The organism is Pseudomonas jinjuensis (assembly GCF_900103845.1).
In the GTDB taxonomy this organism is placed as follows: domain Bacteria; phylum Pseudomonadota; class Gammaproteobacteria; order Pseudomonadales; family Pseudomonadaceae; genus Pseudomonas; species Pseudomonas jinjuensis.
Genome location: NZ_FNIJ01000005.1, coordinates 229,384 through 287,054 on the forward strand (window position 1 = coordinate 229,384; position 57,671 = coordinate 287,054).

Annotated in this window: 53 protein-coding genes and 1 pseudogene (2 of these 54 only partly in view); 51 read left to right on the forward strand and 3 right to left on the reverse strand. The window is 64.5% G+C overall.

Annotated features, from left to right (window positions below; all coding sequences use genetic code 11):
• From BLR75_RS09150 to BLR75_RS09170, 5 genes are all read left to right on the forward strand, one after another.
• Positions 1-746, forward strand: the 3' portion of a protein-coding gene (locus tag BLR75_RS09150; protein ID WP_084310567.1) for a PDR/VanB family oxidoreductase. The gene continues 202 nt to the left of window position 1, outside the view; 746 of the gene's 948 nt are visible here — the last part of the coding sequence; the start codon falls outside the window, past its left edge; the stop codon is at positions 744-746.
• 48 nt (positions 747-794) lie between these two features.
• The gene (locus BLR75_RS09155; RefSeq protein WP_084310566.1) at positions 795-2,255 is read left to right on the forward strand and encodes a sulfatase family protein; all 1,461 of its coding nucleotides are present in this window, start codon (positions 795-797) and stop codon (positions 2,253-2,255) included.
• 109 nt (positions 2,256-2,364) lie between these two features.
• Positions 2,365-4,032 (forward strand): GMC family oxidoreductase, encoded by a 1,668-nt coding sequence (locus BLR75_RS09160; protein WP_084310565.1) that lies wholly within the window; start codon positions 2,365-2,367, stop codon positions 4,030-4,032.
• Positions 4,033-4,103: 71 nt separating this feature from the next.
• Positions 4,104-4,508: a YidH family protein gene (locus BLR75_RS09165; RefSeq protein WP_084310564.1), complete on the forward strand. Its 405-nt coding sequence runs from the start codon at positions 4,104-4,106 to the stop codon at positions 4,506-4,508.
• Between the two features lie 4 nt (positions 4,509-4,512).
• Complete coding sequence (locus BLR75_RS09170) at positions 4,513-4,857, forward strand: DUF202 domain-containing protein (RefSeq protein ID WP_084310563.1); 345 nt, start codon at positions 4,513-4,515, stop codon at positions 4,855-4,857.
• A gap of 81 nt (positions 4,858-4,938) precedes the next feature.
• Here BLR75_RS09170 and BLR75_RS09175 read toward each other — a convergent pair whose 3' ends face one another.
• Both BLR75_RS09175 and BLR75_RS09180 read right to left on the reverse strand, forming a co-directional pair.
• On the reverse strand, positions 4,939-6,183 hold the full coding sequence (locus BLR75_RS09175) for an OprD family porin (protein WP_084310562.1): 1,245 nt from the start codon (positions 6,181-6,183) through the stop codon (positions 4,939-4,941).
• 32 nt (positions 6,184-6,215) lie between these two features.
• A complete protein-coding gene (locus tag BLR75_RS09180) occupies positions 6,216-7,058 on the reverse strand; it encodes a TSUP family transporter (protein WP_084310561.1) in 843 nt (280 codons plus the stop codon).
• Positions 7,059-7,245: 187 nt separating this feature from the next.
• Between BLR75_RS09180 and BLR75_RS09185 the strand changes: the two genes are divergently transcribed.
• The 3 genes from BLR75_RS09185 to BLR75_RS09195 all read left to right on the forward strand — a co-directional run bounded on the left by BLR75_RS09185 (position 7,246) and on the right by BLR75_RS09195 (position 12,960).
• Complete coding sequence (locus BLR75_RS09185; protein ID WP_169720222.1) at positions 7,246-8,019, forward strand: GntR family transcriptional regulator; 774 nt, start codon at positions 7,246-7,248, stop codon at positions 8,017-8,019.
• 509 nt (positions 8,020-8,528) lie between these two features.
• Entirely contained in the window at positions 8,529-9,830 is a 1,302-nt protein-coding gene (locus BLR75_RS09190) for an MFS transporter (protein WP_084310559.1), read from the forward strand.
• Positions 9,831-10,110: 280 nt separating this feature from the next.
• A complete protein-coding gene (locus tag BLR75_RS09195) occupies positions 10,111-12,960 on the forward strand; it encodes an FAD-binding and (Fe-S)-binding domain-containing protein (RefSeq protein ID WP_084310558.1) in 2,850 nt (949 codons plus the stop codon).
• A gap of 109 nt (positions 12,961-13,069) precedes the next feature.
• Here BLR75_RS09195 and BLR75_RS09200 read toward each other — a convergent pair.
• Positions 13,070-13,225: pseudogene (locus tag BLR75_RS09200) on the reverse strand (FAS1-like dehydratase domain-containing protein); the annotation flags it as partial.
• A 637-nt stretch (positions 13,226-13,862) separates the two neighbouring features.
• Between BLR75_RS09200 and BLR75_RS09205 the strand changes: the two are divergent.
• The 43 genes from BLR75_RS09205 to BLR75_RS09415 all read left to right on the forward strand — a co-directional run.
• On the forward strand, positions 13,863-15,473 hold the full coding sequence (locus BLR75_RS09205; protein ID WP_217633598.1) for a DUF1302 domain-containing protein: 1,611 nt from the start codon (positions 13,863-13,865) through the stop codon (positions 15,471-15,473).
• 21 nt (positions 15,474-15,494) lie between these two features.
• The gene (locus tag BLR75_RS09210) at positions 15,495-16,865 is read left to right on the forward strand and encodes a DUF1329 domain-containing protein (protein ID WP_084310556.1); all 1,371 of its coding nucleotides are present in this window, start codon (positions 15,495-15,497) and stop codon (positions 16,863-16,865) included.
• A 94-nt stretch (positions 16,866-16,959) separates the two neighbouring features.
• Complete coding sequence (locus tag BLR75_RS09215; protein ID WP_084310555.1) at positions 16,960-18,123, forward strand: WD40/YVTN/BNR-like repeat-containing protein; 1,164 nt, start codon at positions 16,960-16,962, stop codon at positions 18,121-18,123.
• Positions 18,107-20,545: an efflux RND transporter permease subunit gene (locus BLR75_RS09220; RefSeq protein WP_084310678.1), complete on the forward strand. Its 2,439-nt coding sequence runs from the start codon at positions 18,107-18,109 to the stop codon at positions 20,543-20,545. Before BLR75_RS09215 ends, BLR75_RS09220 begins: the two co-directional genes overlap by 17 nt.
• The gene (locus BLR75_RS09225; protein WP_084310554.1) at positions 20,545-21,345 is read left to right on the forward strand and encodes an SDR family NAD(P)-dependent oxidoreductase; all 801 of its coding nucleotides are present in this window, start codon (positions 20,545-20,547) and stop codon (positions 21,343-21,345) included. The genes BLR75_RS09220 and BLR75_RS09225 overlap by 1 nt, the downstream gene beginning before the upstream one ends.
• Positions 21,346-21,354: 9 nt before the next feature.
• A complete protein-coding gene (locus BLR75_RS09230; RefSeq protein ID WP_084310553.1) occupies positions 21,355-22,119 on the forward strand; it encodes a ThuA domain-containing protein in 765 nt (254 codons plus the stop codon).
• Between the two features lie 74 nt (positions 22,120-22,193).
• Positions 22,194-22,952, forward strand: coding sequence for an SDR family NAD(P)-dependent oxidoreductase (locus BLR75_RS09235; RefSeq protein ID WP_084310552.1), 759 nt, complete (start codon positions 22,194-22,196; stop codon positions 22,950-22,952).
• Positions 22,953-22,968: 16 nt separating this feature from the next.
• The gene (locus BLR75_RS09240) at positions 22,969-23,583 is read left to right on the forward strand and encodes a glutathione S-transferase family protein (protein ID WP_084310551.1); all 615 of its coding nucleotides are present in this window, start codon (positions 22,969-22,971) and stop codon (positions 23,581-23,583) included.
• Between the two features lie 14 nt (positions 23,584-23,597).
• Positions 23,598-24,350: an SDR family NAD(P)-dependent oxidoreductase gene (locus tag BLR75_RS09245; protein ID WP_084310550.1), complete on the forward strand. Its 753-nt coding sequence runs from the start codon at positions 23,598-23,600 to the stop codon at positions 24,348-24,350.
• Positions 24,351-24,375: 25 nt separating this feature from the next.
• A complete protein-coding gene (locus BLR75_RS09250) occupies positions 24,376-25,458 on the forward strand; it encodes an NADP-dependent oxidoreductase (protein WP_169720221.1) in 1,083 nt (360 codons plus the stop codon).
• Complete coding sequence (locus BLR75_RS09255) at positions 25,455-26,219, forward strand: SDR family NAD(P)-dependent oxidoreductase (RefSeq protein WP_084310548.1); 765 nt, start codon at positions 25,455-25,457, stop codon at positions 26,217-26,219. Before BLR75_RS09250 ends, BLR75_RS09255 begins: the two co-directional genes overlap by 4 nt.
• A gap of 114 nt (positions 26,220-26,333) precedes the next feature.
• Positions 26,334-27,923, forward strand: coding sequence for an SRPBCC family protein (locus tag BLR75_RS09260; RefSeq protein ID WP_084310547.1), 1,590 nt, complete (start codon positions 26,334-26,336; stop codon positions 27,921-27,923).
• Between the two features lie 23 nt (positions 27,924-27,946).
• Entirely contained in the window at positions 27,947-29,386 is a 1,440-nt protein-coding gene (locus BLR75_RS09265) for an FAD-dependent oxidoreductase (protein ID WP_084310546.1), read from the forward strand.
• A 254-nt stretch (positions 29,387-29,640) separates the two neighbouring features.
• Positions 29,641-30,168, forward strand: a complete 528-nt coding sequence (locus BLR75_RS09270) for a nuclear transport factor 2 family protein (protein ID WP_084310545.1) — start codon at positions 29,641-29,643, stop codon at positions 30,166-30,168.
• Positions 30,169-30,170: 2 nt separating this feature from the next.
• Positions 30,171-30,698 carry a nuclear transport factor 2 family protein gene (locus BLR75_RS09275; protein WP_169720220.1) on the forward strand — a complete coding sequence of 176 codons (528 nt, stop codon included), beginning with the start codon at positions 30,171-30,173 and terminating at the stop codon, positions 30,696-30,698.
• A gap of 66 nt (positions 30,699-30,764) precedes the next feature.
• A complete protein-coding gene (locus tag BLR75_RS09280) occupies positions 30,765-32,078 on the forward strand; it encodes an aromatic ring-hydroxylating oxygenase subunit alpha (RefSeq protein WP_084310543.1) in 1,314 nt (437 codons plus the stop codon).
• Positions 32,079-32,146: 68 nt separating this feature from the next.
• A complete protein-coding gene (locus tag BLR75_RS09285; RefSeq protein WP_084310542.1) occupies positions 32,147-32,479 on the forward strand; it encodes a putative quinol monooxygenase in 333 nt (110 codons plus the stop codon).
• Between the two features lie 54 nt (positions 32,480-32,533).
• Positions 32,534-33,280 (forward strand): SDR family oxidoreductase, encoded by a 747-nt coding sequence (locus BLR75_RS09290; protein ID WP_084310541.1) that lies wholly within the window; start codon positions 32,534-32,536, stop codon positions 33,278-33,280.
• A gap of 28 nt (positions 33,281-33,308) precedes the next feature.
• Entirely contained in the window at positions 33,309-33,755 is a 447-nt protein-coding gene (locus BLR75_RS09295; RefSeq protein ID WP_084310540.1) for a VOC family protein, read from the forward strand.
• Between the two features lie 93 nt (positions 33,756-33,848).
• Entirely contained in the window at positions 33,849-35,597 is a 1,749-nt protein-coding gene (locus BLR75_RS09300) for an FAD-dependent oxidoreductase (RefSeq protein ID WP_084310539.1), read from the forward strand.
• Positions 35,597-35,983, forward strand: a complete 387-nt coding sequence (locus tag BLR75_RS09305) for a hypothetical protein (RefSeq protein ID WP_084310538.1) — start codon at positions 35,597-35,599, stop codon at positions 35,981-35,983. Before BLR75_RS09300 ends, BLR75_RS09305 begins: the two co-directional genes overlap by 1 nt.
• Positions 35,984-36,042: 59 nt before the next feature.
• Positions 36,043-37,428: a DUF1329 domain-containing protein gene (locus tag BLR75_RS09310; RefSeq protein WP_084310537.1), complete on the forward strand. Its 1,386-nt coding sequence runs from the start codon at positions 36,043-36,045 to the stop codon at positions 37,426-37,428.
• A 175-nt stretch (positions 37,429-37,603) separates the two neighbouring features.
• Positions 37,604-39,022: an aromatic ring-hydroxylating oxygenase subunit alpha gene (locus BLR75_RS09315; protein WP_084310536.1), complete on the forward strand. Its 1,419-nt coding sequence runs from the start codon at positions 37,604-37,606 to the stop codon at positions 39,020-39,022.
• Entirely contained in the window at positions 39,010-39,795 is a 786-nt protein-coding gene (locus BLR75_RS09320; RefSeq protein ID WP_084310535.1) for an SDR family oxidoreductase, read from the forward strand. Before BLR75_RS09315 ends, BLR75_RS09320 begins: the two co-directional genes overlap by 13 nt.
• A complete protein-coding gene (locus BLR75_RS09325; RefSeq protein ID WP_084310534.1) occupies positions 39,796-40,314 on the forward strand; it encodes a nuclear transport factor 2 family protein in 519 nt (172 codons plus the stop codon).
• 9 nt (positions 40,315-40,323) lie between these two features.
• Positions 40,324-41,772, forward strand: a complete 1,449-nt coding sequence (locus BLR75_RS09330) for an aromatic ring-hydroxylating oxygenase subunit alpha (RefSeq protein WP_084310533.1) — start codon at positions 40,324-40,326, stop codon at positions 41,770-41,772.
• Positions 41,760-42,470 carry an EthD domain-containing protein gene (locus tag BLR75_RS09335; RefSeq protein WP_084310532.1) on the forward strand — a complete coding sequence of 237 codons (711 nt, stop codon included), beginning with the start codon at positions 41,760-41,762 and terminating at the stop codon, positions 42,468-42,470. Before BLR75_RS09330 ends, BLR75_RS09335 begins: the two co-directional genes overlap by 13 nt.
• A gap of 1 nt (position 42,471) precedes the next feature.
• Positions 42,472-44,130: a GMC family oxidoreductase gene (locus tag BLR75_RS09340; RefSeq protein WP_084310531.1), complete on the forward strand. Its 1,659-nt coding sequence runs from the start codon at positions 42,472-42,474 to the stop codon at positions 44,128-44,130.
• 39 nt (positions 44,131-44,169) lie between these two features.
• Positions 44,170-45,189, forward strand: a complete 1,020-nt coding sequence (locus BLR75_RS09345) for an NADP-dependent oxidoreductase (protein WP_084310530.1) — start codon at positions 44,170-44,172, stop codon at positions 45,187-45,189.
• A gap of 60 nt (positions 45,190-45,249) precedes the next feature.
• Positions 45,250-46,626 carry a DUF1329 domain-containing protein gene (locus BLR75_RS09350; protein ID WP_084310529.1) on the forward strand — a complete coding sequence of 459 codons (1,377 nt, stop codon included), beginning with the start codon at positions 45,250-45,252 and terminating at the stop codon, positions 46,624-46,626.
• A gap of 33 nt (positions 46,627-46,659) precedes the next feature.
• Positions 46,660-47,466 (forward strand): SDR family oxidoreductase, encoded by an 807-nt coding sequence (locus tag BLR75_RS09355; RefSeq protein WP_084310528.1) that lies wholly within the window; start codon positions 46,660-46,662, stop codon positions 47,464-47,466.
• A 3-nt stretch (positions 47,467-47,469) separates the two neighbouring features.
• Positions 47,470-47,913: an SRPBCC family protein gene (locus BLR75_RS09360; protein ID WP_084310527.1), complete on the forward strand. Its 444-nt coding sequence runs from the start codon at positions 47,470-47,472 to the stop codon at positions 47,911-47,913.
• 644 nt (positions 47,914-48,557) lie between these two features.
• The gene (locus BLR75_RS09365) at positions 48,558-49,544 is read left to right on the forward strand and encodes a thiamine pyrophosphate-dependent dehydrogenase E1 component subunit alpha (protein ID WP_084310526.1); all 987 of its coding nucleotides are present in this window, start codon (positions 48,558-48,560) and stop codon (positions 49,542-49,544) included.
• Positions 49,541-50,536 carry an alpha-ketoacid dehydrogenase subunit beta gene (locus BLR75_RS09370; protein WP_084310525.1) on the forward strand — a complete coding sequence of 332 codons (996 nt, stop codon included), beginning with the start codon at positions 49,541-49,543 and terminating at the stop codon, positions 50,534-50,536. The genes BLR75_RS09365 and BLR75_RS09370 overlap by 4 nt, the downstream gene beginning before the upstream one ends.
• A gap of 19 nt (positions 50,537-50,555) precedes the next feature.
• A complete protein-coding gene (locus BLR75_RS09375) occupies positions 50,556-50,786 on the forward strand; it encodes a biotin/lipoyl-containing protein (RefSeq protein ID WP_084310524.1) in 231 nt (76 codons plus the stop codon).
• The gene (locus tag BLR75_RS09380) at positions 50,786-51,565 is read left to right on the forward strand and encodes a 2-oxo acid dehydrogenase subunit E2 (protein WP_084310523.1); all 780 of its coding nucleotides are present in this window, start codon (positions 50,786-50,788) and stop codon (positions 51,563-51,565) included. The genes BLR75_RS09375 and BLR75_RS09380 overlap by 1 nt, the downstream gene beginning before the upstream one ends.
• Positions 51,562-52,356 (forward strand): SDR family NAD(P)-dependent oxidoreductase, encoded by a 795-nt coding sequence (locus tag BLR75_RS09385; protein ID WP_084310522.1) that lies wholly within the window; start codon positions 51,562-51,564, stop codon positions 52,354-52,356. The genes BLR75_RS09380 and BLR75_RS09385 overlap by 4 nt, the downstream gene beginning before the upstream one ends.
• A gap of 94 nt (positions 52,357-52,450) precedes the next feature.
• Positions 52,451-53,176 carry a TetR/AcrR family transcriptional regulator gene (locus tag BLR75_RS09390; RefSeq protein ID WP_084310677.1) on the forward strand — a complete coding sequence of 242 codons (726 nt, stop codon included), beginning with the start codon at positions 52,451-52,453 and terminating at the stop codon, positions 53,174-53,176.
• 87 nt (positions 53,177-53,263) lie between these two features.
• Positions 53,264-53,710, forward strand: a complete 447-nt coding sequence (locus tag BLR75_RS09395; protein ID WP_084310521.1) for a Zn-ribbon domain-containing OB-fold protein — start codon at positions 53,264-53,266, stop codon at positions 53,708-53,710.
• A 2-nt stretch (positions 53,711-53,712) separates the two neighbouring features.
• Positions 53,713-54,861, forward strand: a complete 1,149-nt coding sequence (locus BLR75_RS09400) for a thiolase family protein (protein ID WP_084310520.1) — start codon at positions 53,713-53,715, stop codon at positions 54,859-54,861.
• Positions 54,862-54,898: 37 nt separating this feature from the next.
• A complete protein-coding gene (locus tag BLR75_RS09405; RefSeq protein ID WP_084310519.1) occupies positions 54,899-56,293 on the forward strand; it encodes an aromatic ring-hydroxylating oxygenase subunit alpha in 1,395 nt (464 codons plus the stop codon).
• A 21-nt stretch (positions 56,294-56,314) separates the two neighbouring features.
• Entirely contained in the window at positions 56,315-57,508 is a 1,194-nt protein-coding gene (locus BLR75_RS09410; RefSeq protein WP_084310518.1) for an acyl-CoA dehydrogenase family protein, read from the forward strand.
• Positions 57,505-57,671, forward strand: the 5' end (the start) of a protein-coding gene (locus BLR75_RS09415) for an acyl-CoA dehydrogenase family protein (protein WP_084310517.1). The gene runs 946 nt beyond the window's last position; 167 of the gene's 1,113 nt are visible here — the first part of the coding sequence; its start codon is at positions 57,505-57,507; its stop codon lies off the right edge, out of view. The genes BLR75_RS09410 and BLR75_RS09415 overlap by 4 nt, the downstream gene beginning before the upstream one ends.

Genomic DNA, 57,671 nt, shown 5'->3' on the forward strand with positions numbered 1-57,671 from the left:
ATGTTCCGGACAGTCGCGGTGGTTCGCGAAGCTTGCACACAAACGTACGTGCCGGCGATCTGCTGCAGATTTCCGAGCCGCGCAACAACTTCCCGCTGGCCGAGCGAGCCGAACGGCATCTGCTGATCGGCGGCGGCATCGGCGTTACGCCCATGATGGCGATGCTCGAACACTTCGAGACCAGCGGCGCTGATTACATCCTTTATTACTGTGGCGAGACGCCCGAGCGCACCGCGTTCAAGGAACGTCTCGCACCTCTTGTCGGCAGGCGTGTCGTGATCCATTACGACGGGGGTGATGCTGCCCGACGCCTGGATATCCGTGAGCTGCTTCAGCATCACGAGCCTGGTACCCATGTGTACTGCTGTGGCCCGTCCGGCTTGATGGCCGGAGTAAAGGCAGCCACTGAGCACTGGCCGAAAGGCACAGTGCACTTCGAGCATTTCGCCGCACCAGTGCAACCGAAGTCGGTACCGACGAACGATGGCGAGTTCGAGGTGACCTTGTCTCGCAGCGGGCAGCGCTTTGCCGTCCCCGTGGACAAGAGCATTGCCCAGGTGCTGCGCGATGCCGGCGTGGCCTGCGAAACCTCTTGCGAGGCAGGCATCTGTGGGACTTGCCGGACCCGCTATATCGACGGGCAGGTCGACCACCGCGACTTCATCCTCAGTGAGGACGAAAAGAAGGACCACTTGTTGATCTGCTGCTCCCGGGCCAAGAGCGCAAATCTGGTCCTCGACCTTTGAAAAGAATCCCGCGTGTGGCTGTCAGCTAATGAATTCTGGAGTACCAAAATGACAAAGCCAAAGAATCTGGTCGTCATCATGTCCGATGAACACAACCCCAAGGCACTGGGTTGTTACGGCAACGACTTCGTCAAGACACCGAACCTGGATGCGCTGGCCGCCTCCGGTACGCGCTTCACTGCATCCTATTGCAACTCACCGGTATGCATCCCGGCGCGAGCGACGTTCGCCACCGGGCGCTACATCCATCAGATGGGCTTTTGGGACAACGCCGACCCGTATGACGGCTCGGTACCCAGTTGGCACCACCGCGTGCGCAGCAGCGGGCAGCGCTGCGTTTCGATCGGCAAGCTGCATTTCCGCTCGGTGGATGATGACAACGGCTTTAGCCAGGAAATTGTGCCGATGCACGTCATCGAAGGCAAAGGCGACCTGATGGGGCTGGTGCGCGAGGACCTGCCGCGTCGTGGCGGTGCCTGGAAAATGGCTGGCCAGGCCGGGCCGGGCGAGTCGTCCTATACCCTCTACGACCGCAACATCGCGGCGCTGGCCCAGACCTGGCTGCGCGAAGAGGCGCCCAAATATCAAGATCAACCCTGGGTGCTATTCGTCTCGTTCGTTGCACCGCATTTCCCGTTGACCGCGCCCCCGGAGCATTTCTACAAGTACTACCTGGACGACAATCTGCCGTGGCCCAAGCTCTACGACAAGGCGGAACGCCCGGATCATCCGTATATCAGGGATTACGCGTCGAGCTTCGCCTACGATGATTTCTTCGACAGCGAAGACAAGGTGCGTCGCGCCCTGGCCGGCTACTACGGTCTGGTCAGCTTCCTCGACGAAAACATCGGCAAGGTCATCACCACCCTCAACGACTGCGGTTTGGGCGATGATACGCGGATCATCTATACCAGCGATCATGGCGACAATCTGGGTACCCGCGGTCTGTGGGGCAAGTCGACCATGTTCGAAGAAGCGGTGGGTGTGCCGTTGATCATTTCCGGCGAAGGCATTCCGGCCGGCGTTGAGAAGAAGACGCCGGTCACCCACATCGATGTCTATCCGACCATCCTCGAGGCGGTTGGCGTTGAGCCGACAGCTGAGGACCGTTCGCTGTCCGGACAGTCGCTTTTCGAGCTGGCCAACCAGGAAAACCACGACCGCCTGGCCTTTGCCGAATACCACGGTATGGGGTCGGCAACCGGTGCCTTCATGGTTCGCGACCATCGCTACAAATACGTCTACTACGTCGATTACCAACCGCACCTATTCGATCTCCTCGAGGATCCAGAGGAGCTGATAAACCTCGCTGAACTGCCAGGCAACGAGGCTCTGGTGGCCGACTACCACGCCAAGCTGCTGAGCATCTGCGATCCGCACGAAGTCGATGCCCGCGCGCGCAAGCGCCAGGCCCAGCTGCTGGCGCTTAACGGCGGACGCGAGGCGGTTGTCGCCCGAGGCGACCTGGGCTACTCGCCGCCACCGGGCGTAGCGGTTGACTTCAATTAAGGCTCAGCACTCCTGACAACAATAGCGACGGCCGCAACCGTGCGTCTTGGAGCCGCGATACCCTCGCCGGCTCCCTTGCCGGCATCCGCGGCCTAGTGGGAGATCGACGGTGAACCAACCTGAATATGACTACATCGTGGTAGGTGCCGGCTCTGCCGGTTGTGCGCTGGCGGCCCGCCTGAGCGAGACCGAGAAGTTCAGTGTGTTGCTGCTGGAGGCCGGACCCAGCGACCGGCACTTTTGGATCCATTTGCCGATTGGCTACGGCAAGACCATGTTCAACCCGACATACAACTGGTCGTTTCACACCGAACCGGTGCCGGAGCTGGACAACCGACCGATCTACTGGCCGCGTGGAAAAACCCTTGGAGGTTGCAGTTCGATCAACGGGCTCGTCTACATCCGCGGGCAGGCAGAGGATTACGATGCCTGGGAAAAACAGGGCAACCAGGGCTGGGGTTGGCGCCATGTGCTGCCTTACTTCAAGAAGATGGAATGCAATGAGCGTGGGGAAAGCGAATATCACGGCGGCAACGGCCCGTTGAGCGTTTCCGATCTTCGCGAACCTAACGAACTAGTCGATGCCTTCATCCGTGGCGCCGAGCAGATCGGCATCTCACGTAACGATGATTTCAACGGTGCCAAACAGGAGGGGGTTGGCTACTTTCAACTGACCACTCGCAATGGATGGCGCTGTTCGGCGGCCAAGGCCTACCTGAAGCCAAATCGCGGTCGGAAGAACCTGGTGGTGGAAACCGACGCTCATGTCTGCAAGGTCATCATGCAGGGCAAGCGTGCCGTGGGCGTGGCCTACGAGCGGGCAGGCGTCGCGGTTACCGCTCGGGCGCGCAAGGAGGTGCTGCTATGTGCAGGCGCTCTGCAGACGCCGCAGTTGCTGCAACTCTCCGGCATCGGTCCGCGCGAGGTGCTGGAGCAGCACGGAATCGACGTAGTCCATGAGCTTCCTGGCGTCGGTCGCAACCTGCAGGATCATCTCCAGATTCGCATCATGTTCAAGTGCACCAAGCCCATTACCACCAATGACCAGTTGCGTTCGCTCTGGGGGCAGGCGCTGATCGGTATGAAGTGGGCATTCTTCCGGAAAGGACCGCTGGCGGTGGGCATCCAGCAAGGCTGCATGTTCGCCAGGACGAGGCCTGAAGAAGCAACACCGGATGTGCAGTTCCACTTTGGCACGCTCAGCGCCGACATGACGGCCGGGAAGCCACACAAATGGCCGGGTTTCACCATGTCGGTGTGCCAGCTGCGCCCAACCAGCCGTGGTGAATTGCGCATTCGCTCGAAGAATCCCAAGGATGCACCGCTGATTGAGCCTAACTATCTCGCCACTGAAGAGGATCGCCAGACCATGGTCCGTGGCTTCAAGTTGGCGCGCAAGCTGGCGGCGACCCCGGCCATGGCCGGTTATATCGCCGACGAGTACAACCCGGGCTCCTCGGTGCAGAGCGAGGAGGACATGCTCGCATTCGTTCGTCGCAACGGCTCCTCGATCTTCCACCCGGTGGGCACATGCAAGATGGGGCATGGTCCTGATGCAGTAGTCGATGATCGCTTGCGCGTGCATGGGATCGAAGGACTGCGGGTAGTGGACGCTTCGATCATGCCGACCCTGGTCTCCGGCAACACCAATGCCCCGGCGATGATGATTGCTGAAAAGGCTGCGGACATGATCAAGGAAGATGCCCTCTGGCCGCAGGGTCGCCAAACGCAACAAATTCCTCAGTCTGCGGCCCAGAAACATCACGCCTCGGTCTGAGCCGAATCGCCAGAGCCCCGGCGGCATATGCCGTCGGGGCTTCCGGCCTCATCGATTAATGGCAGGTATTCATGACTGCGCAGCAGAAAGATCTCCCGCAACCCGCAACCCGCGGGCGCTTCTCGTCGCTGCTGCTATCCGGTGGCTGCGAGCCGGACCCACGTTTCACTCTGGCTAACGAGCGCACCTTCCTGGCATGGATCCGTACCTCGCTTGCGCTGCTCGCTGGGGGCATTGCCGTAGAGGCGTTGAACCTGGAGTTGTTCGCCCCGGAAATGCGCAAAATGCTGTCAATTTCGCTATTGGCGCTGGCCATGCTTATCAGCATGTCGGCCAGCATTCGCTGGCTGAATGTCGAACGCGCACTGCGCCACAAGGCTCCTTTGCCCTTGCCAGCTCTGGTGCCGCTGCTATCGCTGGGCGGTACGCTGGTCACGCTTGTGCTGATCGGCTTCCTCATCTTCCGCCAGGCCTGACGGCATGTCGGGCCGCAACAGTGGGCGCGCCGCACCTCTGCATTCAGACGACGGTCTCCAACCGGAGCGTACCTCTCTGGCATGGGGGAGAACGCTGTTGGCATTGGTGGTCACGGCGTGCTTCTTCCTGCGCTGGATGCACTCCCAGGGCTGGTTGGGTGCCGGATTGGCGATGGCCTGCTTACTGCTCGGAGTATTCGTCTGGGTGGCGCTGCGGTTGCGTTATCGCGCCGGGGCTGCCGGTATCCGGAATAACCGACTGGCTCCAGCGCTATCGTCCGTATTGCTGGTGGGGCTGGGCGTCACCACGATGGCGGCACTGTCCATCTGGGCCGCTGTTCGTATCTGAATGAACAATGGCCGGACAGCATGTTCGGTCCGTTTACCGAAAGTCGAGGGGGCGGTTGCCAAAGCACCGCCCCCTTTCCTTTTACCAGAATGCCAGCTTGTAGCCGATGATCACGCGGTTTTCGTCTACGTCACGGGTCAGCCCGTCACTGGAGCGAAACGTGATGTTACGCATCTGTATATACGCATTTTTCAGCGGGCCGCTCTGCACGGTGTAAAACAGTTCGCTGTCGCGCTCCCACTCCTTACCCTGTTCTCGTCCATTGACCAGGGCGTCCTGGCCATTGACGTAGCGTGTGGTGAAGGTCAGTCCGGGAATACCGAGAGCGGCAAAGTCATAGTCATAGCGCAATTGCCAGGACTTCATATCTTCCTTGGTGAATGTTCCATAGAACGACAGGTTGACCACGAAGGGATCCTGGCCAACGAAAGGAAATTCACCATCACCGGAAATCTTCTGGTATGCGCCGCTGAACCGATGACCGCCCACGCTCAGGCTGACCATGCCGTTGAGGTTGTCGTTGTCGAAACGGCCCATCTTGGCGCTGCCATCGTCGCGGCTCTTGAAATAGCGCAGGTCGGTACGCAGACGCATTTGCTTGCTCAGCGGCCAGGTATGAACGAGGCCGACGAAGTGCTGGCTATAGATGTCTGCCAGTCCGCCATAGTAGTAACTGGCGGTAAGGTTTTCGTCGAGGTTGTAACTGCCGCCGGCAACATCCAGATGATCGCTTTCCACGCCGCCACGGTAATAGGTTATGCGATCGTTGCTGCTGGAGTTGCGTTGATCCGAATGGGTAAAACGCCCGACGTTGAGCGTCAGCCCGTCGATCTCCTGGGAGGTGAGCAACCCGCCGCTGTAGCTGGAAGGCAATAGGCGCCCATAGTTGTAAGTCAGTACGGGCAGGGTGGGGAACATGCTGCCTATACGCAGCACGCTATTCGACAGCTTGAACTTTGCGGTACCGCGCAGCTCGCTGAAATCATCGGCCGGAGTACCGTCTGTGCTTTGCGGAAGCGTGCCGTTATCGCCGCTGCGTCCACGGGCGGAGTCCAGCTTGATCCCCAGGGCGCCGTAAGCGTCCAGGCCCACTCCAATGGGTGTGGCGGTGTAGCCGGACTCGAAACGTAGCAAAAAACCTTGGCTCCATTCGTTCTGCGGCTCACCGCCTCCGGTCTGGCGGTAATCACGGTTCATGTAGAAGTTTCGCAGTTCCAGACTGGCTGTGCTGTTTTCGATAAAGGCGGCTGAGACGTTACCGCTCAGGGCGAGACTCGACAGGCCGATCAGGGAGAAAGGCAGTGGACGTAACCGTAGATCAATCATTGTTTTTATCTCTAGGGCAGACGTGGGCAAGCTCAAGGCAAAGGCTTGGGTTTTGGTGGTACGGCGGAAAGGGTTTTGCTCGGGTAGATGGCAGAAACAGGCGTGGGCGAGCCGTTGCCAGGCTCGGGTGCAATTGCCGTGGCCGAAATGAAGCCGCCCATCACAACGAAGAGCGCAAAGGCGCCGCGGCGCATGGCGAGGTCTGAGAGTCGCGGTGGAAACCGAACGTAAAGCCAGCTGGCCAGCATGGCGGCAGGGATCGACAGGAGACCGAGCGACATCACTTCGGTATCCAGTTCGCCGTGCAGGGTCTGCATGATCAGGCGGACCAGGGACATGGCCAGGGACAACGCGAGCAGGCTTGTGCGGATTGCCTGGATGGAAATGGGCTGGCGATAGTAGTGGTAGATCAAGGGAGGGCCGGGAATGCTGAACATGCCCCCCATCAGTCCGCCCAAAACGCCCATCATGACGAAGCTGGCGGAGTTCGAACGCGTGTGGCTGGGACGCGGCTTGATGAAAAGGGCGATTCCGCCCACCACGATCAGTCCCCCCAGCAACAGTTGCAGCAAGGCGGTATTTTTTTCTTCCAGTTCGCCCAGCAGCCACAATCCCAGGAGCGTGCCAGGAAGCAGACCCAGGAGGCTCTTGAAGAACGAAACTCGATCGACATGCTGCCAGTGGCGTGCCAGCGCGATACCAATTCCAGGTACGGCGACGATGGTAATGGTGGTCGCCGCTATCGCCATGGAGGTGGCCTGGGTGAGGACCGCGATGGCTAATACGACGATACCCAGAGCGAAACCGGTGAATGCCTGCAGATAGCTACCGATGGCCACGGCGAGAAGAATTATGATGATTGCGCTGAGTTCCATGGAGCATCCTGATTAGGGTGAGGGCCAAGCATGTTCGACACGTCTGACTGTGCGGTCTGATCTATCCGGAACAGGGGGACCCTCGGTGTCTGCGAGGCGGGTGCACTCCGCTGGGCGCCAGGAGGTAGTCATGATACGATATAAAGCTATATAGCTTTAGTCAATGCGTTGTTTGGGAGGACGAGGAATGTCGGAACGAGAGGCGATCGATTTTTACGACCGCTACCGGCCACATGGCGTAATGGGGTTGCCCAAATACGTGCAATTGCGGGAGGCCTTGCTGGCAGCAATCAACGATGGCTACTGGGGGCCCGGCATGCAGTTGCCCAATGAGTCCACCCTGGCCTCCATCACGCCTTTCAGTTTGGGAACGGTGCAGAAAGCACTGCGGGATCTGGTTGCTTCCAAAACGATCGTGCGCCGCCACGGGCATGGCACGTTCGTAGCTGAACGGGCGGTGCCAATGTTGTCGCCGATGCACCTGCGCTTCGAGGACGACGAAGGAAACATCTTCCCCATCTATGCTGCGGTGGTGGGGCAGGAGAGCGGGTTGGATGGCCAGCTATGGGCGGACAAGCTGGGTGCGGGTGTGCGTAGCGTCGTCAAGGTCGATAGGGTTTTTACGGTGGGCGAAGGGTTCCGCTGTTTCAGCCACTTCTTCATCGACGGTGATCGTTTCCCTGCGTTTGCCGAGCCCGAAATGCTTGATTTTGCTGGGGCAAACTTCAAAGCGCTGCTTTATGACCGCTATAACGTCCGCATCCATGAGCTGATTCAGAAGTTGCGCGTAGAGCAGTTTCCTGACGAGGTGTGCCGTCAGTTGGAGCTTGATGAAGGGACGGTTGGAGTCGTGCTCGAATTCCATGCCATGAGCCACAGTGCACAGCCGATCTATTTCCAAGAGGCGTTTATCCCCCCCAATAGCTATCGGTTGCGCCTGGAGGCCAACCTGGAGTCGTGAGCATCGCTGAGTCTTTCCTCAGCCAGTGGCCTGCTTTCATAAAGCAGGCCTTCAGTCCGCCTGCGCTGTCCCTCAGCGCGCACCCGCCTGCGAGCACCAAGCAGGTCGCCAGTAGCTCAATCCTCTCCGCGTAGCGCCGGGCAAGACAGCCTGACGGCGCGCGTCTTCGTACCGCCATCGACATCTTCATCTGACGCGGCCCCTTTCGCAGCCTTTGGAGCCTTGATCCGGCTGGGGTCAAGTCATGTCCGCAAAACAGGTTTTACAGCATAGCTATGGTGCTATATAGTTCTTGTGCGGTTGCATAAAACAACAACAATCAGCTGGAGCCCATGCGCCAGCGAGGAGAACACCATGCCTACGAATGCGTTCCATCCCGCGTGCCGTGCCTCATCGTCCTGTCCCAGGCCACCTGTTTGGCTTCCTTCCCCAGAGTCATCGGATTTCAGCCGATAGCACCCGACTTCCACATTCGCGATCGACGGTTTAAATATCCTCTGGGGTGAAATATGGCTCGACTTAAAAACACCAAAACGCAGGCATGGGTCATCACGCTCCTGCTTGCGGCATTCATGGTCATTAACTTCATGGACAAGGCGATTCTTGGCATCGTCGCCGTTCCACTGATGGCCGACCTGGGGCTTTCGCCTTCTGAGTTCGGCCTGATTGCCAGTAGCTTCTTCCTGCTGTTCTCGATATCAGCCATCGGCTTTGGCCTCGTCGCCGACCGGGTATCATCGAAAAAGTTATTGCTGGTGTGTGCCGGAATCTGGGGGATTGCACAATTCCCCCTGGCCTTCATGGCCTCGGTACCGCTGCTTTACTTTTCGCGGATCTTGCTTGGAGCCGGGGAGGGGCCGGCTTATCCGTTGGCCCTGCATGCTTGCTACAAGTGGTTCCCCAACGACAAGCGCAACCTGCCATCGGCAGTGATCTTCCAAGGTGTCACCGCTGGCTTGCTGATTTCCGGACCGCTGCTGACCTTTGTGGTCGTGAAGTGGAGCTGGCACGCGGCGTTCTTCGTACTCGGCGTGGCCAGTCTGGTCTGGATGGCGCTATGGGCCTATTTCGGCGCCGAAGGGAAAGTCGTTGATAACGGCGCGGAGCGTGAAAAGGACGAAGTGCCGCGTTTGCCATATAGGCTGCTGATCACCGACCGAACCTTCCTGGCCAACATGTTGATGTACTGGACCACCTACTGGATCTTCTCGGTGATGTTCACCTGGGTGCCGTCCTACATGCGCAAGGTGATGAACTACGACGCGACAGACGCCGGCTGGATGTTCATGGTGTTTACCGCCTTCAACGTCCCTATCGTGCTCGGTGGGTCGTGGATCTCTCAGAAGCTGATGAAAAAAGGATTCTCCTCTAAGTACGCAAGAGGCGGTCTGACCTCCTGTCTGGTTCTTCTCGGAGGAGTACTCATCCTCACGGCTGTCTATCTGGTCCAACAGCCGTTGCTGAAGGTCATCCTTCTGGCGATTGGTTGCAACCTGCCGCAAATCTCCTTCGTGCTGAGCTCGACGATCGTCGCCGAGATCATGCCGGGTGCCCAGCGCTCTTCGATGATGTCCATCAACAGCGCGCTCGCGACCACCGGTGGACTGTTCGCTCCGGCGTTGATGGGAGGGCTTATCCAGGGTGCCGCAACACCTGCGCTGGGTTACGACCAGGGATTCATGGTGGCAGGCCTGTTGTGCGTCGTGACCAGCTTCATCGGTTTTGCTTTCGTCAATCCTGAAGCGAGCAAAAACCGCTTTGTCCGTCTTGTCGAAATGAGACGGAGCCAACCTGCAATCCTCGCCCGCTAAGTGGGATGTCAGTGGCGCCAAGAGGCGCCGCTGATTCACTTTCAACCGTGTTCATGTGAGCCGGGCAAAGACCGGGAATACATACAAACCACCTTGCTCAAGTCTGTTCCACTCCTGCGATTTCGCAGCGATTGGCTGGGACTTGCTCCCGTACATCTGCAAATCAAATTCCGGTTTGGCCGAGTCTGCCCTCGACGACAGTGCTTCGCTGGGTTGAGTCGGAACGGCGGCACTTTCTTGAAACCCCCACGTTTCCTACTTTAGTAATTCGGAGTTCACCGTGAGCTTGCCTGAGAGTTTTCTTCACGCCATCGAGCGTCTGATCCCCTCCGAACGCCGCTTCGACGATCCTCTGTCGACTCTGGCCTTCGGAACCGACGCGAGCTTCTATCGAATGATTCCCCAGCTAGTGGTACGCGTGGAGTCCGAAGCAGAAGTAGTCCAGTTGCTCAAACTGGCCCACGCGGAGAAAGTGCCGGTGACTTTCCGCGCCGCCGGTACCAGCTTGTCCGGCCAGGCTATCAGTGACTCGGTACTGATTGTTCTTGGCGATCACTGGAACGGCCGTGACATCCGCGACCAGGGAGCGCAGATCCGTCTGCAGCCAGGTGTCATCGGTGCCAACGCCAATGCCGCGCTTGCGCCTTTCCAGCGCAAGATCGGCCCCGATCCGGCCTCGATCAATGCGGCGAAGATCGGCGGTATAGTCGCCAACAACTCCAGCGGCATGTGCTGTGGTATCGCGCAAAACAGCTATCAGACATTGGCCGGCCTGCGACTGGTGTTGGCTGACGGTACGGTAGTCGACAGCGAAGACCCGGCCAGTATCGCAGAGTTCAAACGGAGCCATGCCGCGCTGCTCGCTCAGTTGGCCGAACTGGGCCGCGAGACCCGCGCCAACCCGGAACTGGCGGCGAAGATCCGTCATAAATACCGGCTGAAGAACACGACAGGCTTCTCTTTGAACGCACTGGTCGACTACGACGAGCCGCTGGACATCCTCACCCATCTGATGGTCGGTTCCGAGGGCACCCTCGGCTTCATCAGCGCGGTGACCTACGACACGGTGCCGGACCACCCGCACAAGGCCAGCGCACTGATCGTCTTTCCCGACGTGGAGACCTGTTGCACCGCGGTGACCGTGCTCAAGCAGCAGCCGGTGTCCGCCGTGGAACTGCTCGACCGCCGCAGCCTGCGCTCGGTGGAGAACATGCAGGGCATGCCGGAGTGGGTGAGAAGCCTGTCCGCCAACGCCTGCGCGCTGCTGGTCGAATCCCGCGCCGCCAGCCAGTCGCTGCTGCACGAGCAACTGGCGCAGATCACCGCATCCATCGCCCGCTTCCCGGTGGAGAAACAGGTCGACTTCAGCGAAGACCCGGTGGTCTACAACCAGCTCTGGCGCATCCGCAAGGACACCTTCCCGGCGGTTGGCGCAGTGAGGAAAACTGGCACCACGGTGATCATCGAGGATGTCACCTTCCCGGTCGATCGCCTGGCTGAGGGTGTCAACGGTCTGCTCGAACTACTCGATAAGCACCACTACGACGAGGCGATCCTCTTCGGACACGCGCTGGAAGGCAACCTGCACTTCGTCTTCACCCAGGGCTTCGATGATCCCGCCCAGGTCGCACGCTACGAGACCTTCATGGGCGATGTCGCACAACTTGTTGCCGTCGAGTTTGGCGGAGCGCTGAAGGCGGAGCACGGCACCGGCCGCAACATGGCTCCTTTCGTCGAGCTGGAATGGGGCACCGAGGCCTATCAGCTGATGTGGCGAATCAAGAGGCTGCTCGATCCCACCGGTATCCTTAATCCCAATGTGGTGCTTTCCGAAGATCCACAAATCCATCTGAAGAACCTCAAGCCGTTGCCGGCCGCCGACGGGATCGTCGACAAGTGCATCGAGTGCGGCTTCTGCGAGCCGGTCTGCCCGTCCAACGGGCTGACACTTACGCCGCGCCAGCGCATCGTGATTTGGCGCGACATTCAGGCGAGGAAGCGCGCCGGCGTCGATACTCGCGAACTGGAGCGGCTTTACCACTATTACGGCGTTGAGACCTGCGCCGCGACTGGCCTGTGCGCCCAGCGCTGCCCAGTGGGGATAAATACCGGCGACCTGGTGCGCAAGCTGCGCGGCGTAGAAAACACGAATGCCGGTCCCGCCAGATGGCTGGCTGGTCACTTTTCCACCGCGCTTAAAGGTGTCCGGCTGACCCTGGCCGCCGCAGACACAGCTCGTCGTCTACTCGGGGCGCCGCGTCTGGCCGCATGGAGTGCAGGGCTGCGCCGCATTTCTGGTGAGCGCCTGCCGCAGTGGACCTCGACATTGCCGCAACCGGTAAAAATACATCTTCCAGGCCAGGCTCAACCGACAGATGCACCGCGTGTGGTCTACATAGCCGCCTGTGTGTCGCGCGCCATGGGGCCCGCGGGGGGCGATATCGAGCAAGTGCCGCTGTTCGAAAAGACCCGGGCATTACTGGAAAAGGCCGGCTATGAGGTGGTATTCCCAGACGCGCTGGACAACCTGTGCTGCGGTCAGCCGTTCGCCTCCAAGGGGTATCCAGAGCAGGCCGAGGCCAAGCGCCGGGAGTTGCTCGACGCGCTGCTCAAAGCCAGCCGCGGTGGCCTCGACCCCATCTATTGCGACACCAGTCCTTGCACGTTGCGCCTGGTTCAAGGCTTGACCGACAGTCGCCTGGCTATCTACGACCCAGTGAAATTCATCCGCGAACATTTGCTGGAGCGTCTGGATATCACGCCGCAGGACACGTCCGTGGCAGTGCACGTCACTTGTAGCACTCAGCATCTGGGCGAGGCGCAGGCACTTATCGATATCGTCCGACGTTGTGTGACGAAGGTTGTCGTCCCCGAGGGTATTCACTGCTGCGGCTTTGCTGGCGACAAGGGCTTTACTGAGCCTGAGTTGAACGCCCACGCGCTGCGTGGCCTGAAGGATGCAGTACAGATTTGCACAGAGGGCATTTCAACCAGCCGCACCTGCGAGATAGGCCTTTCTCAGCATGGCGGCATCGACTATCACGGCCTGGTTTATCTTGTGGACCGTGTTTCGAAAAGCCGATTGACCGTGTCCAGCCGTCCGGAGATGGCTATGGAGGGAGTTGACTGACCGAAGCGGCGCCAGGTGGACGCACTCGCACGGGGTGTCGACCATCTGCGCTCGGCATTCAGGCCATAGAGGATGTACTCGAAGCTCTTGCCCTCTTTGCCGATCAGCAGGGCCAGTCGAAATAGATACGGTGGGCGTTGAGGGTCACCGCGAAGTAGCAGAACAGCGGGGACGGATCGGGCGCGACGCTCTCTTCCCAGTCCGCCAGAGGCGATGGCTCGCCCTGGCCGAGCTTGGGCGGCGAGGGTTCACGATAGACGACGTCCTGCATGATGCGGGGAGCGCGGAGGCGGGGGGATGCGCTTTTGCGGAAGTCGAGTTCGAGCTCAGGCCAAGATCGTGGCGAGCTCTTGCCCCAATCACTTCGCAGTCGTATTTGGCAACCGCGTGGAACGGGGCATACATCACCCAGGCGTTCCGGCAGTACTGGCCCGCCAATTTTCTCCATAGGAACGCTTGCGCGAGGAAGGGCTGCGGTGTAGCTTAATAAAAAACGTTCCTGTCGGTTTGTTCTTGTGCCTGGACCCGACACGACGCCAAGAGCAAGAAACAATAAGAACTAGAGGCCTCGCGATGATCTGCAAAGCTCATGAAGTGCCGTGCTCCAGCCTGCCGCAAGCTGTCTTTCCGAAGACGGCGGGCTGTCATTCCTCCCGCGCTTCCTACTCCCTCGCTCCTGATCCGATTCGCCCATGGCGTGACATCGACGTTGCGCCAGGTATGCCAATTCCTCACCGAAACGCATAGAGGCCCCGTCGTTCCCGGGGGCGAAGCCTTTTCTCCTGGCTTCTGCATCCCAAAGGTTGCGAAGTTAAAAAATACAACAATAAAAAACGAACATGATCGTTTGTAGTGATTGGTTCGTGATCAACCATCGAATGGATATCAGTCGGAGATACCAGATGCACAAGAACAAGAAAATCAGGTTCGGCAAACCCGTGATCCTTGGCGCCATGAGCGGTGCTGCCGTTGCCATGACATCCGTGCCTGCAAGTGCCTTCACCATCGACACGGGGATTCCGGACGTCAGCGTGCGTTGGGACAACACCGTCAAATACAACGCCGGCTGGCGCATGGAAGGCCAGGATCACAACCTGGTGAACTCCGCTGGTTTCAGCAGTTCGACCCTGTCCCATGACAAGCACGACATGGTCACCAACCGCTTCGACGTGCTGACCGAAATGGACGTCGTCTACAAGGAAGAACATGGTGTGCGCGTCTCGGCGGCCGGCTGGTACGACGCCGAATACGACAACGACGTGAAGTTCAACCCTGCCGTCGGCCAGACGCCCTATCCGAACAACAAGTTCACCAACGACGTCGAGCGCTATTACAAGCAATCCGGCGAAATCCTCGACGCTTTCGCCTTCACCAGGTTCGACCTGGGCAGCGTGCCGGTGAACCTCAAGGCCGGCCGCCACAACATCTACTGGGGCGAGTCGCTGTTCACCTTCGGCGACAGCATCGCCTATGGCCAGGGCCCGCTGGACCTGCGCAAGGCCACCTCGACGCCGGGCATCGAGGCCAAGGAACTGTTCCTGCCGCAGAGCCAGGTCTCCGCATCCGCGCAACTCACCGAGAAGGTCAGCCTGGCGGCCAACTACTACCTGGAGTGGGACCCGCACCGCCTGCCGGACGGCGGCACCTACCTCGGCGCCAGTGATGTCAGCCTGCTGGGCGGGCAGGTCGTCAACGGGCTGCCGTACCTCGGCGACGTGCATGGCGGGCGCAACGGCACGCCGGACGACAAGGGCAGCTTCGGCATCAACATGCAGATCCAGTCGGAAACCCTGGACGGCAACGTCGGCCTTTATTACCGCCGGTTCGACGACCGCATGCCCAACGTCGCGTTCGATCCGGTCACCGGCGTGCTGTTCAACGACTATGCCGAGGACGTGAAACTCTACGGCATCAGCTACAACCACCTGCTCGGCTCGATCTCGACCGGTGCGGAAATCTCCCGCCGGGAAGACACCGCCCTGGCCGGTAACGCCCGCGGCGACACCTGGCACGCGCTGATCAACATGATCGCCTACATCGGCAAGACGCCGGTGTTCGACTCCGCTCCGCTGAGCGCCGAACTCACCTACTCGCGCCTGGACAAGGTCAACAACGACACCAAGGCCCAGTTCGAGGCCGCGCAGAAGGGCCACGGCTGCAACCTCGACATCGAGGGCGGCTGCGTGACCAAGGATGCCTGGGGCGTGAACCTCAGCTTCACCCCGACCTGGTACCAGGTGTTCCCCGGCATCGACATGACCATGCCGATCACCTATGGCGTGGGCCTGCAGGGCAACTCGCCGGCACCGCTGGGCGCGGCCGAGAACTCCGGCTCCTGGAGCGTCGGCGTCGGCCTGGACGTGTACTCCCAGTACAAGGTCAACCTCGCCTACAACGACTACTTCGGCGACTACGTGAAGGCCCCGGGCAGCGACCAGATCCTCGCTTCCAACGGCAACGGGACCCTGGCCGATCGCGGCTGGCTCTCGCTGACCCTGAAAACCACGTTCTGATTTCGCTGTGAGGTGTTAACCATGCGCCACGTACTGACTTTGGCATCCCTGGTATTCGGTGTGACGGCCGCCAACATCAGCCTGGCCGCCGTGTCGCCGGAAGAAGCCAAGCAACTCGGCACCACCCTGACTCCCTGGGGCGCCGAGATTGCCGGCAATGCCGACGGCACCATTCCGAAATACACCGGCGGCATCCAGCCGCCGGCCAGCTACGACCCGGGCAGGCCGGGCATCCGCCCGGACCCGTTCGCCGACGAGAAGCCGGTCCTGACCATCACCGCGAAGAACATGCAGCAACACGCGGCGAAGCTGACCGAAGGCACCAAGGCGCTGTTCTCCAGGTACCCGGATTTCCGCATCGAGGTCTACCCGACCCACCGTACCGCGCGCTATCCGGAGTTCTACCAGCAGAACAGCCTGAAGAACGCCAGCGACTGCCAGCTGGGCACCGATGGCCTGCAGCTGAAGGGCTGCTGGGCCGGCGCGCCGTTCCCGATCCCGAAGAGCGGCCAGGAAGTCATGTGGAACCGCGTGCTCAAGTACGAGGGGCATGCATTCCGCGCCGACGACCTCATGACCACGGTGGTCGACGCCAACGGCACGGTGATCGACACCGCCGGCTGGAAGCAGTGGAACCAGTACCCGCTGTGGGATCCGCAGCGCAAGGAGAAGCTCGCCGGCAACGAGCTGAACGAACTGCTGCGCTCGGACTACAACTCGCCGGCGCGCAAGGCGGGCGAGAAACTGGTGCTGCAGGACGGTATCGACATGCTCAACAGCTCGCGCCGCGCCTGGTCCTACGTGGTCGGCCAGCGCCGCGTGAAGCTGTCGCCGGACGTCGCCTACGACACCCCGTCGCCCACCGGCGCCGGCATCGGCACGGTGGATGACTCCTCGGTGTTCTTCGGTTCCCTCGACCGCTACGACTTCACCCTCGTAGGGAAGAAGGAAATGTACATCCCCTACAACCTGTTCAGGATCCAGGACCCGGAGAAGTGCAGCCACGCCACAGTGCACACGAAGAACTTCGTCAATCCGGACTGCATGCGCTGGGAACTGCACCGGGTGTGGGTCGTCGAGGCCAAGCTGAAGCCGGGCAAGCGCCACATCTATCCGCGCCGCACCCTGTACTGGGATGAGGACTACCTGGGCGTGGGCATGTCCGACGCCTACGACAGCACCGGCAAGATCTACCGCGTGTCGCAGTCCGAATCCTTCCCGATGTACGAGTCCGCAGGGCACATCAGCGGCCAGTTCGCGGTGTACGACCTGGCCAGCGGCGCCTACGTACGGCAGGCGTACTCCAGCGGCAAGACCGGCTGGTACACGGCCGAGCCGGTTCCGTTGACCACCTTCTCGGCCCAGGCGATGAGCGCCGGCGGCATCCGCTGACGGATGCCCCGAGGCCGCCCGCGACCTGCGTCCGGGCGGCCTGCGACCCTGGACTCTGGCTGGCCGCAAGGCTGGCCGCGCAAGGAGTTACTTCATGCAAATCCTGGACAAGAGTGCCTGCAAGGCAGTGCTGTTGACCGCCGTGCTGCTGGTCACCGGCTATGGCGAGGGCTTCGAGAGCCCCACCCGGGTGCCGGCGGCAATGAGCGAAAAGATGCTGATGAGCCCGCTCACCGCGGTGACTTCGGCGGGCGCGCGGACCATCGCGGTGGGGCAGCGCGGGCATATCGCCGTATCCGAGGATGGCGGCAGGAGCTGGCGCCAGGCCATGGTGCCGGTGAGCAACGACCTGGTGGCGGTGTCCTTCGCCGACGGCAAGAACGGCTGGGCTGTCGGCCACGGCGGCGTGGTCCTGCACAGCCGGGATGGCGGCGATAGCTGGGAGCTGCAGCTGGATGGCCAGCAGACCTCGCAGCTGGTCCTCGACTACTACGCCGACCCGCAGCGCGGCGGCGCAGTGGAAAACGCGCAGCTGTTCATCGACCGCGAGAACAACCTGCTCAGTTACGGCGGCACCCAGGCGCTGATGGCGGTGCACTTCCTCGACGCCAGCAACGGCTTCGTCGTCGGTCTGTTCAACCGCATCCTGCGCACCTCCGATGGCGGCAAGACCTGGGAACCCTGGGAGCACCGCATCGAGAACCCCGACGAGCTGCACTTCTACTCGATGAGCGCCGACTCCCAGGCCCTCTACATCACTGGCGAGCAGGGGATGGTCTGGCGCATGGGCAAGGGTGAACAGCACTTCGCCGCGATCCCCACCGGCTACACCGGCACCCTGTTCGGCAGCGTCAGCAACGGCCGCGTACTGGTGGCCTTCGGCATGCGCGGCAGCGTGTTCCGCAGCATCGATGCCGGCGCGCACTGGCAGCAGGCGCAGTCCGGCACCTCGGCCGGCATCACCTCCGGCATGTTCCTCCAGGGCGATGAGCTGCTGCTCGGCAGCCTGTCCGGCGAGATGGTGCTGAGCACCGACGGCGGCGCCAGTTTCGACGGCGTCAACCTGAAGAGGACCATGCCGCTGTTCGGCCTGCTGGCGCGTCCCGATGGGCAGCTGACGCTGGTTGGCGCGGCCGGCGTGCGCCACGAGGAGCTGAGCGGGATAGCCCAGCAGACGGTGGGCAAGAGCGCAGCGCTGAACGTCGCTGCTGAACGGATTTCGGCTTTGCAGGGGGTGAATGATGGTCGCGATCGCTAAGCCGTCGGACAACGAGGTCATCCGCGACCTCAAGGACTTCGACGCGCGCTCGGGCAACATGCTCGAACGCCTGATCTTCAACAACCGCTGGCTGATCATTCTCGGTTGCCTGCTGGTCACCGTGTTCCTCGCCCTGCAGATGCGCAGCCTGACCATCGCCGCCAGCTACGAGAAGACGCTGCCGCACAGCCATCCGTACATCAAGAACTTCCTCGACAACCGCGCCGAGCTGCGCGGGCTGGGCGAGTCCATCCGCATCGTGGTGGAAGCGCGCGACGGCGACATCTTCAACGCCGAGTACCTGGCCGAACTGGCGAAGATCAACGACGAGATCTTCATCCTGCCCGGCGTCGACCGCCCGTGGATGAAGTCGATCTTCACCCCGGTGGTGCGCTGGACCGAAGTGACCGAGGAAGGCTTCACCGGCGGTCCGGTATTGCCCAACGACTACGACGGCTCGCCGCGCTCCATCGAGAACTTGCGGATCAACATCGGCCGCGCCGATGCCGTGGGCAGCCTGGTCGCCCGCGACTACCGCTCCAGCATGATCATCGTCCCGCTGATGGCGCGCGACGCCGAAGGCAATGCGGTGGACTACCAGGCGCTGTCGCGCTCCATCGAGGAAATCCGCCAGCGCCACACCACGGGTCCGGATGCCAAGGTCAACATCTACGTCATCGGCTTCGCCAAGCTGATCGGCGACCTGATCGCCGGCCTGGAAAAGGTCATGCTGTTCTTCATCGCCGCGGTGATCATCGCGGTGGCGATCATCTACTCCTACACCCGCTGCATCCGCAGCACGCTGCTGGTGCTGAGCTGTTCGATCACCGCGGTGGTGTGGCAGCTCGGGCTGGTCGCGCTGCTCGGCTACAACCTCGACCCGTTCTCCATGCTCGTGCCGTTCCTCGTGGTGGCCATCGGCGTCAGCCATGGCGCGCAGAAGATGAACGGCATCATGCAGGACATCGGCCGCGGCACCCATCGCCTGGTGGCGGCGCGCTACACCTTCCGCCGCCTGTTCCTGGCCGGGATCACCGCGCTGCTGGCGGACGTGGTCGGCTTCGCCGTGCTGGCGATCATCGACATCCCGGTGATCCGCGAACTGGCGCTGACCGCCAGCATCGGCGTCGGCGTGCTGATCTTCACCAACCTGATCCTGATCCCGGTGCTGCTGTCCTTCATCGGCGTGTCGCCGAAGGCCGCCCAGCGCAGCCTGCAGGCGGACAGCGCCGAGGCCGGTCCGGTGTGGAAGACGCTGGAGCACTTCACCTCGCGTCCGTGGGCCATCGGTGCGCTGCTGGTTTCTCTGGTGCTGGGCTGCTGGGGTTTCGTCACCGCGCAGCGGCTGCAGGTCGGCGACCTCGATGCCGGCGCGCCGGAGCTGCGGGCGGATTCGCGCTACAACCTCGACAACGCCTTCATCACCTCGCACTACAGCATCTCCAGCGACGTGTTCGCGGTGATGGTGAAGACCAGTGACGACGGTTGCCGCTCCTACGAAACCCTGACCGAAGTCGACCGCCTCGGCTGGCGCCTGGCGCAGGTGCCGGGCGTGCAGCGCACCGCCTCGCTGGCGGACACCGTGCGCACCTACACGGCGGGGATGTTCGAGGGCAACCCGAAGTGGTCGACCATCAGCGACAACCAGGGAATCATCGACGCGCAGATCGGCAACGCCGTGTCGTGGAACTCCGAGTTCCTCAACACCCGCTGCACCCTGACGCCGGTGGTGGCCTACCTCGCCGACCACAAGGCCGACACCCTGGACAAGGTGGTCGCCGCCGCGCAGGACTTCGCCGACCAGCACAACACCGAGGGCCGCGAGTTCCTGCTGGCCGCGGGCAATGCGGGCGTCGACGCGGCCACCAATATCGTGGTCAAGCAGGCCAACCGCGAAATGCTGCTGTACGTCTACGCCGCCGTGGCGCTGCTGTGCCTGATCACCTTCCGCAGCTGGCGCGCGGTGATCGTCGCGCTGCTGCCGCTGGTGCTCACCTCGATCCTCGCCGAAGCGCTGATGGTCTACCTCGGCATCGGCGTGAAGGTCGCCACCCTGCCGGTGGTGGCACTGGGTGTCGGCATCGGCATCGACTATGCGATCTACCTGCTGAGCATCCAGCTCGCCTTCCAGCGCAGCGGCATGAGCGTCGCCGAAGCCTACCGCAAGGCGCTGGCGACCACCGGCAAGGTCGTCGCGCTGGTGGGCGTCACGCTGGCCGCGGGCGTCATCACCTGGGCCTGGTCGCCCATCAAGTTCCAGGCCGACATGGGCATCCTGCTCACCTTCATGTTCGCCTGGAACATGCTCGGCGCGCTGATTCTCGTACCGGCGCTGTCGCACTTCCTGCTGCAGGGCCAGTCCCGCCGCCAGGAGGCCGCCGACGCGCCGCGCAACATCACCAACGCAGAGGGAGCCTTCTGATGAATCGACTGCAAGACAAGGTCGCCCTGATCCTGGGCGCCGGCGGGCGCGACAACATGGGCCAGGAAATCGCCCGGCGCTTCGCCGCCGAGGGCGCCAGGGTCGTGGTGTCCGGCCGCAACGAGAGCGAGCTGCGCCGCCTGGCCGACGAGATCGGTGGCTCGGCCTGCACCTGCGACATCACCCGCAAGGTTGACCTGCAGGCGCTGATGGCGCACGTGCTGGAGTGGGGCGGTCGCCTTGACGTGGCGGTGAATGCCGCCGGGCTGGGGCTCTCCAAGGGCTTCCTGGAAACCACCGAGGACGATCTGGATCGCATGCTCGCCCTGCAGTTCAAGGGACCGTTCCTGTTCTTCCAGAGCGTCATCGAAGCGATGCAGGGCGGCGGCTCGATCATCCAGATCAGCTCCGCCACCACCCGTGCGCTGATCGAGAATTACGCCGCCTATATCGGCAGCAAGGGCGGCATCGACGACGTGGTGCGCTGCATCGCCAACGAGTTCGGCGCCCGTGGCATCCGCGCCAACTCCATCTCGCCCGGCCTCACCGAGACGCCGATGACCGCCGAGGCGATGGCGACGCCGGGCGTCGCCGAATGCTTCACCGCGCGCTACCCGCTGGGCCGCCTCGGCAGCAAGGCCGACATCGCCAATGCGGCGGTGTGGCTGGCCGGCGACGAATGCTTCATGACCGGCGAGAACCTGCAGATCAACGGCGGCCTGCTGCTGCGCGGCAACCCCAGTGGCGCCGACGTCGGCGCCGCGGTGACGGCGGCGCTGGCGCGCCAGGCGCAGGGTTGAGGAGGGCGCATGCGCGACAACGATAATCAGCCGGGCCGCATCGACTGCGTGCTGGTCGCGGCCGGCAAGTACCACGACATCGACTTCGCCCGCCTGGAGCTGCTCAAGCTGCTGGGGGAAAACCAGCGCATCCGCGTGCGGGTGTTCGAGGACTATTCCAACCTCGAGGCGATCGGCCTGGCCACCTTCCTGGTCAGCTACACCTGCGACGTGATCCCCAACCTGGAGCAGCAGCTGTTCCTGCGCCAGTGGCTGGAACGCGGCGGACGCTGGTACGCGCTGCACGGCACCAACTCGATCCTGACCTTCCTCGAGGACGGCCGGGTCGACACGCCGGACTGGGCGCCGCACTTCATGGACACCCTCGGTTCGCAGTTCGCCGCGCATCCGCCGATCGGCAGGTTTCGCGTCGACGTGGCGCAGCCGCTGCACCCGCTGGTGCAGGGCATCGAGCCGTTCGAGGTGGTCGACGAGCAGTACCTGATGGACATGACCGGCGACGTGCAGGTGCTGCTGGACACCGAGTTCGAGGGCGAGACCCCCGGTTTCGTCCGCGACCAGTGGCTGTGCGAGCGCCACCCGGTGCTCTACCTGCGCGAGGTCGGCCAGGGCGCGCTGCTCTACCTGACCCTCGGCCACTGCCGCGGCCACCACGACCTGCGTCCGCTGATGGACTACTGGCCACAGGTGGACCGCTGCGCCTGGGACCATCCGACCTACCACGAACTGTTGCGCCGCGGCCTGGACTGGGCTGCCGGCCTGGAACGTCGCTGAATCCGCACCACTGATTCTGAAACCCTACTGCCAGGGGCGCGCCACCGGCCGCCCCGTCTACCTGGAGAAAAACAATGGATCTTGGACTGCGTGGCAAGAAAATCATCATCAACGGCGGCAGCCGCGGCATCGGTCGCGCCGCGCTGGAACTGTTCGCCGACGAAGGCTGCGACATCGCCTTCTTCTCCCGTGACGCCGCGCGCGTGGCGGACACCGTCAAGGTGCTGGAAGCCAAGGGCGTGCGCGCCTTCGGCGATGCCTTCGACATGAACGACGGCGCCGCCTACGAGGCCTGGCTGAAGTCGGCGGTGGAACGCCTCGGAGGCTGCGACGTGTTCATTCACAACGCCAGCTCCTCAGGCGCCCAGGGCACCATGGACTGGGACATGAGCTTCCGCCTGGACATGATGGGCGCCGTCACCGGCTGCCAGACCCTGGAAGAAGCGCTGACCGCCAGCGGCAGCGGTTCGGTGATCCTGATGTCGAGCACCGCGGCGGTGGAAACCTTCATCTACCCGCAGGCGTTCAACGCCATCAAGTCCGCGATCATCACCTATGGCAAGCAGCTCTCGCAGCTGTGGGCCCCGAAGAACATACGCGTGAACATGATCTCCCCCGGCCCGGTGGAATACCCCGGCGGCAACTGGTCGATGATCAGGGAAGCCATGCCGGAGCTGTATGAGAAGACCCTGTCCGAGATGCCCATGGGCCGCTTCGGCAGGGTCGAGGACGTCGCCCGTTCGATGGTCTTCCTGTCCAGCCCGATGGCGTCCTACATCACCGGCAGCAACCTGGTCATCGACGGCGGCTACACCAAGCGCGTGCAGTTCTGAGCCGGGGAGCCACGGGATGAAACTGTTCAATTCGATCGGACCCAATCCTCGACTGGTGCGGTTGTTCGCGGCGGAGAAGGGCATCGCGCTGCCGCTGCAGGACATCGACATCATTGCCGGGGACAATCGCCAGGCGGATTTCCTCCGCCTCAATCCGACCGGCACCACGCCGACCCTGCTGCTCGACGATGGCCGCGCCATCGCCGAGACCACGGCGGTCTGCGAGTACCTCGAAGAGCTTCATCCCGTGCCGGCGCTGATCGGCGCCACTGCTGAAGAGCGCGCCGAAACCCGCATGTGGTGGCGGCGCGTCGACCTCGCGGTGGTACAGCCGATGACCACCGGCTTCCGCGGCGCGGAAGGCTTCGAGCTGTTCAGGAACCGCGTGCAGTGCTTCCCGCAGGTGGCCGGGGAGATGAAGCAGTCCGCCCGCGATGGCCTGCAGTGGCTGGAGGCGCAGCTGGGCGACGGGCCGTACATCTGCGGCCAGCGCCTGACCGTGGTCGACCTGCTGCTGCTGAGCTTCCTCGACTTCGCCGATCTGGTCGGCCAGGGGCTCGACGAAAACGCCTGCCCGCGCCTGGCGCGCTGGCTGGCCGACATGCGCGCGCGGCCTTCCGCCGGCGCCTGATGGAGAACGGACAGATGCGCTTCAGGGACAAGGTGGTTCTGGTGACCGGTGCCGCTTCCGGCATCGGTGAGGCGGTGGCGCTGGCGTTCGCCCGCGAGGGGGCGCGCGTGGCGCTGGCCGATATCGGCGTCGAGGCCGGCCAGGCCGTGCAGGCGCGGATCGAGGCGGAGGGTGGCAAAGCGATGTTCCTGCCCTGCGACGTCACCAAGGCCGAGCAGGTGCGCGAGCTGTTCGCCGCCTGCATCGTGCGCTGGGGTCGTCTGGACATCCTGCACAACAACGCCGGCATCAGCGGCAGCGGTGCGCTGACCGCCGATTTCAGCGAGGAAGAATTCGACCGCATCGTCGCCATCAACCTCAAGGCGGTGTGGCTGTGCATGAAGCACGCCATCGACGCCATGCTGGGGCAGGGCGGCGGAGTGATCGTCAACACCGCCTCGGCGCTGGCCATCACCACGCTGCCAGGCTCCGCGCCTTACAACGCAACCAAGCATGCGGTGGCCGGCCTGACCAGGACCGCCGCCGTGGAATACGCATCCCAGGGCATCCGCATCAACGCGATATGTCCGGGGGTGATCGAGACCGCCATGCTGCGCAATCGCACCGACCTGACGGAGCTGCTGCCGAAACTCATCGCATTGCACCCGGTCGGCCGCCTCGGCACTCCCGAGGAAGTGGCCGCCGCCGTGCTCTGGCTGGCATCCGCCGAGGCATCCTTCGTCCACGGCAGCCTGATGACCGTGGATGGCGGCTGGACCGCGCAGTGAATCTGCAACAGGGGAAGGACAAGCCGTGAACAAGCGACCGAACCGCCAGCTCTACCTGCACGCGCGCCCGGATGGCGTGCCGGGCAGCGAACACATCCACGCGCGCAGCGTGCCGGTGCGCCGGCCCGGTGCGGGGCAGGTGCTGATCGAGAACCTCTACCTGTCCATGGACCCGGCGATCCGGGGCTGGATGAGCGACCAGCCGAGCTACTTCGAACCGATCCGGCTGGGCGAAAGCATCCGCGGCTCGACCCTCGGCCGGGTGATCGAAAGCCGCCATCCGGACTACCGCGTTGGCGACCATGTGGTCGGAATCGCCTGCAATGCCTGGGAAGACTTCACCGTGCAGGATGGCGAGAAGGTCTACCGCATCGATCCCACGGAAGGCTTTCCGCTCAGCCATTACATGAGCATCTTCAGCGCCGTGGGCCTGACGCCGTACTTCGGCCTGCTGGAAATCGGCCAGCCGCGCCCGGGCGAGACCGCGCTGATCAGCGCCGCCGCCGGCGCCTGCGGCTCCATCGCCGGGCAGATCGCCAGGCTGAAGGGCTGCCGCGTCGTCGGCATCGCCGGCAGCGACGAGAAGTGCCGCTGGATCGTCGAGGAACTGGGCTTCGACGCGGCCATCAACTACAAGACCTGCGGCGACCTGAACAAGGCCATCGCCGCGGCCTGCCCACAGGGAGTGGACATCTATTTCGACAACGTCGGCGGGGCGATCCTCGACGCCGCGCTGCTCAACCTCAACATGTTCGCCCGCGTGGTGTTCTGCGGCGCCATCGCCCAGTACAACACCAGCGACCCGGTGCCGGGGCCGTTCAACTACTGGCAGATTCTCGCCAAGCGCGCCACGGTGCGCGGCTTCCTCGCCATCGACTTCGTCGACCAGTTCCCCGAGGCGCTGGAGGACATCCGCGGCTGGCTGCGCAACGGCGAGCTGAAGTTCGCCGAGGACATCGCCGAAGGCCTGGAGAACACCGTGGCCGCCTTCGCCCGCCTGTTCACCGGTGAGAACAAGGGCAAGCTGATGGTGCGCCTGCGCGACGAAGGCCAGCCGGCGCCGACCCTCGACGAACTGCATCTGGCGCAAGAGGGGGCTCCGGCATGAGTCCGCATCTGCAGCCCGTGGTGCTGATCACCGGCGCCGCCAATGGCATCGGTGCGGCGCTGGCCGCGCATCTGCATCGCGAGGAACGCCGGCTGGTGCTGGTGGACCGCGATATGGACGCCCTGGAACGCATCGCAGCGCGTCTCGGCGGCAGCAACACGCCGTTGCTGCTGCGCGCCGACGTGTCCCGCGAGGAGGACGTGCAGGGGTACGTCGGGCAAACCCTGGAGCGCTTCGGCGGCATCGACGGCTTCGCCAGCATCGCCGGCATCGAAGGCGGGCGCGGGCTGATCGAAGAGCAGCCGGTGGAGATGCTCGACAAGGTCTACGCGGTCAACGTGCGTGGCGTGTTCCTCGGCCTCAAGCACGTGCTGCCGGTGATGAAGCGCCAGGGCAGCGGGGCGATCGTCAACATGTCCTCGCTGGCGGGCATTTCCGCCGGGCCGGGGCTGGCGCCGTACATCATGTCCAAGCACGCGGTGATCGGCCTGACCCGCACCGCCGCGGCAGAAGCGGCATCCAGCGGCGTGCGCGTCAACGCGGTGCTGCCGGGGCCGATCAACACCGGGATGATGCAGCGCATCGAGGTGGATTCCGGCGACGCCGCCGGCGTCCACGACGGCAACCTGGCCGCCACTCCGCTGGGCCGCTATGGCGAACCGGAAGAGGTGGCTGCGCTGGTGGCCTTCCTGCTTTCCGCACAGGCGTCCTACATCACCAGCTCGCTGTACACCATCGATGGTGGCATGAGCGTTTACTGAACCAGTCGTCGCCGACACTGAATCGTGCGAAGGAATCATTAGTAAAACAGTTTTGTATGTTTTAGATTCGCCCGGTGCGAATAGAACACGGTCTGTCGGCAAAGGAGTTTTCCCGTGACAGAACAACAAGAAATCCACAACCGTATCGCCGCCCGCCTTCTGCAACACGTCGAAACCCTGAGTACCGACCAGGCGGAAGACCTCATGCGGGTCCCGTCCGCCAGCTACACCGATCCTGCGCAGTGGCAGCGGGAGATGGAGCAGATCTTCAAGCGCCTGCCGATCCTCGCCGGCCTCTCCGGCGAGATCGCCCAGCCTGGCCAGTACAAGGCCTTCGACCTGCTCGGCACGCCGCTGCTGCTGACCCGCCTGCGCGACGGCAGCGTGCGCGCCATGCTCAACGTCTGCGCGCACCGCGCCATGCGCCTGGCCGAAGGCAGCGGCAAGTGCGAGCGCTTCGCCTGCCCGTACCATGCCTGGGTCTACGGCAACGACGGCAACCTGCTGCGTATTGCCGGCCAGGACACCTACGGCGACGTCGACAAGGCCGCGCTGGGGCTGACCCAGCTGCCGGTATACGAGCGTGCCGGGCTGATCTTCGTGGTGCTGACGCCGGGGCTGGAAGTGGACTTCGCCGGCTACCTCGGCGGCATGATCGAGGACATCGAGCAGCTCGGCTTCGCCGACTGGCACTACTGCGGCAACCGGGAAATCCATGGCGGCAACTGGAAGGTCGCCTACGACGGCTACCTGGAGGGCTACCACTTCGCCGCCGCGCACCCGCAGACCATCCACCAGCGCACCTACTCCAACATCATGGGCTTCCACTTCTACGGGCCGCACCAGCTGATCGGCTTCCCGCAGAAGGACATCAAGGCCCGTCTGCAGGGCGTGCCCGCCGATGAGCTGCACCTGCACGAGAACCACGGCTACGACTTCGTGCGCACGCTGTTCCCCAACGTGTCGATCTTCGTCGCCCCGGAAATCACCCAGGTGGCCCAGCTCATCCCCGGCCCGACCGTGGGTGAGAACCGCACCGTGCTGCACTTCATCCATCGCCATGCGCCGGAGAACGACGAACAGCGCCAGGCCAACGAGGCGATGATGGACTGGCTGCGCGACGTGGTGGACACCGAGGACTACAGCCTCGGCCTGAAGATCCAGGGCGGGCTGGCCAGCGGCGCCTTCCAGCACGTCACCTTCGGTCGCAACGAGCTGGGCAATCAGGAATTCCATCGCTGGATCAACCATTACCTCGCCGATGCGCCCGCCACGCCGCAAGTCAGGGCCGACGACGAGGCCGAGATCGAGGCGCTGCTGCAGCAGTACGCCTGCGCCATCGATCAGCGCAACTTGGAGCTGCTCGATCAGGTGTTCACCGCCGATTCCCTTGGCGTCTATCCGGGCGCCGGTGAGTTCGCGGGCGCGCGCGCCATCGCCGGCTTCATCGACAGTGCCATCGCCCGCTGCGCGGTGACGCAGCACATGCTCGGCAATATCCGCATCGACCTGAACGGCTCGCGCGCCACCAGCCGCAGCTACCTGCAGGCGCTGCACGTCGGCGTCGGCGAACATGCCGATGACCTGCAACTGCTCTGGGGCGAATACCGCGACGAGCTGGAGAAGCGCCCGCAAGGCTGGCGCATCGTCCGCCGCGAACTGGTGACCCTGCATAGCCAGGGCGATATCGGCCTGCTGGGCTGATCCCGAAAGAGGAAACAGGAAGAATGAAACTGTCCGATTTTCAAGGCCAATGGGATGAGCGGGCCGATGTAGTGGTGGTCGGCTACGGCATCGCCGGCGCCTGCGCGGCGCTGGAAGCCAAGCGTGCCGGCGGCGACGTGCTGGTGCTGGAACGCGCCAGCGGTGGCGGCGGGGCGAGCGCCTCGTCGTCCGGCATCTTCTACCTGGGCGGCGGCACCGACGTGCAGAAGGCCTGCGGCTACGAGGACGACGCGGAGGAGATGTTCAAGTTCCTCGCCGCTTCCACCGAGTGCGCCGACAAGCAGGCGGTACGCGACTTCAGCCTCGGCAGCGTGGCGCATTTCGACTGGCTGGAATCCCTCGGCGTGCCCTTCGAGCGCACCTCGTTCAAGGGCAAGGCGGTGTTCCTCGACACCACCGAATGCCTGTTCAGCACCGGTAACGAGAAGGTCTGGCCGTACCACCTGATCGCCCGTCCGGCACCGCGCGGGCACAAGGTCGCCGGCATCGGCGAGAACGCCGGCGCCGAGGCGATGAAGGCGATTCTCGCGCGCTGCGCGGAGGAGGGCGTGCCGGCGCTGTACGACTGCGCGGTGACGGAACTGGTGCAGGACGACGACGGCCGCGTGGTCGGCGTGCTGGCCCGCCAGGACGGCCGGCAGATCGCTGTGCGCGCACGCAAGGGCGTGGTGCTGAGCACCGGCGGCTACAACCTCAACACCGAGATGGTCCGCCGCAATGTTCCGCTGATGAGCGACACCGCCGTGCCGCTGGGCATTCCCAGCAACGACGGCGCCGGCATCGAGCTGGGCGTGGCGGCCGGCGCGGCGACCCTGGCCATGGACGGAATCATCGCTACCGCGTCGATCTATCCGCCGGGCCAACTGATCAAGGGCATCCTGGTCAACCGCAACGGCGAGCGCTTCGTCGCCGAGGATTCCTACCACGGGCGCACCGCGTCCTACGTGATGGAGCAGCCGGAGCAGACCGCCTACCTGATCCTCGATGCGGAAATCTTCGCCTACCCGGAAATCACTTCGGCGCAGCACGCGCTGATCGATGGCTGGGAAACGGTGGAGGAGATGGAAGCGGGCCTCGGTCTGCCGGGCGGTTCGCTGGTGAACACCCTGGAGCGCTACAACGCCGATGCGCGAGCCGGCGAGGACAGCGTGTTCCACAAGCACGCCGACTGGCTCAAGCCGCTCGACCAGGGGCCGTTTGCGGCCTTCGACATCTCCTTCAACAAGTCCATCTACCTGTTCATGACCCTTGGCGGTCTGAAGACCAACCGCCATGCCCAGGTCATCGACCGGCAGGGCAGGGTGATCCCCGGCCTGTACGCCGCCGGCGCCTGCAGCGCGCATATCCCGCACAGCGGCAAGAGCTACGCCAGCGGCATGAGCCTTGGTCCCGGTTCGTTCTTCGGCCGTGTCGCCGGAGCCCATGCCTGCGCGGCGGAGTGATCCTTCGCGCGCAGGTCGCTGTTCATCCATTCCTGTCTACGCTGCGTCGCCACACCCGGCGACGTGGTGTCGCCAGCGCTCACCCATTGCCTGGCGACGAACAAATAAATAAAAAACAATTTGACTGGTTTTGTTTGTGGGAATAGCCTCATCTCCATCGGGGACGTCGAGCCGGACGCTCCCGGCGGCGGGGCAAGCCCACCGCAGGCAGTCTGTACAAACCTGAATAAATCCAAGAAGAAGGTTGACGACGCATGAATCCGCAATCCGATCTGGCGCTGCTCGAACAAGTCGAGGCCAAACAGGCGCTGCACTCCCTCAACTCCCGTTTCGCTCGCGCGCTGGACCGCATGGACCGTTGCCTGATGGTCTCCCTGTGGACCGATGACGCCGAGGTGAACTGGGGCGCTCATAGCGGTTCGGCCAAGCCGTTCGTGGTGAGCGTCACCTCTCCCGACGAAAACCTCGAGCGCAGCTTCACCTCGCTCTCCAACGAGTATTTCGAGATCGACGGCGACAGCGCGATCGGCGAGGTCTACATGATCAACGTCGGTACCGCGATCGAGCAAGGCGCCAAGGTCGATCGCCTGATCGGCGGCCGCTTCCTCGACAGCTACCGTCGCGAAGGCGGCGAGTGGAAGATCGCCAGCCGCACCTTCGTCCACGACTGGAACATGACCATGCCGGCCACCGCGGTATGGGACGAGGGCCTGTTCGGCATGATCAAGCTGCGTGGCACGCGCAACGACTCCGACCCGGTCTACGCACTGCTGGGGGCCTGATCATGAGCCTGTCCGAACGCATCCGGGCGGTCGCCGACCGCCAGGCGATCCTCGACCAGATGACGCGCTACTGCCAGTCCATCGACCGCTGCGACCTGGAGTTGCTGAAGTCGACCTTCCACCACGACGGCGTGGTGCGCTTCGGCATCTTCGACGGCAACGCCTGGGAGTTCTGCGAGTACGACATCCCGTTCATCAAGGAAAACCTGGTGATGGCCTGGCACCGCTACGCCACGGTCGACATCGAGCTGATCAGCGAGACCCGCGCGCTGGCCGAGTCCTACATGCTCGGCAACGCATCGGCACGCACCCCCGACGGCGTGCTGATCAACTGCCCGGACGGCATGCGCTACCTCGACGTGTGGGAAAAGCGCGACGGCGTCTGGCGCATGTACTCGCGTGACCTGGTGATGGACTGGAACGCCGCCTGGCCCTACGCCGGCCGCGAGGACGGGCACTTCGCGCAGTTCAGGCTGCAGGGCCGCCGCGACCGTGCCGACCTGGCCTACGAGCTGAAGCTGGTTCCCTGACCCAAAGGTCTTGCCTCAAGAAACAGATTGCATGCCACCGCCAGCGCGGCGGCAAGGAGTATCGACGTGTCTCTCTCCCTGGTAGAACGCACCAAAGAAGCCCTGGTAGACGAAGGATTCCTGCGCGGCGACCCGATCACCGGCGACCGCTACTACGCGAAGGAATTCATGCAGCAGGAATGGGACCACGTGTGGACCCGCACCTGGCATATCGGCGGCACCGTCGCCCAGCTGCCGGAGCCGGGCTGCGTGGTCACCTTCGAGGTGGGCAACGAGTCCATCCTCATGCTGCGTGACAACGACCAGAACATCCGCGCCTTCTACAACGTCTGCCAGCACCGCGGGAACCGCATGGTGCAGTGCGAGGAAACCAAGGTCCGGCGCCTGGTCTGCAACTACCACAGCTGGTGCTATGGTCTGGACGGCGCGCTGCTGATCGCCAAGGACTCGGAGAACTTCCCGCAGGGCAACCCGGTGGGCAAGCTGAGCCTCAAGGAAGTGCGCTGCGAAACCTTCGGCGGCCTGGTGTGGTTCAACATGGACCGCGACGCGCCGAGCCTGCGCGACTCGCTGGGCATCGTGGCCGACCAGCTCGAAGCCTACGAGATGGACAAGATGGTCCGCGTGATGCACCTGACCGGCGAGGTCAACTGCAACTGGAAGGTCATCCAGGACAACTTCAACGAGGCGTACCACGTCACCGCCCTGCACCCGGAGCTGGGTACGCACATCGACGACGCCTACACCAACACCACCTTCGAGATCTTCCGCAACGGCCACAGCCGCATGCTGATGAAGGGCTCGCTGCCCGCCGGCAAGGGCAAGGAACGCAAGGTGCAGGCGCCGCTGGACGACATCATGCGCAGCTGGGGCCTGGACCCCGACGACTTCGCCGGCCGTGCCGGTGACGTGCGCCTGGCCCTGCAGCAGCAGAAGCGCGCCCTCGGCGAGCAGCGCGGCTTCAGCCAGTACGCGAACCTGAGCGACGAGCAGCTCACCGACTACTACCACTACACGCTGTTCCCCAACATGTCCTTCACCATGGCTGCCGAGGCCTACCAGATCCTGCGCCCGATGCCGCACCCGAGCGATCCGGAGAAGTGCCTGTTCGACCACTGGTACTTCGTGCGTCCGGCCGCAGGCGAGACCGAAGTCGGCACGCCGCTCGGCATGATGCCGGTCAAGCCCGGCCCGCACGAGGTGTTCAAGCACGGCGAGAAGTCGCTGGGCTTCGTCGCCGACCAGGACCTCAGCGTGGCCGTCGCCCAGCAGCGCGGCTTCCACTCGCGCGGCTACAGCGACTCGTACCTGGCCGAGCAGGAATCCCGCGTGCGCCGCTATCACGAAGTGATCAACGACTACATCGCCGGCCGCGTGTGATCCGATCCGGCGGTGCCCCGCGCCGCCGCAGATTTCCTCAGAACAAGACCGACAACAAAGGAATTTCCATGAGCATCATCGCCATTACCGCCCGCCTGGTGATCGAGCCGACGCGCATCGACGAATACCTCGCTGCCGCTGCCGAAATCGCCATTCCCCACACTCGCGCCGAAGCCGGCTGCCGCCTGTACGCCTTCGCCCGCGACATCGAGCTGCCCAACGTGGTGTGGATCAGCGAGGAGTGGGAATCCGACGCTGCCCTCGGCCAGCACCTGCAGTCCGACCACATCACCCGCTTCCTGCAGAAGGTCGCGGACATCCAGCTGCTCGACATGGATGTGCGCAAGTACTCCGTTTCCGGCATCGGCAGCGTGACCCCGCCGGTCGTCGCCACCGCCTGATCACCGATCAATCCAGGCGGCGGGGCGCTCCCGCCGCACGCAGGAGAGCGAGCAATGGGAAGAGTTGCAGGCAAGGTCGTACTGATCACCGGCGCGGCATCCGGTCTGGGGGCCGCCGATGCGCGCCTGCTGGCCGCGGAAGGCGCCCAGGTGGTGCTTACCGACATCAATGAAGCGGCCGGGCGCGACGTCGCGGCGGACATCCCCGGCGCGCTGTTCCTCCAGCACGACGTGCGCGACGAGCAGCGCTGGAAGCAAGTGGTAGAGGAAACCGTCAGCCGCTTCGGCCGCCTCGACGTGCTGGTCAACAATGCCGGCGTGGTGGTGTTCGCCGACGTCGAGGAAATCACCCTGGAGCGCTACCGCTTCGTCAACGAGGTGATGTCCGACGGCACCATGCTCGGCTGCAAGTACGCCGTGCAGGCGATGAAGCAGAGCGGCGGCGGTTCGATCATCAACATCTCCTCCATCGGCGCGATCAAGGGCATCGGCGAGATCGTCGCCTATGCGGCGGCCAAGGGCGCGATCCTCTCGCTGACCCGCAGCGTCGCCATCCACTGCCAGAACAAGGGCTACAACATCCGCTGCAACGCGATCCTGCCTGGCGCCCACGAAACCCCGATGACCGCCCAGGCGGTACGCGATATCGACGCCGAAAGCAGCGCGCTCCAGCAGGTGCAGAACCACGGCCAGGGCCAGCCGCGCGACGTGGCCAACCTGGTGCTGTTCCTCGCTTCGGACGAGTCGCGCTACATCAACGGCAGCCAGCTGGTCATCGACAACGCCGAAACCATCAAATGAGCCGCGCCCGCAGCAGAGGATCGATCGCATGACACAGGCTTTCCACCACGTCGCCATTTCCACGCCGGATCTGCAGCGCGCCCTGGGTTTCTACCGCGACCTGCTGGGCCTGGAAGTGCTGAACGAGACGTCCTGGCCGCGTGGTACCCGGCAGATCAACCAGGTACTCGGTCTGATCGACAGCGCCGCCACCACGGTGATGCTGCAGGGTCGCAACCTGTGCATCGAGCTGTTCCAGTTCGAGGCGCCCGCGCAACTGCCCCACGACGCGGTGCATGCCGAACGGCCGGTACACCTGTATGGCATCACGCACTTCTGCATCGACGTGAAGGACATCCACAGCGTGTACCAGCGCCTGCTGGACGCCGGCATCCGCTTCCACGCCCCGCCGCAGGATTTCGGCAGCGTACGGGCGACCTATGGCCGCGACCCGGACGGCAACGTATTCGAATTGCAGGAAATCCTGGACGCCTGAACCGGCATTTCAACGGGGTAACGAACGGCCTTAAAACAAACATTCATGATGGTTTGTTGTTCATCCGAACACTCTACTGTCTTCGAGGAAATCATGGATAAAGAGAACAAGAACCTGTCCCGCCGCAAGGTCCTCATCGGCGCCGGCATTGCCGCCGGTGCGGCGACCACGCTGGGCCTCGGCGGCTCGCTGGTGGCGGCGGAAAAGGGCTCGTCCGAGCAGAAGTGGGACATGGAGACCGACGTGGTCGTGGTCGGCACCGGCGCCGCCGGCGGCTCGGCCGCGGTCACCGCCACCGCCCTCGGCGCCAAGGTCATAGTGGTCGAGAAGATGCCCATGGCCGGCGGCACCACCGGCAAGTCCGGCGGCGTGACCTGGATTCCCAACAACAAGTACATGGTCGCCCAGGGTATCGACGACAAGCGCGACGACTGCCTGCGCTACATCGCCCGCTATGCCTATCCGGAAGCCTACGACGCGAGCAGCGCGACCCTCGGTCTGCCGGAGCCGGTGCACGCGATGATGGCCGCGTTCTACGACAACGGTCCGAAGATGATCGAGTGGATGGAGCAGATCGAAGCGGTCAGGTTCCGTCCGTTCAAGATGTGGGACGTGAACATGTCGCCGCCGGACTACGGCGACCATCTGCCGGAGAACAAGGCCAACAACGCGCGGGCCCTGGAGCCTTCGGTCGGCGCCGGTTCCAGCGAGGGCGGCAGCAGCCTGGCCCTGCAGCTGGAACAGTGGCTGACCAAACGCAAGGTGCCGGTTCTGCTGAACCATCGTGCGGTCGGCGTGATCCGCGATGGCGAGCGGGTGATCGGTCTGGAAGTGGAAAGCGAAGGCAGGCGCCTGCGCATCCGCGCCAACAAGGGCGTGATCTTCGGCAGCGGTGGCTTCGCCCACAACACCGACCTCGTTCGTCTGCACCAGCCGGGCATCTACGGCGCCTGCGCGATGCCGGGTTCCACCGGCGACTTCATCGCCATCGCCCAGGATGCCGGCGCCAGGATGGGCACCCTGAGCACCGCCTGGCGCACCCAGGTGGTGCTGGAGCAGGCGCTGGAGAACCGCGCGCTGCCGGCCGGCGTGTTCTTCGTGCCGGGCGACTCGATGATCCAGGTGAACAAGTACGGCGTGCGCGTGGTGAACGAGAAGCGCAACTACAACGACCGCACCCGCTGCCACTTCACCTTCGACCCGGTGAACGCCGAGTACCCGAACCGCCTGATGGTGATGGTGTTCGACGAGCGCAGCCTGAACCGCTACGCCGGCGCGCTGCCGCTGCCGCTGGACAAGCGCGAGTCGAAGTGGCTGATCGAGGGAGCGGACGTTCAGCAACTCACCCAGCGCATCAAGGAGCGTTTGGCGAGCCTGGGCGGCAAGGTCGGCAACTACGCGCTGGACGACAGCTTCGCGCGCAATCTCGACGCCACCATCGAGCGCTTCAACGGTTTCGCCGAGAAGGGCGAGGACGAGGACTTCCAGCGCGGCTTCTACGAGTACGACCGGGTGTGGAACAAGCTGTTCTCGCCGGTGAGCAAGAACGCCACCTTCCCGGACAACGACAAGCCGAACAAGACGATGTACCCCATCGACCGCAAGAGCACGCTCTATGCGGTATTGCTGGCGCCGGGCGCGCTGGATACCAACGCCGGTCCGGCGATCAACCCGCACGGCCAGGTGCTTGCCGCCCACGGCGAACCGATCCCCGGCCTGTACGGCGCCGGCAACTGCATCGCCAGCCCGTCCGGTCCGGCATACCTGGGCGCGGGCGGCACCATCGGCCTGGCGCTGACCTTCGGCTACCTGGCCGCACGCCACGCCACGGGGAACGCGTGATGAGGAGCGTATTCGCCCTCGCCACCCTGGGCCTCGCGCTGGGTGCGCATGCGGCCAGCGAAGCGCCGAGCTTCTCGCGCGACATCGCTCCGCTGCTGCGCAGCCAGTGCGCCGGCTGCCACCTCACCGGCGACGAGCCGGGCGGGATGAAGCTCTATCCCGCCGCGGCCTACCAGACGCTGGTGAATACGCCTTCGAAAGAAAGCCCGCTCAAGCGCGTCGCCCCCGGGCAGCCCGAACAGAGCTATCTGCTGCACAAGCTGCGGGGTACCCATCTGGATGCCGGTGGTTCCGGCGTGCAGATGCCCTTCGGCCAGGCACCGCTCCCTGAAGACAAGCTGCAGCTGATCCGCCTGTGGATCGAGCAGGGCGCGGCAGAGAACTGAACCTCGGTGCCGCCGGTGACGGCGGCAAAACCAGAAAACAAGTACAAGAGGTGATACCGATGAAGATGCTTACCACCTGCGCGATGCTGACCGGCGCCCTGGCGATCCAGGGTTCTGCATGGGCGGCGCTCAGCCCTGACGAAATCGCCCGCCTGGGCAACGACCTGCTGCCCTGGGGCGCGGAGAAGGCCGGCAATGCCGACGGCTCCATCCCGGCCTATGGCGAGACGATTCCGGTACCCGCCGGCTTCAAGCTCACCGTCGGCGGTGAACGGCCCGACCCCTTCGCCGGCGAGAAGCCGCTGTACAGCATCACCGCGCAGAACATGGCGCAGTACCAGGACAAGCTCAGCGCGGGCGTCCAGGAAATGCTGAAGAAGTATCCGACCTACCGCCTGGATATCTACCCGACCCATCGCACGGCGAAGTACCCGCAGTACGTCATCGACAACACCCTGAAGAACGCCCGGACCTGCGCGCTGGCGGAGAACCTTCTGCAGCTCGCCGGCACCTGCTACGGCGGCGTGCCGTTCCCGATTCCGAAGAACGGCTCGGAAGTGATGTGGAACCGCACCCTCAAGTACGACCAGTACGCCTACTACTCGCCGGGGCAGACCTCGACGCTGGTGGACTCCAGCGGCCGGGTGATCGAGACAGGTGCCTTCGCCTACTGGCAGACCTTCCCGCAGTACCAGCCGGGGCGCGATACGCCGATCGCCGCCAACGAGACCCTCGAATACGGCCGCGTCGACTGGACCGGACCGGCGCGCAAGGCCGGCGAGAAGCTGGTGATCCACGACAACGTGGACATGCTCAACGTCGGCCGCCGTGCCTGGAGCTACCTGCCCGGCCAGCGTCGGGTGAAACTCTCGCCGGACGTCGCCTACGACACGCCGAGCCCGGCCGGCGGCGGCGTCGGCACCACCGACGACACCCAGGTGTTCTACGGCTCGCAGGACCGCTACGACTACAAGCTGGTCGGCAAGAAGGAGCTGTTCATCCCCTACAACACCTTCAAGCTGCATGACGCCAGTGCCTGCTCCACCCAGGCGGTGTTCACGCCGAACCACCTCAACCCCGACTGCGTGCGCTGGGAGCTGCACCGCGTCTGGGTGGTCGAGGCGACGCTGAAACCCGGCAAGCGGCACGTCTATCCCAAGCGCACCTTCTACTGGGACGAGGACATCCCCGCCGTGGGCCTGGCCGACAACTACGACGATGCCGGCAACATCTACCGCGTCACCCAGACCAACTACTACCCGTTCTACGAAACCTACGGCCACAACACCCACGAGTTCGTGGTCCACGACCTGGCCAGCGGTGCCTACGTGCGCCAGGCGTACACCCCGGCCGGCAAGGGAATGATGGTGGTGACGCCGCCTGAAGAGGCCAAGCCGTCCTCCTACTACCAGGCCAACACCCTCAGCGCCGCCGGCGTGCGCTGAAGCCCGTGCCGCGCCTCCGCCCCTGGCGGAGCGGCGCGGCCGGCAATCGGTTACATGGGCGGCCCGGTGGCCCCCCATCGCTTCCCGGCCGGTTCCGGCCGTCCGGGAAACTGCCGGGTCGTCCATGTATTCCTCGGTCCCCAAATCCAGATCCCTGATGCCTGGAGGTCCCAGAATGCATCACGCAGATTCCACGCCGGTGCCGGGCGAAGCCCGCTGCCCCGGTGCCAGTACCGCCGACATCATCGCCTCCGACGGCGACCATGCTCCGGCCCATCTCACCGAGCAGTCCTACCGCTTCCTCGGCGACGCGGACATCCCCTTCGAACGCTACACCTCGCGCAGCTTCTTCGCCCTGGAGCAGGAGCGGCTGTGGGGCAGGGTGTGGCAGTGGGCCTGCCGCGAGGAGGACATTGCCGAACCCGGCGACTACTTCGTCTACGAAATCGTCGAGCGCTCGGTGCTGGTGGTGCGCACCGAAAGCGGCGCGATCAAGGCCTATCCCAACGCCTGCCTGCATCGCGGCACCCAGCTCAAGCCCGCCGGCTCGTGCGGCCGCTCCAAGGACCTGCGCTGCCCGTTCCATGGCTTCACCTGGTCGCTGGAAGGCGAGCTGAAGAGCGTGCCGTGCCGCTGGGACTTCCCGCACATCGAGGAGGGCGGCTTCAACCTGCCCGAATTGAAGGTGGAAACCTGGGGCGGCTTCGTCTTCATCAACTTCGATGCGAACGCGGCGCCGCTGGCCGAGCACCTCGGCATCCTGCCGGAGCACTTCGCCAACTGGGACCTCTCCGACAAGTTCGTCGCAATGCACGTGCGCAAGCGCCTGCCGGCCAACTGGAAAGCGTGCCTGGAAGCCTTCCTCGAATCCTTCCACGTGCTGGAAACCCACCCGCAGGGCGTGCTCACCGTGGGCGACGCCAACACCCAGTACGACCTGTATGGCGACAGCGTGTCGCGCTTCGTGCACCTGGTCGGCTTCCCCAGCCCGCACCTGAAGGAGACCTACAGCGAGCAGCAACTGCTCGACGCGCTGATGGCCGAAGGCGTGGTGGAAGGCGTGGGCGGGGAGGGCAGGCTGCAGGTGCCGCCCGGCGGCAGTGCGCGCAAGGTATTCGCCGAACACCTGCAGGCGACCCTGGGGCAGGCCTATGGCCGCGACTTCTCGCATCTCAGCGTGTCGGAAACCATCGACGCCATCGAGTACTGCCTGTTCCCCAACACCTGCTTCTTCCCCTCGCTGCTGTTCCCCATGGTCTACCGCTTCCGCCCGGACGGCGCCGACGTGGACGGCTGCATCTTCGACCTGCTGTACCTGCAGCCGCTGCCGGAATCCGGCGAGCGCCCGATGCCCGCCGAACCCTTCGAGCTGGATGTCGAGCAGTCCTTCCATGAAGTGCCGGGCCTCGATCCGGGTCTGGCGACCATCTACGACCAGGACACCGGCAACCTGATCGGCCAGCAGCGCGGCTTCAAGTCCAGCACCAAGCCGGGGCAGACCCTGGGCAACTACCAGGAAGTGCGCATTCGCCACCTGCACCAGACCCTCGACAAGTTCCTGTCTACCCGTGGAGAAAAAGCATGCAGCGATTGAACGGCAAGGTGGCGCTGGTCACCGGCGCGGCTTCCGGCATCGGCGCGGGTATCGCCCGCCTGTTCATCGAGGAAGGCGCGCGGGTGATGCTCGCCGACATCAACGTCGGCGCCGGCAGTGCGCTGGCCGACCAGCTCGGCCCGGACGCTGCCTTCGTCGAACTGGACGTGGGCGATCCGGCCGCCTGGGAACGCGCCATGGCCGATCTGCAAGCACGCTGGGGCGGGCTGGACATCCTCGTGCAGAGCGCCGGCATTTCCTTCCCGGCGCATATCGAGGCGGCCGGACTGGATGCCTGGGAAGCGCACCTGTGGGTGCATGCGCGCGGCGCCTTCCTCGGCTGCCAGAACGCCGTCGCCAGCATGAAGCGGAGCGGCGGCGGTTCCATCGTCAACATCTCCAGCGTCGAGAGCATCCGCCCCGGCCCGCTGTTCACCTGCTACGGCGCGGCCAAGGCGGCGCAGGACGCGGTCACCCGCACCGTCGCGCTGCACTGCGGCGAGCAGGGCTACAACATCCGATGCAACTCGGTGCACCCGGCGGCCACGCGCACGCCGAACCTGCAGCAGTATCTCGACGCCGCCAGCGATCCGGCCGCGCTGGAAGCCATCTACGCCGGCATGCAGCCGCTCAACCGCATCGCCGAAGTCGGCGAGATCGCCGCTGCCGTGCTGTTCCTCGCCAGCGACGAGGCGAGCTTCGTCACCGGCCACCAGATGTACGTGGACGGCGGCGTGCTGGCCAAACCCTATCCGGCCGGGGAGGGCGCCTGAATGACCCTCGGACGACTGCAGGCCCAGATCGACCTGCTGCAGGCCAAGCAGGACCTGCACGAACTGGTGGCGGCCTACTGCACCGGCGTCGACCGGCGTGACCGCACGCTGCTGGAACCGCTCTGGTGGCCGGAAGCGAGCATGGACTTCGGGCTGTTCAACGGGCCGGCCGCGCAATTCTGCGAACTCATCACGGCCGCCAACCCGGCGCTGGAAATCACCTACCACTTCACCAGCAACGAGCTGTTCGAGATCGACGGCGACCGCGCCACGGGTCGCGCCTACGTGATCGGCATGAGCGCGTTGCTGAATGGCGGCGAGGCCAGCCAGCACATGGTCGGCGGGCGTTATCTGGACAACTACGAACGCCGCGACGGCGTATGGAAATTCACCCGTCGCGTGTTCGTCCTCGACTGGAACACCAACGCCGCCAGTTCGGCGATCTGGCACGAAGGCATCGGCGCCGCCGCCACCCGCGGCCGGCCCGATGTCGACGACATCCACTACCGGTTCGAGTGAGGCAGACGCATGAATACTTTCCATCAGGGGGCCGCCGCGGCGCTCACTGTCGGTGATTACGCCGGCCTGCAACCGGGCGAGGCGCGCTGTCCCGGTCCCGACGTGCAGCAGATCATCGCCACCGATGCGCTGCCGCCGCCGCCGATACTGCGCAGCACGCACTACGAGTTTCTCGGCGAGCAGGACATTCCGTTCCAGCGCTACACCTCGCCCATCTTCTTCCAGCAGGAGATGGACAATCTCTGGTCGCGCGTCTGGCAATGGGTCTGCCGGCTCGAACACATTCCCCAGGTCGGCGACTACTACGTCTACGAACTCGGCCACCAGTCGTTCATCGTCGCCCATACGGCCAAGGGCATCCGCGCGTACTACAACGCCTGCCTGCACCGTGGCACCAAGCTGCGCTTCGAACCCGGCATGGGCAGCGCCCCGGAACTGCGTTGCCCGTTCCACGGCTGGACCTGGACGCTGGAAGGTGAGCTCGCACAGGTTCCCTGCGCCTGGGACTTCCCCCATGTGAAGCCGGAGGACTATCGCCTGCCGCAAGTGCGGGTGGAAACCTGGGGCGGTTTCGTCTTCATCAACATGGACGATGACGCGCCGCCATTGCGCGAGTTCATGGAGGTGCTGCCGGAGCATTTCCGTGACTGGGACATGCAGCAGCGCTACACGGAGCTGCACATGGCCAAGGTGCTGCCGTGCAACTGGAAGACCGCGCTGGAAGCCTTCCTCGAGTCGTACCACGTGCTGGAAACCCATCCCCAGCTGCTGCAGGGAACCGGGGACGCCAACGTGCAGTACGACGTCTATGGCGACCACGTCACCCGATTCTATGCCGCCGGCGGAGTGAGCAGTCCGCACCTCGAACAGCCGCTCACTGAGCAGGAGCTGGTCGACGCCATGTTGGTGGGCGACCGCTCGGTGATCACCGACGAACTGACCGTGAAGCCGGGCGAAACCGCGCGCATCGTGATGGCGCGCTATCTGCGCGGAATCCTCGGCGACAAGTACCGCGTGGACCTGAGCAAGGTATCCGATTCGGAAATGATCGATACCATCGAGTACCACCTGTTCCCCAACATGGTGCTGTTCACCGGCGTGTCGTTGCCGATGGTCTATCGCTTCCGCCCGCTGGGTACGGACGTGGACCGCTGCCTGTTCGAGATCCTCTTCCTGCGCCCGCTCGCCGAGGGCGAGGAACGTCCCGATGCGCCGGAGATGTTCATGGTCGGCGAGGACGAGAGCTACGACATCGTGCCCGGCATGGACCAGTACCTGGCCCATGTCTATGACCAGGACACCGCCAACCTGCGCGCCCAGCAACAGGGCTTCAAGGCATCGAAGAAGTCCGGCGAGACCCTCGGCAACTATCAGGAAGTGCGCATCCGCCACTTCCATCGGACCCTCGATCGCTATCTGCAACGCGACCGGCAGGAGGAAAGCCGATGGGAGCCCTGAAGGTCGTCAGCTTCCTCAAGCGCCGTCCGGACCTGGACCTGCCGGCCTTCAGCGAGTACTGGCGGAGCGTCCACAAGGCCCATGCGATGAAGCTGGTCGAGGCCGGCTTCATCCGCGGCTACATCCAGAACCATCCGCTCGGCGCAGGCCTGGATGGCCTGGCGACCATCGCCGATGGCTCGCCGGAACTGTGGATCGACTCGGCGGACTGCCTCCAGCGCCTGGTGCAGAGCCCCGAGTACCTGGAAGGCGCGGGGCCGGACGAGGCCAACTTCAGCGCGCCGCCGGTCATCGCCTGCGTGGCCGAGGAGCGGGTGTTGCGGGACGGCGAAGCACCTGCGGGGGCGATCAAGCTGATGCTGGCCGTGCGACGTCATCCGCAACTGGAGATGGCCGAGTTCCGCGAGCGCTGGCTGGCTGGTGAATCTGCGCTGCTGCCGCAGCGCTGCCTGCGCCTGACCCGTCACGCGGCACTGGATGACGACGCGCCAATCCACGGCACCGAATTCAGCTGGTGGCCCGATCTCGAAACCCTGCGCCAGGCCTGGCAGGGGCGCGATCCGGCTGCTGCCGAAATGCTGGTCGCCAGGCACTCGCTGGCCGGCCTGCTGGCGCTGGAGGAGGTTGTGGTCGCGCCGCCGGCGCAGCACTGCGAGCCAACTTCTCTACTGCCCGAACCTGTCCAGACGGAGAGCTGACATGACCCCATTCGACTACATCATCGTTGGCGCCGGTTCGACCGGCTGCGTGCTGGCCAACCGCTTGTCCGCCAATCCAGGCAAGCAGGTGCTGCTGCTGGAAGCCGGCAACTGGGACCGCAGCCCGCTGGTGAAGATGCCCAAGGGTATCGCGAAACTGGTGAGCGACCCGAAGCACGCCTGGCATTTCCCGGTGCAACAGCCGCGCTTCCCGGACACCGAGTCGGCGGAAACCTGGGTGCGTGGCAAGGTCATCGGCGGCTCCAGCTCGATCAACGGGATGATCTACGTGCGTGGTCAGCCGGAGGACTACCAGCGCTGGGAAGACGAGGCCGGGCCGGAATGGGGCTGGCCGGCGATGAAGGAGGCCTTCCGCGCCATCGAGGACCACGAGCTGGGCGCTGACGAACTGCGCGGCGCCGGCGGCCCGCTGCACATCAGCACCGGCAAGTTCCGCTATCCGCTGAGCGAGGCCATGGTCCGCGCCGGGCAGGAGATGGGCCTGCCGGTGCTGGAGGACTTCAACCGCGAGCATCAGGAAGGCGTGGGTTACTACTCCCACACCATCAAGGACGGCCGCCGGGTCAGCGCGGCGACCGCGTTCCTGCATCCGGTGTTGTCCCGCGCCAATCTGCGCGTGCAGACCGGCGCGCGGGTCGAGCGGGTGCTGTTCGAGGGACGCCGGGTGGTTGGCGTGCAGGCGCGGGTCGATGGCGAAACCACGACCTTCCACTGCCGCGGCGAAGTGATTCTCTGCGCGGGCGCCATTCTCACGCCGAAGATTCTGCAGCTGTCCGGCATCGGCGCCGAGGAGCACCTGCGCTCGCTTGGCATCCAGCCGGTGGCGGAAAACCCAGACGTGGGCCGCCGGCTGCGCGATCACCTGGGCTTCCTGCTGCCGTATCGCCTGCGCAACTCGAAGGGCCTGAACCACCGCTTCCAGGGCATCGGCCTGCTGGGCAGCCTGCTGCAGTACTACACGACCCATGGTGGCCCGATGGCCACCGGTCCGTTCGAGGTCGGCGCGTTCTTCCGCACCCGGCCGGAACTGCCGCGCCCGGATGCGCAGCTCTATCTCAGCGCCTTCACCTATCCGCGCAGCGAAGACAACTTCCCGGTGCCGGACGGCGTGGAGGACAAGCCCGGCCTGACCATCTACGGCCAACTGCTGAACCTCACCAGCGAAGGCACGGTGCTGATCCAGTCGGCCGATCCCGAGGCGCCGCTGGCGATCACGCCGAACTGGCTGAGCACCCGCGAGGACCAGCAGGCGGCGGTGGCCATGGTCCATTACATGCGCCGCTTCATGCACCAGCCGGCGCTCGCCCATTACGTCGGCGAGGAACTCGTGCCGGGGCCGGCATGCCGCTCCGACGAGGAAATCCTCCGGCACTTCCGCGCTGCGTCCCTGTGCGGCACCCACGCCGTCGGCTCCTGCCGCATGGGCCGCGATCCCGGCTCCGTGGTGGACGAACACCTGCGCGTGCGCGGCGTGGAAGGGCTGCGCGCGGCGGATTGCTCGGTGATGCCGGGGCTGGTGTCAGCCAATACCAGCGGCCCGGCCATGGCGCTGGGCTGGCGGGCGGCGGACCTGATCCTCGGCGAGGCGGGACAGACACGAAGCGCCACCGCCTCGCGGGAAACGGCCGGCGCCCTCTGAGCGAATCGAACAACTGCAATCTCAACAAGGAAGACCGCAATGCCCGAATCGAAATCCAACCGCCAGTTGGTTCTCCAACGCCGGCCCCAGGGCGTCGCCACTCATGACGATGTGCAGCTGCGTGAGGCTCCCATCGGCCGTCCCGGCGAGAACCAGATCCTGGTGCGCAATCACTACCTGTCCATCGACCCGGCGATCCGCGACTGGATGTCCGAACGGCCCAGCTACCTGCCGTCCATCGTGCTCGGCGACCCGGTGCGCAGCACGGTGATCGGCGAGGTGATCGAAAGCCGCCATCCGAAGTTCAAGCCGGGCCAGCTGGCGGTGGGCATCGGCGGATGGGAGGACTACTCGGTGGCGGACGGCGACGCCTTCGGCCCGGTGGAGCTGCAGGAGGGCGACGAGGAGCAGCACTACCTGAGCATCTACGGCGCGGTAGGGATGACGCCGTACTTCGGCCTGATCGACGCGGGCAAGCCGCAGCCCGGCCAGACCGTGCTGGTCAGCGCCGCAGCCGGTGCGGTGGGCTCGCTGGTCGGGCAGATCGCCAGGATCAAGGGTTGCCGCGCGGTGGGCATCGCCGGCAGCGAGGAGAAGTGCCGCTGGATCGTCGAGGAGCTGGGTTTCGACGCGGCGATCAACTACCGCACCACGAAGGACATGGTGGCCGCCATCGGCGAAGCCTGTCCGCAGGGCGTCGACGTGTACTTCGACAATGTCGGCGGCGAGATCCTCGACGCCACGCTGCTCAACCTGAACAAGGACGCACGCGTCGTCTTCTGCGGCGCCATCTCCAGCTACAACAGCACGCAGCCGGTGCCCGGTCCGTTCAACTTCTGGCAGATCCTCGCCCGCAGCGCGACCGTCGAGGGCTACCTGGTTTCCGATTACCTGGACCGCTTCCCGGAGGGCATCGCGCAGATGCGCCAATGGGTCGGCGAGGGTCGCATCCGCTTCCGCGAACAGGTCGTCGACGGCCTGGAGAACACCCTGGACGCTTTCAACCTCCTGTTCGAAGGACGCAACGAGGGCAAGCTGCTGGTCAGGCTGACCGGCTGAACCGCTCTCGCCGAGCAATGTGCAACACCATCGACAATAAAAAAGACAGGAGTCAGTCGAATGAAACGATTCATGCGTAGCGTGCTGGCGGTGGCGATCTGCAGCACGGCGATGGCGCAAGCCAATGCGGCGGCCACGGCGGAAGAGATCGGCCAGCTCGGCAGCAAGTACACGCCCTGGGGCGCCGAGATGGCCGGCAATGCCGATGGCAGCATCCCGGCCTACAGCGGGCCGATCAAGGCGCCGGCCAGCTACGATCCCGGCAAGCCCGGCGTGCGCCCGGACCCGTTCGCCCATGAGAAGCCGTTGTTCAGCATCACCGGACAGAACATGGCGCAGTACGCCGACAAGCTGTCCGAAGGCATCCGCACGATGCTGCAGAAGTACCCGAGCTATCGGCTCGACGTGTATCCCTCCCACCGTACTGCCAGTTACCCGCAGTACTTCCTCGACAACACACGCAAGAACGCCACCTCCTGCCGCACCAGGGACGATGAGCTGGCGCTCGACAACTGCTATGGCGGCGTGCCGTTCCCGTTCCCCAAGACCGGCAACGAGGTGATGTGGAACCGCCTGCTGAAGTTCGACCAGTACGCCTTCCAGACGGACGGCTTCACCAGTTCCGTGGTGGACAGCCGTGGCGGCCGTACCGTCACCGGCGTGGCGAAGATGTACATCCAGTACCCGATCTTCGACCCAAAGCGCACCGAACCGATCGCCGCCGACGATCTGTACGAGATGCTGCGCATCGACTTCACCGATCCGGCGCGCAAGAACGGCGAGAAGCTGATCGTCCATGACTCCATCGACATGGCTCGTATCGGCCGCCGCGCCTGGCAGTACCTGCCGGGCCAGCGCCGGGTGAAGCTGTCGCCGGACATCGCCTACGACACGCCAAGTCCCACCGGCGGCGGCGTGGCGGTGGTGGACGAGTCGGCGGTGTTCTACGGCGCCCTCGACCGCTACGACTTCAAGCTGCTCGGCAAGAAGGAGATGTTCATCCCCTACAACGCCTACAGGATCGGCGACCCGGGCGTCTGCCCGGACAACGTGGCGGAAGGCACGAAGAACCACCTCAATCCCGACTGCATGCGCTGGGAGCTGCACCGCGTATGGGCGGTCGAGGCGACGCTGAAGGAAGGCAAACGCCACGTCTATCCGCGCCGGGTGTTCTTCTGGGACGAGGACCTGCCGGGCGTGGGCATCGGCGACGCCTACGACGCCACCGGCAAGATCTACCGCGTGTCCCACAGCATCCCGATCACCAACTACGAAAGCGTCGGCCACAAGACCGACGAGATGGTCACTTACGACCTCAACACCGGCGCCTACTGTCGCCAGCAGAACTCGACCATGGCCGGCGGCTGGTACGCCACCGAACCGCGGCCGAACACCTTCTTCAGCTCGGCGGCTTTGACCGGCGGCGGCATCCGCTGATCCACAACCCACATTCATGATCGGAGACTGAACATGCACGCCACAGGAAAACTGAGCGGCAAGGTCGCAGTGGTGCTCGGCGCCGCGGGCAGGGACAACATGGGGCAGGCGATCGCCCGCCGGCTGACGGAGGAGGGCGCGCGGGTGGTGGTCGCCGGCCGCCATGCGGAGGAACTGCACCGGCTGGCCGACGAGCTGGGTGGCTGGGCCACCACCTGCGACATCACCGACCGGCAGCAGGTGTTCGACCTGTTCGCCTTCGCCCGCGACGAGGGCGGGCGCGTCGATATCGCGGTGAACGCCACCGGCTGGGGGCTGCTGCGGCCCTTCCTGGAAACCAGTGTGGACGAGCTGCAGCGCATGAGCGCCCTGCAGTTCATCGGGCCGTTCCTGTTCTGCCAGGCAGCGGTGGAAGCGATGCGCGACACGGGCGGCTCGATCGTGCAGATCAGCTCGGCCACCGCCACCATCCTCTTCGAGGACCACGCCGCCTACATGGGCACCAAGGCCGGCACCGACCACGTGATCCGCTGCGTGGCCAACGAGTTCGGCCACCTCGGCATCCGCGCCAACTCGGTGTCGCCGGGCGTCACCGATACGCCGATGACCGCCGGGGCGAAGGCGACTCCGGGTGTGTTCGAGGCTTTCGTCGGCGGCTATCCGCTCGGCCGCGTCGGCACATCGGAGGACATCGCCGCGGCGGTGGCCTGGCTGTCCGCCGACGAGTGCTTCATGACCGGGCAGAACCTGCAGGTCAATGGCGGCCTGACCCTGCGGCGCAATCCGACGAAACAAGAAATCGAGGCGTCGGTCATCGACGCCGCCCAGGCGGGAGGCTGAACCATGCGCCAGCGGATCATCACCCATCACGACTTCAAGGCGCCCGCGCGGCGCCTGTGGGAACTGCTCGCGGACTTCGCCGACATCCAGCGCTGGTGGCCGCTGGACGACGACAGCGTGAAGATCGAGCGGGTCGAGCTGGAAGGGGAGGGTATCGGCCTGACCCGGCACATCTACAACGTCGGCTTCCCCGCGCCGGTCAGCGAGCGCCTCGATTACCAGGATGTGGGTACGCTGACCTACCGGCTGTCCATCGTCGGCCAGCGTCCCGCGGGCATCCTCGACTACCAGGCCACCGGGCGCATCGAGATTCTCTCCGGCGGTGGTTCGCGGTTGCATTACCACAGCGACTACAGCGTCGAGCGCGGCCGCGAGGAAGAAGCCGAGGCGTTCCTGCGCGGTGCCTACGGCCTGATGTTCCGAGGCCTGGAGAAGGCCGCCCGCTAAGTCGCGGGCTTCACCTGTAGGAGCAACTGTCTCGCGCCATGGCCAATCGCTGGTGTAGGGCGAATGAAGCGGAACGCTTCATCCGCCGACCAGGCCACGCCGATGGGATGGCGGATAGCGCTGGCGCGCTATGCGCCCTACGTGGCCTGCTCATGGCCCGCTTGACTCCATACCTGTAGGAGCCAGGGGGACGCCTAGTTCTTGCTGGCGATCCAGTTTTTCCCTCAACGTCGGCGTGGAAGGAGAACACGGCAATCGCCAGCAAGCTGGCTCCTACAAGTTCTGTGCGTGCTTCAGGGGCGGCGCGACTCTGTGTAGGAGCGGGCCATGCCCGCGACATCCCGGCGCCGCCAATGTCGCGCGCATGGCGCGCTCCTACAGGGTTACGCCCACCTGCGTTGTTGTAGGAGCGAGCTTGCTCGCGAACCCGGCCCCGTCATTCGCGAGCCAGCTCGCTCCTGCACGGCGGCGCTCGGTAATGAACCCTGGCGCACCGCCTCTGACACCCCCGTACAAAAAAATCCCCCAGGGTCTTGCCGAACGCCCGTCTTGCGAATATCTTAAAAAACAATCCTGTCGGTTTTGTGCAAAGCAAGCCGGCGGCACAACGACAAGAACATCAACCAGCACATTGGAGAGTAACCATGACCAGTGCCACGTCCCCGGGCAGTGCGGTCTTGCTGGACATCTACCGCCGCGCGCACCTGATCAAGACCGCGGACGACCGCTTCATAGAACTGATCAAGGCTGGCCAGATCGCCTCGCCGTACTACTCGACGCGCGGCCAGGAGCTCATCCCGGCGTCCATCTCGGTCAACCTGCGCGCCGACGACTACGTGATCACCACTTACCGCGGCATCCACGACCAGCTGGCCAAGGGCATCCCGCTGCGCCCGTTCGTGGCCGAGTTCATGGGACGCGCTACCGGCACCTGCAAAGGGAAGGGCGGTCCGATGCACATCACCCACATGGCCTCCGGGCTGCCGGTGACCACCGGTGTCGTCGGCTCGGGCCTGCCAATCGCCAACGGCCTCGCCTGGGCTTCGCAACTGCGCAAGACCGGCCAGGTCACCGTGTGCAACTTCGGCGATGGCGCGAGCAACATCGGCGCCTTCCATGAAGCGCTGAACCTCGCCTCGGTGTGGAAGCTGCCGGTGATCTTCGTCTGCCAGAACAACGGCTACGCCGAGCACACCAAGTACGAATACGGCACCGGCGCCCGCGCCATCGTCGATCGCGCCATCGGCTACGGCATGCATGGCATCCAGTGCAACGGCAACGACGCCGTGGAGATGTGCAACGCCGCCCGCGAAGCCATCGAGCGCGCCCGCAGCGGCCAGGGCCCGACCCTGATCGAGGCGAAGACCTTCCGCTTCCGCGGCCACCTGCTGGGCGATGACAGCCACTACATCAGCAAGGAAGAAATGGCCGCCGCCGTGGCCGCCGACCCGATGCCGGCGCTGCGCGCCTGGCTGATCGCGCAGGGCCACGCCAGCGACGAGCAACTGGCGGCCATCGAGGGGACCAACGTCAGCGAGTTCGAGGACGCCGTGCAGTTCGGCCTGTCCAGCCCGTACCCCGATGCATCCGAACTGCAACGCGATGTCTACGCCGAGGAGATCAGCGCATGAGCGCCGTCAAAGCCAAACGCATGAACATGTCCCAGGCCATCGCCATGGCGATGCACCACGCGATGGAGATGGACTCCTCGGTGGTGGCGCTCGGCGAGGACATCGCCGATCCGCAGGGCGGCGGGGTGTTCAAGTGCACCGCAGGGCTCTCCGACGCCTTCGGCACCGACCGCGTGCGCTCCACGCCGATCGCCGAGCAGGCGATCATGGGCGCGGCCGTCGGTGGCGCGCTGGCCGGCCTGCGTCCGGTGGCCGAGATCATGCTGATGAACTTCATCACCGTGGCCATGGACCAGGTGGTCAACCACGCCGCCAAGCTGCGCTTCATGACCGGTGGCCAGACCAACGTGCCGCTGACCATCCGCACCGCCACCGGCGCCGGCTTCGGTACCGGCGGCCAGCACGCCGACTATCTCGAGGCGTGGTTCGCCCACACCGCCGGGATGAAGGTGGTGGCGCCGTCCACGCCGGCCGACGCCTACGGCCTGCTGCTGTCGTGCATCTTCGATGACGACCCCTGCGTGTTCGTGGAAAGCCTGCCGCTGTACTTCCAGATGGGCGAGGCGCCGGTTCCCGGCGAGCGCATCCCGCTGGGCAAGGCGCGCATCGCCCGCGAAGGCAGCGACATCAGCGTGATCAGCTACAGCCGGACCATGGTCGAGGTGCTCGCCGTGGCCAAGGACCTGGAGAAAGAGGGCATCTCGGTGGAGGTGATCGACCTGCGCTCCATCGTCCCGCTGGACATGGACACCGTGCTGACCTCCGTGCGCAAGACCGGTCGCGCGGTGATCGCCCACGAGGCGCAGGTGGACTTCGGCGTCGGTGCCGAGATCGCCACCCGCCTGCACAGCGAGCTGTTCGGCGAACTGCGCGCGCCGGTCGGCCGGGTCGGCGCCGCGCGCTCGCCGGTGCCGTTCTCCAAGGCCCTCGAAGACGTGTTCATTCCGACGAAGGAACGCATCGCCGCCGCCATCCACGCCGCTTTGAAGTGACCAGGAGAGGAATCGAACCATGACCACACAGATCATTCTTCCCAAGCTGGGGTTTTCCGTTAACGAAGCCGAACTCATCGAGTGGCTGGTAGCGGACGGCGCCGAAGTGAAGAAGGGCGACCTTCTCTACTGCCTGGAAAGCGAGAAGTCGCAGCAGGAGATCGAGGCGCCGGCCGATGGCGTGCTGAAGATCATCAAGGACGCCGGCGAAACCTACGAGGTGGGCACCGTGATCGGGGAGATCGCCTGATGGGTGCACAGGAGCAGCAGCCGGTCCTGTGGCCGGCCAACCTGCCGCCTATGCCGCAGGTGGATTTCAGCCAGTTCGGCGAGACGGAGACGGTGAGCCTGAGCAGGAACCAGGTGTATGCCGGCGTCTTTCTCGGCCGCAACTGGGCGCAGATTCCCCACGTCACCCACCACGACGAGGCGCACATCGACGCGCTGCTCGCCGAACGCCTCCGTCTGGCCGAGCAGGAGCAGAGCAAGCTGAGCCTGCTGCCGTTCCAGGTGAAGGCGCTGGTGAACACGCTCAAGGCGTTCCCGCAGTTCAACGCCTCGCTGGCACCGAACGGCAAGCAACTGGTGCTCAAGCGCTACTTCAACATCGGCATCGCCGTGGATACACCGAACGGCCTGCTGGTGCCGGTGATCCGCGATGCCGATCGCAAGAGCATCGTCGAGCTGGCCGACGAGATCGCCGACAAGGCGCGGCGGGCGCGGGAGAAGGGGCTGCCGATCAGCGAGATGTCCGGCGGCTGCATGACCATCAGCTCGCTCAGCTCGCTCGGCGGCACCGCGTTCACGCCGATCATCAACGCCCCGGAACTCGCCATCCTGGGCATCAGCAGCGAGCGCGACGAGCTTTATCTGGACAACGGCGAAGTAGGTAGCCGACGGGTGCTGCCGCTGTCGCTGAGCTACGACCATCGCGTGATCAACGGCGCGGATGCGGCGCGATTCTGCCGCCATCTGGCCAACCAGCTGGCCAATCCGGCCGAGCTGCACAATTCGGGGAATTGCGTATGACCAGCCAGCAAGCGATCAGCAAGGCACAGGAGCGATTCGACCTGCACGGCCGAGTCGCATTGGTGACGGGGGCCGGCTCCGGCCTGGGCGCGCACTTCGCCCGCGTACTGGCGCAGGCCGGCGCGAAAGTGGCCTGCGTGGCGCGCCGGGTCGAGCGGGTGGAGGAGGTCGCCGCGCAGATTCGCGCCGCCGGGGGCGAAGCCTTCGCCTGCACTATGGATGTGACCGATGCCGAATCCATCAGGCGCGGCTTCGATGCCATCGAGGGCGAATTGGGCCATGTGGATATTCTGGTGAACAACGCGGGCCTTTCCAGCCCGGCGCCGTTCGAGGAAATGAGCCGCGAACAATGGACCTCGCTGATGGATGCGAACCTGTCAGGGCCGTTCTTCGTCGCGCAATGCATGGCGATGCGGCTCATCGCCCAGGGCAAGTCCGGTTCGATCATCAATATCGCATCGATATTGGGTCATCTCGCCAAGGACAAGTTCATCAATTACGGAACTACCAAGGGTGGCCTGATCCACATGACGCAATATATGGCGCTGGACCTGATTGGCCATGGCATTCGGGTGAATGCGATCGCGCCGGGATATTTCCCCAGCGAAATGACCAATCCGTTCTACGAGTCGGAAGTCGGCAAGCGCGAAATCGCCAACCTGCCGCCCAAGCGCCTGGGGCGTCACGAAGAGCTGGACGGCCCGCTGCTGCTGCTGGCCAGCGATGCTTCGTCGTACATGACCGGTTCGGTGGTCACGGTGGACGCGGGGCACTCGATCCGGTTGTCCTGAAACAAATACGCCGATTGCGGCTTTAATAACGTGCAGCCGTTTAATTAGAATGGGTCATTGACTAACAGCCAGGCAGGCTGAAATGGGTCGCCAGATGGATGAATATCTCGAAGTGTCCAAAGCAGAAACCAGACCGCGTCGTCCAATGCGCCGGGAAAAGTCCGAAGGCGGAAGTTGGCAGGCCGAGAAGAGCTATCTCATGCAGACGCATATTCTCGACGCCACCATGCGTTGCCTGGTCAATATCGGATATACCCAGACGACGACCGAGAAGATCGCCAAGGAAGCCGGCGTTTCCCGCGGGGCGATGACCCACCATTTCAAGTCGCGGGCGGAAGTGTTCGCTGCGGCTGCCGCTCACATCACTGATATCCGGGTGATGGAGTACGACGTGGCGATCAAGGAAGTGTCGCAGGTCGAGGGCAGTTTTCCGACCCTGGGCGGCATGCTGCAAACCCTCAAGGCCCTGCAGTCGTACTACATGAAGCCGTCGTTCCTGGCCTTCCATGAGCTGCTGCGTGGCGCGCGTACCGATCCGGAACTCAACAAGGTCATGGCGCCGCTGGAGGCATCCCTCGACGAGCGGATTTCCGTCAGCATGGTCACCCGTTTCCCGATCTGGGCCGAGGCGGGAATGGCCGAAACCGGCGAAGTGCTGCGCGACCTGGTCATGCACACCCTGCAAGGGGTGGCGCTCAATCCCTCGCCCTATCTCCAGGGCGACCGGCTCGATCGTCTGCACGAGATGCTCGCCAAGACCGCCATGAACGAGTTCCGGGAGTCCTACAACCGCATGCTGGGCGACAAGCCGCAAGACTAATTCGTTTCTGAAAGCCGGACCTTTCGTTGCATTCACCTGAATGCGCTTAATAAAAACAAACATGATGGTTCAAAACAGGACTGAATGATGAATACTCAGGAATCCCTGCTCCGTGGCCTGCCGGTGGCGCACCTGCTCCGCTCGGGCGAGCACGGTCCAAGCCTGCGCGGCAGCCGCTGCGAGGCGTGTGGCGAGATGTTCTTCCCGGTCAGTGCGAACTGCACCGCCTGCTGCGGCAGCGACATGAGCGAATGCGAGCTGGGCAGTCAGGGTGTGCTCTGGTCGTGGACGGTCCAGTCCTTCCAGCCCAAGTCGCCCTACAACGGCGGCGAGCCGGAGCACGAATTCCGCCCCTACGGCGTCGGCTATGTGGAAATGCCCGGCGGCGTGAAGGTGGAAAGCCGCCTCACCCTTGCCGACCCGCAGCACCTGCGGATCGGCATGCCGATGGAGCTGTGCGTGGTGCCCTACGGCCGCAGCCCGGACGGCACCACATTGCACACCTTCGCATTCGCACCGGCCGGGGAGGCCTGATCATGGAAGACGTAGCGATCATCGGTATCGGCCTGCATCCCTTCGGCCGCACCGACGGCATGAGTGGACAGGCGCAGGGCGCCTATGCCGTGCGCGAGGCCCTGCGCGACGCGGGCGTGAGCTGGGAGCAGGTCGGCGTCGCCTACGGCGGCAGCCAGGACGCCGGCAACGCCGACGCGCTGGCCAATCACCTGGGCCTGACCGGCATTCCCTTCGTCAACGTCGCCAACGGCTGCGCCACCGGTGGCAGCGCGCTGGCCAGCGTGGTTTCGGCGATCCGCTCGGGCATGGCGGACATCGGCGTGGCGGTCGGCTTCGACAAGCACCCGCGCGGCGCCTTCAATCCGCGTCCGGCCGACTGGGGCCTGGAGGACTGGTACGGGGAAACCGGGCTGATGCTCACCACCCAGTTCTTCGCCCTGAAGACCCAGCGCTACCTGCACGAGCACGGCATTCCCGAGGAGGCCCTGGTCCACGTGGCCCAGCGCGCCTTCCGCAACGGTGCGCTGACGCCCCACGCCTGGCGACGCCGCGAGCTGAGCTACGAGGAAATCGCCGAGTCGGCGCCGGTCAACCTGCCGTTGCGCAAGTACATGTTCTGCAACCCGGCGGAAGGCGGTGCGGCACTGGTGCTGTGCCGGGCGAGCCTCGCCAGACGCTTCACCGACAAGCCGATCATCGTCCGCGCCGCGCTGATGCGTACCCGTCACCACGGTTCGTTCGAAGTGTTCAGCCCGGGCCTGCCCAGCCGCCAGGCGCCCGCGCCGACCGTCACCGCCTCGCAGGCGGCCTTCGAGGTCGCGGGCGTCGCGCCGGGTGACATCGACGTGATCCAGCTGCAGGACACCGACAGCGGCTCGGAAATCATCCACCTGGCCGAGAACGGATTCTGCGAGCACGGCGAACAGGCCGCGCTGCTGCGCGACGGCGCCACCGAGATCGGCGGCCGCCTGCCGGTCAACACCGACGGCGGTTGCCTGGCCAATGGCGAGCCGGTGGGCGCGTCGGGCCTGCGCCAGGTGATCGAGATCTGCACCCAGCTGCGCCGCGAGGCCGGCACCCGCCAGGTGCCGGGCAGGACAAGGCTTGGCTACACCCACGTCTACGGCGCACCGGGAGTCAGCGCAGTGACCATCCTCGAAGCCCGCTGAGCGGACTTCCAGCCAATAACAACAAGAGGAATTCCAGATGAACGACCCGAGGCATGCGCAGTTCACCCTCCTTCCGCCAGAAGAGGCGGGCGATCCCGGACTGTTCCAGAACCTGCTGAAAGAGGAAACGGTGCCGGTCCCCGCGCACCTCCAGTCCACCCCCTGGGACCACGGCGACGACGACCTCTCGGTGGAGCGCTACAGCGCGCGCTGGTTCCACGAGCTGGAAGCGCAGAAACTGTGGCCGAAGGCCTGGCAGATGGTCGGCCGCGAGGAAGAGATCCAGAAGCCCGGCGACCACCTGGTGTACGACATCGTCAACACTTCGATCATCGTCATGCGCGGCCAGGACAACGTCATCCGCGGCTTCTACAACTCCTGCCTGCACCGTGGCCGTGCGCTGCGCATGAGCGGCGGCGCCACCAACCAGCTGCGCTGCCCGTACCACGGCTTCACCTGGGACCTGCAGGGCGACTTCAAGAGCATGCCCACCACCTGGGACTTCAAGCATCTCGAACCCTGCCAGCTCAAGCTGCCGCAGGTGCGGGTGGAAAGCTGGGGCGGCTTCGTGTTCATCAACGAGGACGAGAACGCAGCCTCGCTGCTGGAACACCTCGGCGTGCTGCCCGAGCACTTCAAGGACTACAACCTCGAACGCTCGGTCTCCATCGCCCACGTGCAGCGGCGCATGGCCTGCAACTGGAAGGTCGCCCAGGAAGCCTTCATGGAGTCCATGCACACCCGTGCGACCCATCCGCAGATCATGACCTTCACCGGCGACGTCGACAGCCAGTACGACATGTACGGCGACAACATCAGCCGCAGCGTCACGCCGATGGGAGTGACCAGCTCCAACCTGGATGGTGTGGAACAGGCGCTGATCCTCCATGACATCCTCGAGGAGTCCGGGCGCATGGCCGAGTCCGACAGCAGCGGCCACGTGCTGCCCGAGGGCGTGACCACCCGCCAGTACATCGGCGAGCTGAACCGCAAGATCTTCTCCGAGGCGGCGGGCGTCGACCTGTCCCACGCGACCCTGGCCGAACTGCAGGACGCCATCCTCTACTCGGTGTTCCCCAACAGCCAGGTGTGGGCCGGCTACTTCGGCAACATCGTCTACCGCGCCATCCCGGACGGCGACAACCATGAATCCTGCCTGTTCGACGTCTGGTTGCTCGGCCGCCACCGCGAGGGCGAAGCGCGCCCGGCCGGCGCGCGCCTGACTCGCCTGGAAGACCACCAGGACTTCTGCGAAGCCCCCGAGCTGGGCGCGCTGGGCCCGGTGTTCGACCAGGACCTGAGCAACCTAGACGCCATGACCAAGGGCCTGAAGGCCTCGAAGAAGGGCTTCGTCAGCCTGGCCAGCTACCAGGAAAGCCGCATCCGCCACCACCACGAGACGCTGGACAAGTACCTGGAACTGGATCGCTGAAGCAAGACAAGAGGCAGGACCATGAACGATCAATTACGCGTGCGGGCCGACGGCCTGCGCGAGGAAGTACGGCAGTTCTGCCGCAACGGGATACCACCGCGGCTGCTGGACAAGGCGCACCGCCACCAGGTGCTGGACAAGGACGACTACGTCGAGTGGATGCGCCTGCTGCAGGCCAGGGGCTGGGTCGCCGCACACTGGCCGAAGGAGCACGGCGGCCAGGAGTGGTCGACCTGTGAGCGCTTCGTCCTCGAGGACGAACTGGCCCGCCAGGGCTGCCCATGGATCATCCCGTTCGGCGTCAAGTACGTCGGTCCGGTGATCTACACCTTCGGCAGCGAGGCGCAGAAGCAGCGCTTCCTGCCGCCGATCCTCGGCACCGACGAATTCTGGGCGCAGGGCTACTCGGAGCCGAACGCCGGCTCCGACCTGGCCGGCCTGCGCACCCAGGCGGTGCGCGACGGCGACCATTACGTGGTGAACGGCCAGAAGGTCTGGACCACCTATGCGCAATGGGCCGACTGGCTGTTCTGCCTGGTGCGCACCAACAACGAGGGCAAGCCGCAACAGGGCATCTCGTTCCTGCTGATCGACATGCGCAGCCCCGGCGTGACGGTCAAGCCGATCCACACCATGGACGGCTACCGCCACGTCAACGAGGTGTGGCTGGAAAACGTCCGCGTGCCGCTGGAAAACCTCGTTGGCGAGGAAGGCAAGGGCTGGAGCTACGCCAAGTTCCTGCTGCAGAACGAACGCACCGCCGGCGCCATCGTCGGCCTGGCGTGGCACGTGCTGGATCGCCTCAAGCGCCTGGCCGCCGAGCCGGACGAGCAGGGCGCACGGCTGCTCGACCAGCCGCTGATGCGCCTGCGCATCGGTGAGTACGAGCTGCGTTTCCTGGCGCTGGAAGAGGCCGCCTACCAGGCGGTGGAAGCCATGGACGCCGGTACCGAGAACGGTGGCGAAGCCTCGCTGATCAAGATCCGCGGCACCGAGCTGTACCAGGAGGTCGCGCAGACCCTGAGCGAGGCGCTCGGCGCGGCGGGCATCGCCTTCGATACGAAAGCCCTGCATGGCGCGGAACTGCCGCCGCTGGGGCCGGACGATGCCGGCGGAATCCTCAAGGAGCACTTCTACAACCGCGCCGCGACCATCTTCGGCGGGACCACGGAAGTGCAACGCAACATCATAGCCAAGGCGGTGCTCGGACTATGACTACCGATCTCGAAACCATCGGCCTGCTGCGTGACAGCCTGGAACGCTACGGCGCCGAACGATACAGCTTCCTGCAACGCTGGCCGCTGCTGGACCAGCCGGGCGCCTTCAGCCCGGCGGTCTGGCAGGACTACGCCGACTACGGCTGGCTGGGCCTGCGCCT

Excerpts from the sequence above, each read along its gene's own strand:
- BLR75_RS09155 (WP_084310566.1), top strand. The coding sequence starts at position 795 with ATGACAAAGCCAAAGAATCTGGTCGTCATCATGTCCGATGAACACAAC.
- BLR75_RS09165 (WP_084310564.1), top strand. The coding sequence starts at position 4,104 with ATGACTGCGCAGCAGAAAGATCTCCCGCAACCCGCAACCCGCGGGCGC.
- BLR75_RS09170 (WP_084310563.1), top strand. The coding sequence starts at position 4,513 with ATGTCGGGCCGCAACAGTGGGCGCGCCGCACCTCTGCATTCAGACGAC.
- BLR75_RS09175 (WP_084310562.1), bottom strand. The coding sequence starts at position 6,183 with ATGATTGATCTACGGTTACGTCCACTGCCTTTCTCCCTGATCGGCCTG.
- BLR75_RS09180 (WP_084310561.1), bottom strand. The coding sequence starts at position 7,058 with ATGGAACTCAGCGCAATCATCATAATTCTTCTCGCCGTGGCCATCGGT.
- BLR75_RS09185 (WP_169720222.1), top strand. The coding sequence starts at position 7,246 with ATGTCGGAACGAGAGGCGATCGATTTTTACGACCGCTACCGGCCACAT.
- BLR75_RS09190 (WP_084310559.1), top strand. The coding sequence starts at position 8,529 with ATGGCTCGACTTAAAAACACCAAAACGCAGGCATGGGTCATCACGCTC.
- BLR75_RS09205 (WP_217633598.1), top strand. The coding sequence starts at position 13,863 with ATGCACAAGAACAAGAAAATCAGGTTCGGCAAACCCGTGATCCTTGGC.
- BLR75_RS09210 (WP_084310556.1), top strand. The coding sequence starts at position 15,495 with ATGCGCCACGTACTGACTTTGGCATCCCTGGTATTCGGTGTGACGGCC.
- BLR75_RS09215 (WP_084310555.1), top strand. The coding sequence starts at position 16,960 with ATGCAAATCCTGGACAAGAGTGCCTGCAAGGCAGTGCTGTTGACCGCC.
- BLR75_RS09220 (WP_084310678.1), top strand. The coding sequence starts at position 18,107 with ATGGTCGCGATCGCTAAGCCGTCGGACAACGAGGTCATCCGCGACCTC.
- BLR75_RS09225 (WP_084310554.1), top strand. The coding sequence starts at position 20,545 with ATGAATCGACTGCAAGACAAGGTCGCCCTGATCCTGGGCGCCGGCGGG.
- BLR75_RS09230 (WP_084310553.1), top strand. The coding sequence starts at position 21,355 with ATGCGCGACAACGATAATCAGCCGGGCCGCATCGACTGCGTGCTGGTC.
- BLR75_RS09235 (WP_084310552.1), top strand. The coding sequence starts at position 22,194 with ATGGATCTTGGACTGCGTGGCAAGAAAATCATCATCAACGGCGGCAGC.
- BLR75_RS09240 (WP_084310551.1), top strand. The coding sequence starts at position 22,969 with ATGAAACTGTTCAATTCGATCGGACCCAATCCTCGACTGGTGCGGTTG.
- BLR75_RS09245 (WP_084310550.1), top strand. The coding sequence starts at position 23,598 with ATGCGCTTCAGGGACAAGGTGGTTCTGGTGACCGGTGCCGCTTCCGGC.
- BLR75_RS09255 (WP_084310548.1), top strand. The coding sequence starts at position 25,455 with ATGAGTCCGCATCTGCAGCCCGTGGTGCTGATCACCGGCGCCGCCAAT.
- BLR75_RS09265 (WP_084310546.1), top strand. The coding sequence starts at position 27,947 with ATGAAACTGTCCGATTTTCAAGGCCAATGGGATGAGCGGGCCGATGTA.
- BLR75_RS09270 (WP_084310545.1), top strand. The coding sequence starts at position 29,641 with ATGAATCCGCAATCCGATCTGGCGCTGCTCGAACAAGTCGAGGCCAAA.
- BLR75_RS09275 (WP_169720220.1), top strand. The coding sequence starts at position 30,171 with ATGAGCCTGTCCGAACGCATCCGGGCGGTCGCCGACCGCCAGGCGATC.
- BLR75_RS09285 (WP_084310542.1), top strand. The coding sequence starts at position 32,147 with ATGAGCATCATCGCCATTACCGCCCGCCTGGTGATCGAGCCGACGCGC.
- BLR75_RS09290 (WP_084310541.1), top strand. The coding sequence starts at position 32,534 with ATGGGAAGAGTTGCAGGCAAGGTCGTACTGATCACCGGCGCGGCATCC.
- BLR75_RS09295 (WP_084310540.1), top strand. The coding sequence starts at position 33,309 with ATGACACAGGCTTTCCACCACGTCGCCATTTCCACGCCGGATCTGCAG.
- BLR75_RS09300 (WP_084310539.1), top strand. The coding sequence starts at position 33,849 with ATGGATAAAGAGAACAAGAACCTGTCCCGCCGCAAGGTCCTCATCGGC.
- BLR75_RS09305 (WP_084310538.1), top strand. The coding sequence starts at position 35,597 with ATGAGGAGCGTATTCGCCCTCGCCACCCTGGGCCTCGCGCTGGGTGCG.
- BLR75_RS09310 (WP_084310537.1), top strand. The coding sequence starts at position 36,043 with ATGAAGATGCTTACCACCTGCGCGATGCTGACCGGCGCCCTGGCGATC.
- BLR75_RS09315 (WP_084310536.1), top strand. The coding sequence starts at position 37,604 with ATGCATCACGCAGATTCCACGCCGGTGCCGGGCGAAGCCCGCTGCCCC.
- BLR75_RS09320 (WP_084310535.1), top strand. The coding sequence starts at position 39,010 with ATGCAGCGATTGAACGGCAAGGTGGCGCTGGTCACCGGCGCGGCTTCC.
- BLR75_RS09325 (WP_084310534.1), top strand. The coding sequence starts at position 39,796 with ATGACCCTCGGACGACTGCAGGCCCAGATCGACCTGCTGCAGGCCAAG.
- BLR75_RS09330 (WP_084310533.1), top strand. The coding sequence starts at position 40,324 with ATGAATACTTTCCATCAGGGGGCCGCCGCGGCGCTCACTGTCGGTGAT.
- BLR75_RS09335 (WP_084310532.1), top strand. The coding sequence starts at position 41,760 with ATGGGAGCCCTGAAGGTCGTCAGCTTCCTCAAGCGCCGTCCGGACCTG.
- BLR75_RS09340 (WP_084310531.1), top strand. The coding sequence starts at position 42,472 with ATGACCCCATTCGACTACATCATCGTTGGCGCCGGTTCGACCGGCTGC.
- BLR75_RS09345 (WP_084310530.1), top strand. The coding sequence starts at position 44,170 with ATGCCCGAATCGAAATCCAACCGCCAGTTGGTTCTCCAACGCCGGCCC.
- BLR75_RS09350 (WP_084310529.1), top strand. The coding sequence starts at position 45,250 with ATGAAACGATTCATGCGTAGCGTGCTGGCGGTGGCGATCTGCAGCACG.
- BLR75_RS09355 (WP_084310528.1), top strand. The coding sequence starts at position 46,660 with ATGCACGCCACAGGAAAACTGAGCGGCAAGGTCGCAGTGGTGCTCGGC.
- BLR75_RS09360 (WP_084310527.1), top strand. The coding sequence starts at position 47,470 with ATGCGCCAGCGGATCATCACCCATCACGACTTCAAGGCGCCCGCGCGG.
- BLR75_RS09365 (WP_084310526.1), top strand. The coding sequence starts at position 48,558 with ATGACCAGTGCCACGTCCCCGGGCAGTGCGGTCTTGCTGGACATCTAC.
- BLR75_RS09370 (WP_084310525.1), top strand. The coding sequence starts at position 49,541 with ATGAGCGCCGTCAAAGCCAAACGCATGAACATGTCCCAGGCCATCGCC.
- BLR75_RS09375 (WP_084310524.1), top strand. The coding sequence starts at position 50,556 with ATGACCACACAGATCATTCTTCCCAAGCTGGGGTTTTCCGTTAACGAA.
- BLR75_RS09380 (WP_084310523.1), top strand. The coding sequence starts at position 50,786 with ATGGGTGCACAGGAGCAGCAGCCGGTCCTGTGGCCGGCCAACCTGCCG.
- BLR75_RS09385 (WP_084310522.1), top strand. The coding sequence starts at position 51,562 with ATGACCAGCCAGCAAGCGATCAGCAAGGCACAGGAGCGATTCGACCTG.
- BLR75_RS09390 (WP_084310677.1), top strand. The coding sequence starts at position 52,451 with ATGGATGAATATCTCGAAGTGTCCAAAGCAGAAACCAGACCGCGTCGT.
- BLR75_RS09395 (WP_084310521.1), top strand. The coding sequence starts at position 53,264 with ATGAATACTCAGGAATCCCTGCTCCGTGGCCTGCCGGTGGCGCACCTG.
- BLR75_RS09400 (WP_084310520.1), top strand. The coding sequence starts at position 53,713 with ATGGAAGACGTAGCGATCATCGGTATCGGCCTGCATCCCTTCGGCCGC.
- BLR75_RS09405 (WP_084310519.1), top strand. The coding sequence starts at position 54,899 with ATGAACGACCCGAGGCATGCGCAGTTCACCCTCCTTCCGCCAGAAGAG.
- BLR75_RS09410 (WP_084310518.1), top strand. The coding sequence starts at position 56,315 with ATGAACGATCAATTACGCGTGCGGGCCGACGGCCTGCGCGAGGAAGTA.